Origin of the sequence: Kitasatospora sp. GP82, from assembly GCF_029892105.1 — a bacterium.
Taxonomy (GTDB): domain Bacteria; phylum Actinomycetota; class Actinomycetes; order Streptomycetales; family Streptomycetaceae; genus Kitasatospora.
In genome coordinates this window covers 114441-172111 of record NZ_JARZAJ010000017.1, presented here as the reverse complement: position 1 = coordinate 172111, position 57671 = coordinate 114441, and the positions used below count along the sequence as shown (strand labels likewise).

Below are 57671 nucleotides of genomic sequence, written 5' to 3'. Positions count from 1 at the left end.
CACCAGACCCCCCTACGACGTCGTAGTGGTCGGTGCCGGAGTCGTCGGCGCCGCCTGCGCGTACTACGCCACGCTGGCCGGACTCTCCGTCGCCGTGGTCGACCGCGGCCCGGTCGCGGGCGGCACGACGGGTGCCGGAGAGGGCAACCTGCTGGTCTCCGACAAGGAGCCGGGGCCCGAACTCGACCTCGCCCTGCTCTCCACCCGGCTCTGGGGCGAACTCGCCGCCGAGCCCGGAGCCGCCTTCGGCGGAGAGGCCGGCCGCGGCACGGGTGGCGGTTTCGGCGAGCGGATCGAGTACGAGGCGAAGGGCGGCCTGGTGGTCGCCTCCGGCGAGCCGGGCATGGCCGCGCTGCGGGCCTTCGCCGAAGGTCAGCGCGCCGCCGGGGTCGAGGCCGTCGAGATCGCGGGCGAGCGCCTGTACGAGCTGGAGCCGCATCTGGCTCCCGGGCCGGCGGGAGGCGTCCACTACCCGCAGGACGCCCAGGTCCAGCCCGCCCTGGCCGCCGCCCACCTGCTGCGCGCGGCCCGGTCGGCCGGGGCCGAGCTGCGTCTGGGCGAGACGGTCACCGCCGTCCGCACCAGGCCCGACGGCTCGGTCCTCGGCGTCACCACCGACCGGGGGCAGATCGACGTCCCCGCCGTGGTCAACGCCGCCGGTACCTGGGGCGGCGAGCTCGCCCGGCTGGCGGGGGTGGCCCTGCCCGTGCTGCCCAGGCGCGGCTTCGTCCTGGTCACCGAGCCGCTGCCGAGGATCGTCCGGCACAAGGTGTACGCCGCCGACTACGTCGCCGACGTCGCCAGCGGATCGGCGGCCCTGCAGACCTCCGCCGTGGTTGAGGGAACGCCTGCCGGGCCGGTGCTGATCGGCGCCAGCCGGGAGCGGGTCGGCTTCGACCGGACGCTCTCCGTCGAGGTGCTGCGCCGGCTGGCAGTGCAGGCCGCCGCGCTCTTCCCGGTCCTGGCCGAGGTCGCCGTCCAGCGTGCGTACCGGGGCTTCCGTCCGTACCTGCCGGACCATCTGCCCGCGATCGGGGCCGACGCTCGGCTGCCCGGCCTCTACCACGCCTGCGGTCACGAGGGGGCGGGTATCGGGCTGGCGCCGGCCACCGGCCTGCTGATCAGCCGTCAGCTGACCGGCAAGCAGCCGGAGCTGGACCTGTCACCCTTCCGGGCCGACCGCTTCGCCCGGTCGTGAGCCCAAGTATGAGCCCGGCCGTCTGCCCGGGTGCAGGCCGGGCCGGGGGCGTGACGTGACCGTATCGAGGATTGGAGGCAGCATGCACCGGACCCCAGCCGAGTTGGTCGGGGCGCGACCCGAGGCCGCGTACACCATCGAGTTCGACGGCAGGGAGGTCCCCGCCCTGCCCGGCCAGAGCATCGCCGCCGCGCTGTGGGCCCAGGACATCCTGGCCTGGCGCACCACCCGGGTCGGGGGACGTCCGCGCGGGGCGTTCTGTGGGATCGGCGTCTGTTTCGACTGCCTGGCCACCGTCAACGGCCGTGCCAACCAGCGCACTTGTCTGCTGCCCGCGCAGCCGGGCGACACCGTCACCACCCAGGAGGGCCACGGCCGTGCCGACCTCGCCGTCTGATCACCCGAACCGCCCCGAGGCCGGTGAGCGTGCCGTGTCCGAGGTGTACGACCTTGCCGTGGTCGGGGCCGGGCCGGCCGGGTTGGCGGCTGCCGTCACCGCGGCCGGGCTCGGGTTGCGCTGCGCGCTGCTGGACGCCGGTCCCAGGCCGGGTGGCCAGTACTACCGTCATCCGGCGCCCGGTCTGGGCGCGGTCCACCCCGAGCGGCTGCACCATGGCTGGGCCGCCTTCGCCGCGCTCTCCAGCCGCCTCAAGGTGCATACCGCCGCCGGGCGGATCACCTACCTGACCGGGCATCAGGTCTGGACGGCCGAGCGCGGCGAGATCTGGCGGCTGCACGCGACGCTCGGCCCCGAAGTCGGTGCGCACGCTGTTGTCCGGGCCCGGACGGTGCTGCTTGCCACCGGAGCGTACGAGCGCCAACTCCCCTTCCCCGGCTGGACCTTGCCCGGGGTGGTCACGGCGGGCGGCGCGCAGGCGATGCTGAAGTCGGGCCTGGTGCTGCCCGGGCGTCGGGTCGTGGTCGCGGGCAGCGGTCCGCTGCTGCTCGCCGCCGCTTCGTCGCTGGTGAGCGCCGGAGCGACCGTCCCCGCGGTCGTCGAGGCGACCAGTTACCTGCACTACGCCAAGGGCCTGCCGACCCTCGCCGCCAACCCGGCCAAGCTGGCCGAGGGCGCCGGGCACGGCGCGACCCTGCTGCGGCACGGCGTACGGCTGCGGCGCAGCAGTGCGGTGGTCGAGGCGCACGGCACCGAGCGGGTGACGGCGGTGACGGTGGCCCGGCTGGACCGGGACTGGCGGCCTGTCCCGGGCAGTGAACGGCGGATCGCCTGCGACGCCCTGGCGGTCGGCCACGGCCTGCTGCCGCAGATCGAACTCGCCACCGAACTCGGCGCGAGGACCCGCGAGACCCCCGACGGCTCGGTCGCACTGGCGGTGGACTCCGGAATGCGCACCAGCCTGGCGGGACTGTGGGCTGCCGGGGAGACCTGCGGCGTCGGCGGTGCCGATCTGGCGCTCGCGGAAGGTGAGTTGGCGGCCCGGGTGATCGCCGGCCGGCCGGTGCCGCCCGCGCTGCGGGCGCGCCGGGAGCGGCGGCGGGCCTTCGCCGAGCTGATGGCGGCCGCGCACCGGCCGGGCCCCGCCTGGACCGAGTGGCTGCGCCCGGACACGGACGTGTGCCGCTGCGAGGAGGTCCCGGCGGCCCGGATCCGGGAGGCGGTGGAGGAGCTGGGTGCGGGGGACGCCCGTACCGTCAAGCTGCTCACCCGCGCGGGGATGGGCTGGTGCCAGGGCCGGATGTGCGGGCCCGCCGTCGCCTGCCTGTCGGGGGACGACCGGCCCCGGGCGGACAGCCGCCCGCTGGCCTGTCCCGTCCCGCTCGCCCAGCTGGCCGGCCCGGAGCCGTCCTGACCAGCCGTCAGACCTGACCGATTGCAGCGGGAAGGCCCTTGTGGCCGACCTGTCGACCCATATAAAATGTCACACCTCACTACTAGGGAGCTACCCCCGTGTCCCTTGCCAAGCACGAGTCCGCCCGTCCCTGGCGCGGCATCATGGTCGCCACCGCCCTGCCCCTGCGCGAGGACCTCTCGGTGGACTACGACGCCTACGCCGAGCATGTCCGCTGGCTGATCGACTCCGGCTGCGACGGTGTCGTCCCCAACGGCTCGCTCGGCGAGTACCAGACCCTCACCGACGAGGAGCGCACCCGGGTGGTCGCCACCGCCGTCGAGGCGGCCGGGGACGGGGCGCGGGTGATGCCCGGTGTCGCGGCGTACGGCAGCGCCGAGTCGCGCCGCTGGGCCGAGCAGGCCGCCGAGGCCGGTGCGGGCTCGGTCCTGCTGCTGCCGCCGAACGCCTACCGTGCCGAGGCCGCTGCCGTACGCGCCCACTACGCGGAGGTGGCACGGGCCGGGCTGCCCGTCGTCGCCTACAACAACCCGTACGACACCAAGGTGGACCTCGTTCCCGGTCTGCTCGCCCAACTGCACGGCGACGGCTCGATCGTGGCGGTCAAGGAGTTCAGCGGCGACGTCCGGCGCGCCTACGAGATCGCCGAACTGGCCCCGGGCCTCGACCTGTTGATCGGTGCCGACGACGTGCTGCTGGAGCTGGCCGTGGCCGGCGCCGTCGGCTGGATCGCCGGGTACCCGAACGCACTGCCGCAGGCCGGTGCCAAGCTGTTCCACGCCGCCGTCGCCGGTGACCTGGAGACCGCGCTGCCGCTCTACCGGGCGCTGCACCCGCTGCTGCGCTGGGACTCCAAGACCGAGTTCGTCCAGGCCATCAAGCTGTCGATGGACATCGCCGGCCGTCCCGGTGGCCCGACCCGCCCGCCGCGCCTGCCGCTCGCCCCGGAGATCGCCTCGGCCGTCCGGGCTGCGACCGAGAAGGCCATCGCCGAGGGCCTGAACTGACGCGACACCAGTAGGACCTGCCGACCCGCCCGACCACCCGCCCGACTCCTGGAGAGCGATCCATGCGCAGCCGTCACGTCTTCCACGCCGTCGACTCGCACACCGAAGGCATGCCGACCCGGGTGATCACCGGCGGGTTCGGCACCCTCCCCGGCACCACCATGGCCGAGCGCCGCGTCCACTTCCAGCAGCACCTGGACCACTTCCGCACCCTGCTGATGTACGAGCCGCGCGGCCATGCCGCGATGAGCGGCGCGATCCTCCAGCCGCCCACCCGGCCGGACGCGGACTACGGTGTCCTCTACATCGAGGTCTCCGGGCTGCTGCCGATGTGCGGCCACGGCACCATCGGCGTGGCCACCGTGCTGGTCGAGACCGGGATGGTCCCGGTGGTCGAGCCGGTCACCACCGTCCGCCTCGACACCCCGGCCGGTCTTGTGGTGGCCGAGGTCCAGGTGCGGGACGGCGCGGCGAAGGCGGTCACCATCCGCAATGTGCCCTCGTTCTCGGTCGCCCTCGACCGGAAGGTGGACGTGCCGGGCCACGGCACGGTGACGTACGACCTCGCATACGGCGGCAACTTCTACGCCATCCTGCCGCTTGCCGATCTCGGGCTGCCCTTCGACCGGGAGCACGGGCAGCGGATCCTGGACGCCGGGCTCGCCGTGATGGCGGCGATCAACCGGAGCGAGGAGCCGGTGCACCCCGAGGACCCGGCGATCCACGGCTGCCACCACGTCCAGCTGCTCGCGCCGGGATCGACCGCCGAGAGCTCGCGGCACGCGATGGCCATCCACCCCGGCTGGTTCGACCGCTCGCCCTGCGGCACCGGTACCTCGGCGCGGATGGCCCAGCTGCACGCGCGCGGCGAACTGCCGCTCGGCCGCGACTTCGTCAACGAGTCCTTCATCGGCACCAGTTTCACCGGCCGCCTGATCGAGGAGACCGAGGTCGCGGGCCACCCGGCCGTCGTCCCCACCGTCACGGGACGCGCCTGGGTCACCGGCACCGCACAGTACTTCCTGGACCCGGACGACCCCTTCCCGGCGGGCTTCCTGCTCTGAACCTCTCTGGCGAGCCATCTCTGGCGAGCCATACACCTCCTGGGGGCGCGGCCGACTGCGCGGCTTCTGGGGGCGCGGGGAACTGCCTGGCTCTTCGGGGGCGGCCAATTGCGCAGTTTTTGGGGCGCGGGGCTCTGCTTGATCAACGGCGCGCGCGAGAAACCGTGCACCTTCGCAGAGGGCTGGCCGCGCACGCAGTTGATCGAACAGAGTCCCGCGCCCTGGGTAGTGCATGGCTGATCGGGTGGTCGGCCGGCCAAGGCGGTGCTTGGCCGGCCGCGCACGCAGTTGATCGAGTAGGGCCCCGCGTTCCCGGGGTTCACCTTGTCCGTTTCCGACTCACGTCCCGTCGCCCCGGAGGGCTCCGCTGTGACCGTCACCTCCTACAACCCTGCCGATCCCAGTGACCTGGTGGTCTCCGTCGAGGCCCCGGGAGCCGCCGGTACGGCGGCCGCCGTCGAACGGGCCCGTGCCGTCCAGGCGGGCTGGCTGGCGGCCGGGGCGGCGGCCCGCTCGGCCGCCCTCTCCCGCGCCGCCGAGGCAGTCGAGGCGCACGCCGGGGAGTTGGCCGCGCTGATCGTCCGCGAGGTCGGCAAGCCGTTGGCCGAAGCCAGGGGCGAGGTGGCCAGGACCGCCGCGATCTGGCGCTACTACGCCCAGGCTCCGTACGCGCCCTCGGGTGCCGCGCACGAGACGGCGGCCGGTGAGGGCCTGCTGCTCACCCGGCGTCGCCCGTACGGGGTCGCCGGGCTGATCACGCCATGGAACTTCCCGCTGGCCATCCCGACCTGGAAGGCCGCGCCCGCCCTGGCCGTCGGCAACACCGTGGTGCTCAAGCCCGCCCCCGAGGGCACGGCCTGCGCACTGCGCCTCGCCGAGCTGGCCGGCCTGCCCGAGGGTGTGCTGACCGTCGTCCCCGGTGGCGCGCAGGAGGGCGGTGCCCTGGTCGCGGCGGCCGACGTGGTCTCGTTCACCGGGTCGACCGCGGTCGGCCAGGCCGTGATCGCCGCCACCGCGGCGCGCGGTATCCCCGTCCAGGCGGAGATGGGCGGCCTGAACGCGGCCATCGTCCTGCCCGACGCGGACCCGGCGCAGGCCGCTGCCCACCTGGCCGCCGCGATCGCCGGGTACGCGGGCCAGAAGTGCACCGCCACCAGCCGGGTGATCGCCGTCGGTGCCGCCTACGAACCACTGGCCGAGGCCCTCGCCAAGGCCCTCGCCGCCACGCCGGCCGCCGATCCGGCAGATCCGGCGACGGCCTGCGGCCCGGTGATCAACGAGGCCGCGCTGACCAGGCTGACCGATGCGATCGAGTCCGCCCGGGCGGGCGGGGCGGAGGTACTGGCGGGCGGCGGGCGGCCGCAGCGGCCCGGCTGGTTCGTCGAACCGACCCTGCTCGCCGAGGTGCCCGCCGAACACCCCTTGCTGGCCGAGGAGTTCTTCGGGCCCGTGGCCGTCCTGCTGCCCGCCGCCGACCTGGACGAGGCCGTCGCGATCGCCAACAGCACCCGCCACAGCCTCGCCGTCTCCGTACACACCCGCGACCTGGACACCGCGCTCGCCGCCGCCGACCGCCTCGACGCCGGCATGATCCGGGTCAACGCACCGTCCAGCGGAGTGGACTTCCACCTGCCGTTCGGCGGCGCCAAGTCCGCGAGCTACGGCGCCCGCGAGCAGGGGCAGGCGGTGCTGGACTTCTTCACCGCGAGCCGCACCGTCAGCCTGCTGCCCGCCGGGGCACCGCGGTGAGCGCGGCGCTGCCGGGTGGCGACGTGCAACCCGGGCGGCCGTCGGCCGTCGAGACCGTCGACTACCACACCGCCGGTGAGCCCTTCCGGATCGTCACCGCCGGGCTGCCGCCCATCCCGGGTGACAGTGTCGCCGAGCGGCGGGCCGTCGCGCTCGGCGCGGGCGGCAGTGCGACCTCGCCGCGCCCGAGTGCGCTGGACGGGATCCGGCAACTGCTCACCCGTGAACCACGCGGCCACGCCGGAATGTACGGCGGCTTCGTGGTCCCGCCGGACGACGACGAGGCCCACCTCGGCGTGCTCTTCTGGCACAAGGACGGCTACTCGACGGCCTGCGGCCACGGCACCATCGCCCTCGGCGCCTGGGCCGTCGACTCCGGCCTGGTCGCCGCTCCGGCCGACGGGACCGTCCGGGTCCGGATCGACGTCCCCTCGGGCCGGGTCGGCGCCGCCGTCCACCGCAGTGGCGGCCGGACCACCGCCGTGACCTTCCGCAACGTCCCCACCCGGATCGGCGCCCGCGGGCTGCCGGTCGCCACCTCGCACGGGCGGGTCGCGGTCGATCTGGCGCACTCGGGGGCCTGCTACGCCTCCGTCCGCGCCGCCGATCTCGGGCTCGACGTCACCACCGCCCGGCTGCCCGAACTCACCGCGGTCGCACGGGAGATCCGCATCGCCCTCGCCGAGGAGCCCGCCACGCGCAATGCCGCCGATCCCCGGCTCTCCGGCGTCTACGGGGTGATCCTGTACGAGGAGCTGCCCGACACCCCGTCAGGTCCCAGTCAGCGCAATGTCACCGTCTTCGCCGACGGCCAGATCGACCGTTCGCCCTGCGGTTCCGGCAGCTCCGCCCGGCTTGCCCTGCTCGCCGCCGACGGCCGTCTGGCGCCGGGCGAGGAGCTGCGCCACGAGTCCGTCATCGGTACGGTCTTCACCGGACGTCTTGCCGGAGCACACCCGGACGGTGTCCTCACCGAGATCACCGGGACCGCCCACCGCACCGGCGTGCACCGCTTCCTGCTGGATCCGGACGACACCCTCGGGACGGGCTTCCTGCTGTGACCCACGCATCCCTTCCGATCGACCTGACGCCCGCTCAGGCCGTCGCCGCCCTGGAACGTGCCCTGCTCGACGGCCTCGACCCCGAGAGCTGCCCGCCCCGCTCCAACATCGCCGTCCCCGCAGGGGAGTTGCTGCTGATGCCCGCCGCCGACCACCGGTACGCGGGCGTGAAGATCGCGGGTGTCGCCCCCGCGAACCCCGGGCGCGGCCTGCCCCGGATCACCGGCAGCCACCTGCTGCTGGACGGCCCGACCCTGCAACCGCTCGCCCTGTTCGACGGCGCCGCGCTCACCGCCCTGCGCACGCCGGCCGTCACCGCTCTCGCGCTGCGCGAGCTGGCCGTGCCCGAGGCGGAGCACCTGGTGCTGTTCGGGGCGGGGCCGCAGGCGTACGGGCATCTGGACGCGCTGCGCGCCGTCCGCCCGCTGACCAGGCTCACCGTGGTCGCCCGCCGCTCCGCGCCCGCCGAGGCGTTCGCCGCCCACGCCCGTGCGCTCGGTCTCGCGGCGACCGTCGGCACCCCGGACGCGGTGGCCGGCGCGGACCTGGTGGTGTGCTGCACCACCGCCCGTACGCCGCTCTTCGACGGACGCCTGGTGTCCGAGCACGCTGCGGTGGCGGCCGTCGGCTCGCACGAGCCCACGGCCCGCGAGGTGGACACCGTCCTGGTCGCCCGTTCGGCCAGGTACGTCGAGGCGCGCGCCGTTGCGCTGCGCGAGGCCGGGGACCTGCTGATCCCGGCCCGTGAGGGAGCCATCACCACGGCCGATCCGCTTGCTAATCTGTCAGAACTGGTGACTGGCAGGGCAGTTGTGCCGACGGGGCGGCCCCGGTTCTTCAAGAGTGTGGGGATGGCCTGGCAGGACCTGGCGGTGGCGGCGGTGCAGTACGAGGCGCACCGGGCGCGAGGAAAAGTTTCACAATCAACGTAACGTGACATTGTACAATGGTGTCCTGCAAACCACCGGAGGAACACCATGGCCGACCTCAAGCCCCGCACGCTCATCTCCGTCCAGGAGCGGCTGCGCGACCAGGTCGCCCACGCCCTGCGGGCCGCGCTGATCTCCGGCGAGCTGCGCCCCGGCGTCGTCTACTCCGCCCCGGCACTGGCCGCCGACTTCGGCGTCTCCGCGACTCCGGTCCGCGAGGCGATGCTGGACCTCGCCCGCGAGGGGCTGGTCGAGGCCGTCCGCAACAAGGGTTTCCGGGTCACCGAGCTGACCGAGCGGGACCTCGACGACTACACCGAGATCCGCGCCCTGATCGAGGTCCCCACCGTCGGCCGGGTCACCCGCACCGCCGACCCCGAGCGGCTGGAGGCGCTGCGACCGCAGGCCGAGGCCATCGTCGCCGCCGCCCGGCAGCACAACCTGATCGGCTACCTGGAGGCCGACCGCCAGTTCCACCTCGACCTGCTCGGCCTCGCGGGCAACGCCCGCCTGGTCGACGTCGTCGGAGACCTGCGCAAGCGCTCCCGCCTCTACGGCCTGACCCGCCTCGACCAGCGCGGCGAGCTGGTCTCCTCCGCCGAGGAGCACCTGGAACTCCTCGACCTGATGATCTCCGGCGACGCCCAGGCCGCCGAGCAGTGCATGGCCGACCACCTCGGCCACGTCCGCTCCCTCTGGGCGGCCGGCGCCGAAGCCCCCGAGGACCGCCCGGCACTGCGCCTCGGCACCCGCTGACTCGTCCGGGTGAATCCTCGGTCGGCCGTTCGAACTGCCCGAGTCCATCGGCGCCAGGGTGACGCTGTCCGTGGACAGCGTCCTCGGCCCCGAGTAGCAGCCGCCCGGTCAGCGCAGCCGGCCGTCCTGCATCTCCAGCACCCGGTCGGCGCGGCCCAGCAGGTCGCGGTCGTGGGTGACCATGACGGTCGCGGTGCGGTGGGTGCGGGTGACCTCGGCGAGGAGGTCGACGATCTGGGCGCCGCGCTCGTGGTCGAGGGCGGAGGTCGGCTCGTCCACCAGCAGTACCGAGGGGCTGCCGAAGAGCGCGCGGGCGATGTTGACCCGCTGGCGCTCCCCGCCCGAGAGCTGGTGCGGCCGGCGCCGCTGCTTGGCACCGTCGAGACCGACCGAGGCCAGCAGCCGCTCGGCGCGCTCCCGCGCCGCCTTCGGCCGACCGCCCCGTACCGACTCCAGCACCAGCAGCTGCTCGACCGCCGTCAGTGAGGCCAGCAGGTTGGACTGCTGGAAGACGATCCCCAGCCGCTCGCGCCGCAGCGCCGTGCGCGCGCCCTCGCCGAGCGCACCGGCATCCTGACCGTCCAGCAGCACCTGGCCGCTGTCGGGGCGCAGCAGCGTCGCCGCCACCGCCAGCAGGCTGGACTTGCCCGAGCCCGAGGGCCCGGCGACGGCCGTGAACTCGCCCGGGGCGACCTCCAGTGTCACGCGGTCGAGCGCCGTCAGCCGGCTCTCTCCGTCGGGGTAGGTCAGGGTCACCTCGCGCAGGGCGAGTCCGGTACGGGTACGGACGGCGGGGAGGGTCATCGTCTTGCTCCAAGTCGGCTCGGCAGTACGGTCATTGGCCCCGGTCACCGGTTGGACCCGAGCGCGGCCAGCGGGTCGACGGCGGTGATCCGGCGGACGGCGAGCACCGCACCGACCAGGCCGAGCAGCACCATCACCGTCACCGGTACGGCCACGCCCGGCACGCTCACGTCGAACGGCACCGACGAGGCGGCGAACACCCCGCCCACCGCACCGGCCGCCCCGCCGAGCAGCGCCCCGCCCAGCAGGACCGCCGCCGCCTGCGCCAGCGCGTCCCGCACCAGATAGGCACTGCCGGCGCCGACCGCCTTCAGCACGGCGATGTCCGGCTTGCGCTGCACCGTCCAGACCGTGAAGAAGGCCCCGACCACCAGCGCGCTCACCACGAACAGGAAGCCCTGGATCATCTGCAGACTGCCCTGCTCGGCGTCGAAGCCGTTGATACCGGTCAGCGAGTCGGGGAGCGACACCGTCCTCGTCCCCTGCGCGGCGTCCAGCGCGCCGAGACCGGTGCCGGGGTCGGTGCTCAGCGCGAGCGCGGTCGGCTGGCTCTGGCCGCTCAGCTGCTCCCAGGTGGGCAGTGTGGTCCAGACCGTGGGCGCATGGGAGTACGAGCGCTCCGCGCCGATCCCCGAGACGGTCAGTCTCTGCGGGCCGACCTGCACCTGGTCGCCGACCGTCAGGTGGTACTTCACCGCCGTGTCACCGCCCACCGCCAGCTGGCCGTCCGCCGGGGCGGTGCCCGAAGTCAGCGGCGGCAGCAGCCCGGACGGCGCACCGAGCACGCTCACCGAGGCGGCGGCCTCGCTCGCCGTCAGCCTGGTCATCGACAGCCCCAGCGGCTGCGCGGACCGGACACCCGGCGCGCTCGCGAAGGCCGCCGCCTGGGTCGGCGAGACGGTGCTGTTGCTGAACGAGACCGTCGGCGACGCACCGGCCGGAGCCCCGAACACGATGCGGTCGACCGGAAGCCCGGCGATGGTCGAGGACGCGGCCGAGGCGAGGCCGCCCGTCAGACCGTAGAGAAAGACGACCAGGGTGGTTATCAGGGTGACCACCGCGCCCATCAAGGCGAAGCGGCCCTTGGCGAAACGGATGTCACGCAGTGCGACGAACACGGGGACCTTCCCGGTCTGGAGGTGAGTACTCCTCCACCTTGTCGGCGCGGGCCGCGTGTTCCATCAGGTATTGGGACGGGAGTCAACCCCTGCGGGGGATGGACCCGAGAATCCATCGAACGGTTGATGCCGCGGCCGGTGGACCCGCCGGAGCCACCCCGTACCCTCGGGAGGCGTGACCCAAGACGCACCATCACCGGCACCGAAGGGGCCCGCCCCCGCACCGGAGGGGCCCGGCCATGCCGCCAACACCCCGGCGCTGCGGCTGACGAACCTCGCCCTGCACGGGCTGTTCTTCGCCCTGCTGGGGGTCCTGGTCGCCCGGGGCACGGTGGCGGGCGGCCTCGGCGCCGACGGCCTGGCCACCGCCGCTCTGCTCGCCGCCGTGTACACGAGCGGCGGGGTCGCCGAGCGGGTGCGGCGGACCAGGTGGTGGGCGGGGGCCTGGCTGGCCGCCGTCCTGGTGCTCTGGACGGTGCTCACGCTGGCGCACCCGGAGTTCTGCTACCTGGCCTTCCCGCTGTACTTCGTCTGCCTGCACCTGATGCCCGTGCGCTGGGCGCTGCCCGCCGTCGCCGCGCTCACCGCCGTCGTGATCGCCGCCCAGGCGAGTACGGCCGGCGGCCTGACCACTGCCAAGGTGCTCGGCCCGCTGGCGGGGGTGGCCGTCGCGCTGCTCACCGCCTACGGCTACGCCGCCCTCTACCGGGAGAGCCGGGAGCGACAGCGGCTGATCGACGACCTGGTCCGGGCCAGGGACGCACTCGCCGCCAGCCAGCGTGAGGCCGGGCGGCTCGCCGAGCGCCAGCGCCTGGCCCGGGAGATCCACGACACCCTGGCGCAGGGCCTGTCCAGCATCGTGCTGCTCGCCAGGTCGGCGGAGTCGGCCCTGCCCGGCGACCCGGCCGTCGCCTCGGAGCGCATCCGCGAGGTCGGGCAGACCGCCTCCGCCAACCTCGCCGAGGCCCGCCGCTTCGTCCAGGCCCTCACCCCGCCCGCACTGGACGACGCGACCCTCACCGAGGCGCTGCGCCGCCTGGCCGGAGGCGCTGGCGCCGAGCTGCGCCTGGACGGTGACCCCTACCCCCTGCCGGTCGAGGCCGAGGTCGCGCTGCTGCGGCTCACCCAGGAGGCCCTGGCCAACGCCGTCCGGCACGCCGATGCCGGGCGGATCGCCGTGACCCTCAGCTATCTCGACGACGAGGTGACCCTGGACGTCTTCGACGACGGGATCGGCTTCGACCCCCACGCCCTGCCCGACGCCGCGCGCCCCACCTTCGGCCTGCACGGTATGCACGAGCGGATCGCCGACCTCGGCGGCAGCCTGACGGTGGAGTCGGCGCCGGGGGAGGGGACGGCGGTGGCGGTCTCGCTGCCGTTGCGGGCGATCGGGACGGCGGAGACCGTCCTCGGAACGGCGCGGGGCGTACTGACGGAGGCCGCCCGGTGATCCGCGTCCTGCTGGTGGACGACCACCCGGTGGTCAGGCGCGGGCTGCGCGCCATGGTGGACGACCTGCCGGACGTCGTCGCCGTCGGCGAGGCGGCCGAGGGGGCGGAGGCGCTGCGGCTGCTGGAGTCGCCCGACTCGGCGCTCGGCCGTCCCGACGTGGTGCTGATGGACCTTCAGATGGGTGCCGGTATGCACGGCGTCGAGGCCACCCGCCGGATCACTGCCCTGCCCGATCCGCCGGCCGTCCTGATCCTCACCACCTACAGCACCGACGCCGACATCCTCGCCGCCGTGGAGGCCGGGGCCACCGGCTATCTGCTCAAGGACGCCCCGCCGGAGGAGCTCGCCGCCGCGGTGCACGCCGCCGCGCGCGGCGAGGCCGTCCTCGCCCCTCCGGTCGCCGCCCGCCTGCTGGGCCGCGTCCGCGCGGGCCGCCCGACCCTCTCCCCGCGCGAGGCGGAGATCCTCCGACTCCTCGCAGAGGGCCTGGCCAACCGCCAGATCTCCAAGCGCCTCTTCATCAGCGAGGCCACGGTCAAGACCCATCTGGTCCATATCTACGACAAGTTGGGCGTCGACAGCCGGACGGCAGCCATCGCCGCAGGGCTGACCAGCGGTCTGATCCGCCCCGCGTGAGCCCTCGGCGCGTGATGGGCCGCGCCGGCCGGCATGCCCCTGGGGTCTTCGGCCGGCCGGGCCCAGTGGCCGACGGGGTTGGGCGAGCTCTTCAGCGGCTCGTTCACGGTCCGGCGGAGAAATCCCGCCCGGCCGAACCGGCCGGACGGGATTTCGTGCGGCTCAAGCGGCCGCGGCTACGAGGAGGTTCGTGCCTAGCGGTAGGACACGGTCCAGAGCTGGTTCGCCGCTCCGGCCTTCTCGGGCCACTGAATCATCTGCGTACCGTTGCCCCCGCTGAAGCCGGGATCGTCGAGGAGCATCCAGCTGTTCTTGTTCCTGATCGAGACCTGGGAATCCGAGTTGATCCCCGAGACGACCCACTTCTGGTTGTCGCCGCCGTGGCAGTCCCACTGCCGGGCCGCCGCGCCCCGGTTCCTGCTCCAGTCGGCGATCTCCAGGCACTTCTGGGTGCTCACGTTGACGAGAGTCGAGTAGCCGTCATTCGTGGGTATGACGGTCCACTTCTGGTTGCTGCCGCCATTGCAGTCCCACTGCTGCGCCGGTGCACCGTTCTCGTAGTGCCCGCCGGGAACCTCCAGGCACTTGCCGCTCGCCCCGTTGTGGAGCACGACGGTGTACGACCCGCCGGCAGCGCTCGCCGGAACGCTCATCAGGCCGAACAGCAGCCCGGCGGCGCCGGCCCCGACAGCCGCGGCACGCAGCGCGGACATACGTGAAGAAGCCACAATTCCCCCGTTGTAACTGGGCGGCGGGAACCTCCCGCCGCAGCAAAGATGATCATAAGACACGCGGCATGAGGCTCTGTCAGTACCGCCGGGCGGATGGCCTGATGGAGTGTCATATGAGTCCTGTCACGCCAAGTGCGGGCTCACGGGCGGGGCAGGGTGAACAGTCCGGGCTCGGTCCGGGTGCGGTGCCACGGCCCGATTGCGGGCGCGGCGCATAGGGTGGGGAGCGAGGGGGAGAGGGAGATGGTGGCTGTGGTGGGCGGACTGTTGCGGCTCGTCGAGGTGCCGGTGGTGGCTGCTCCGATGGCGGGTGGGGCTTCCACGCCCGAGTTGGTGGCGGCGGTCGGTGGCGCCGGTGGGCTGGGGTTTCTCGCGGCGGGGTATCTGACGGCGGGTGCGATGGCCGAGCAGGTGCGCCGGACCAGGGAGCTGACGGACCGTCCGTTCGGAATGAACCTCTTCGTCCCCGCCGAGCCCTCCGATCCGGCGGCCGTGGCCGCGTACCGCGAGCGGCTGCGACCGGAGGCCGAGCGCCTCGGCGTCGAACTGCCCGAGCGGATCGCGCCCGACCGGGACGACTGGGAGGCCAAGATCGAGGCCCTGCTGGCCGATCCGGTCCCGCTCGTCTCGTACACCTTCGGTCTGCCGTCGGCCGTCGAGGTCGCCGCGCTGCGGGCGGTGGGCAGTGTCCAGGTGGGGACGGTGACATCGGCCGACGAGGCCCGCGCGGCGGCGGCCCTCGGCCTTGACGCGCTGACCGTCCAGGGCCCCGAGGCGGGCGGCCACCGGGCCACCCACCGGGCCGATGCCCGGCCGGGGCGGACGCCGCTGCCGGCCCTGCTCGCCGAGGTGCGGCGTGCGGGCGACCTGCCGCTGATCGCGGCCGGTGGGCTTGGCGACGGCGCGGCGATCGCCGCCGCGCTGGCGGCGGGCGCGGCGGCGGTGCAGCTGGGGACGGCGTATCTGCGCAGCGACGAGTCCGGTGCGGCGGCGGCCTACCGGGCGGCGCTGGTGGACGAGCGGTACGCCGAGACCACGGTGACCAGGGCGTTCACCGGCCGTCCTGCGCGGGGCCTGCGCAATGCCTTCATCGACCGCCACGAGCCGTACGCGCCCGCCGCCTACCCGGAGGTGCACCACCTGACCCGTCCGCTGCGGGCTGCGGCCGCGGCCCGGGGTGACCTCGACGGCATGAACCTGTGGGCCGGTACGGCGCACCTGCGCGCCCGCAGTGGTCCGGCGGCGCAGATCACCCGTGAGCTGTGGGCAGAGGCGGCCCGGCTCCTGGGCACGCGACCGGCCAGGCACCACTCCTGGGGCGCGAGGCTCTGAAAACCATCCCTCGCGTCCCTCCGGAAACCCGCGCAGTTCCCCGCGCCCCTCCGGGGGCTTGGCGTCAGGCCAGCAGGTTTCCCATCCACTCCTCGATGGCGGGGGCGGTGCGGGGGAGGGCGCCGGACATCAGGCGGGCGCCGTCGGCGGTGATGACCAGGTCGTCCTCGATGCGTACGCCGAGGCCGCGCAGTTCGAGCGGGAGGGTCTCGTCGTCGGGCTGGAGGTAGAGGCCGGGTTCGACGGTGAGGACCATGCCCTCCTCCAGGACGCCGTCCAGGTAGGTCTCGGCGCGGGCCTTGGCGCAGTCGTGGACGTCGAGGCCGAGCATATGGCCGCTGCTGCAGAGGGTGTAGCGGCGGTAGAGGCCGGAGTCCTCGTGCAGGGCCTCCTCGGCGGGGACGCGCAGCACGCCCCAGTCGGCCAGGCCCTCGGCGATCACCCGCATGCCGGCCCGGTGGAAGTCCCGGAAGCTGGCGCCGGGCCTGAGGGTGGCGATGGCGGCGTCCTGGGCGGCCAGTACCAGCTCGTAGACGGCCCGTTGGACGGGGGAGAAGGTGCCGCCGAGCGGCAGGGTGCGGGTGACGTCGGCGGTGTAGAGGGTGTCGGTCTCCACGCCCGCGTCGAGCAGCAGCAGTTTGGTGGGGTCGAGCGGGCCGTCGTTGCGGATCCAGTGCAGGACGCAGGCGTGCGCGCCGGAGGCGACGATGGTGTCGTACCCGGTGCCGTTGCCCTCCGCGCGGGCGCGCAGGTTGAACGTCCCCTCCAGCCAGCGCTCGCCGCGCCCGTGGCGCAGGGCGGTGGGGATGGCGCGGACGACGTCCTCGAAGCCGGTGGTGGTGTGGTCGACGGAGAGTTGCAGCTGTTCGACCTCCCACCGGTCCTTGATCAGGCGCAGCTCGGCCAGGACGGCGGCGAGTCGGGAGTCCTCGTGGACGGTACGGCCGTCGGACCGGCCGGTGGCGGCGTCCAGTTGCGGATCGACTCCGGCGAGGACGCGGGTCCGGGGTCGGGCGCCCGTCAGAAGCTTGTCGAGGTCGTCCAGGTGGGCGGTGCGGATGCCGGTGAGCTGTTCGGCCTCGGCCAGGTCGGGGCGGCGGCCGACCCAGAACTCGCCGTAGCGGCGGTCGCGGTAGAACTCCGAGCGGTCCGTGCTCCCGCCGTGCGCGGCCCCGCCGCGCGGGGAGCGGGGGCGCAGGTAGAGCACGCTCTCCCCGGTGGGTTCGAGGACCAGGACATGGCCGACCTGGTCCTCGCCGGTGAGCCCGGTGAGATGGGCGTAGGCGCTGTGCGGGCGGAAGCGGTAGTCGCAGTCGTTGCTTCGGACCTTCAACTGCCCTGCGGGGATCAGCAGTCGCTCACCGGGGAAGGCGGCGGCGAGCCGGGCGCGGCGGGCCGGGGTGACCTGGTGACCGGCGACCCTGTCCTCGGCCGGCAGCGGGCTGGCGGCCCAGGCGGTGCCCATGAAGGCGTCGAGGGCAGGGCTGACGGGCAGGTCGTGGCTGCCGGTGTTGGGCCGGGGTTGGGTGGTCACGGCTGCGATCCCTTCTGAGCTGCGGTGATTCGGTTTGTCGGCAAGGGAGTTGACGGCCAGTCCGGACACAGCTCGATAACGGGCCGCACAAGCCCTTGCCTGTGCAATTTCACATTACTATGTTACGGGTCACACCTCGGGGCTGCTAGACCCAGCGGTCGCCTCCGAGGGCGAGCCCCGGACCAGCCCCGGGGGTGAACCAGGCCGCAATGACGGCCCCCCACTGCGGAGTTGCACATGACCAGGCGTACCCATACCGCCGTTGCGGCGGCCATCGCGGCGGCACTCACCCTCGGCCTCGGGGCATGCACCAGCAACGGCAGCAGCGGCGACGACCGGAACCAACAGGGCGTCACCACCGAGGGAGACGGCATCATCGGCGGCACACCGGTCAAGGGCGGAACGCTCGACGTCCTGTCCAATGTGGACTTCGACCAGCTCGATCCCGCCCGCAACTGGACGATGCCGGTCATGGACGTCGGCGTCCGGATGCTCTACCGCACCCTCACCACCTTCAGGGCCGCCCCCGGTGCCGAGGGGCTGAAGATCGAGCCGGACCTCGCCACCGACCTCGGCACGCCCAGCGACGGCGCCAGGACCTGGACCTTCCACCTCAAGGACGGTCTCAAGTACGAGGACGGCACCCCGATCGTCGCCGACGACATCAAGTACAACGTCGAGCGCTCGTTCTCCCCCGAACTGCCCGGCGGCCCCGACTACGCCCGGGTCTACCTGAACGCCCCCGCCGGCTACCAGGGCCCGTTGAACGGAGAGCGGCTGGGCAAGCAGGCGATCGAGGTCCCGGACGACAGGACCATCGTCTTCCATCTCAAGCGCCCGGTGGCCGAGTTCGGCTACACCGTCACACTGCCGACCTTCGCACCCGTCCCCAAGGCCAAGGAGGCGGGGGTCAACTACAGCAATCACCCGGTCTCCTCCGGACCGTACCGGATCGAGTCCTACGACCGGGGCAAGCGCATGGTGCTGGTCCGGAACACCTACTGGGACGAGAAGACCGACCCCGTCCGCAAGGCGTACCCCGACCGGATCGTGGTGGACCAGACACTCAAGGGCACCGGCGTCGCCGACCGGCTGATCGCCGATCAGGGCGACGACAGGAACGCCGTCTCCTACGTCGACCTGGTGCCCGCGAAGATCAGCGACGTGCTGACCAATCCGGACGTCAAGAAGCGCCTGGTCAGCGAGAACGCGGGCTGCACCACCAAGCTGGACATGAACACCACCAAGGCGCCCTTCGACAACGCCAAGGTCCGGCTCGCCATGCAGTACGCGGTGGACAAGGAGGCCTTCGCCGCCACGATGGGCGGGCCCGCGTTCACCGACATCGCCGCCACCTACCTCCCGCCGGTGCTCACCCAGGGCACGCCGGTCGACCACTTCATGATCAAGCCCTCCGGTGACCAGGCGAAGGCCAAGGAGCTGCTCACCGAGGCCGGGTTCGCGGGCGGCTTCTCGACCGAGCTGCTCACCTCCACCGGTGGCCGCCAGCAGGCCGAGGCGATCCAGGCGGCGCTGAAGAAGCTCGGCATCAGCGTCACCATCACCACCGTGGACCCGACCGCCGTCAGCTCGATCGTCGGCGACAAGGACAAGCAGCCCGGCCTGTCCATCGGCGGCTGGTGTCCTGACTACCCGTCGGCCGCGACCTTCCTGCCGATGATCTTCGACGGGCGGACCATCAAGGACAAGGGAAACCAGGGCGACATCACCCGGTTCAACGACCCCGAGACCATCGCCGAACTCGACCGCATCGCCGCACTCGCCGACGTCTCGCAGGCCAACCAGGCATGGCTCGCCCTGGACGGCAAGATCATGGACAAGTCGCCCGCCGTCCCGCTGGTCTGGCAGAAGAAGCCGCTGCTGGTCGGCTCCAACATCGCCGGCGCCTTCGCCCACCCCGTCTGGTCCGGGCAGCTCGACTACGCCGTCATCGGCCTGAAGTCCGTCAAGTAGCCAGGAGCCGACCCATGACCGCCCCTTCGCAGGACCCGCCCCGCTACCTCGCGGACACCGAACCGCCGCAGGAGCAGCACTCGGCCGCCTCCCCCCGGCGCCTGGCCTGGCAGCGGCTGCGCCGCCGACGCGTCGCCCTGGTCGGACTCGGCATCATCGCCTTCTTCGTCCTCGCCGCACTGCTCGCACCCGTGCTCACCGCGATCAGCGGACACGGCCCGGACGACACCGACAAGAGGTCCGTCGACGCCTATCTCGGGGGCCTGCCCAGAGGCACGCTCGGCGGCATCGGCCCCGACCACTGGCTCGGCGTCGAGCCGATGCTCGGCCGCGACATCCTCGCCCGTCTGCTCTACGGTGCCCAGATCAGCCTGCTGGTGGCCTTCTCCGCCGCCCTGCTGATCACCGTCATCGGCGTCGCGCTCGGCATCACCGCCGGGTACTTCGGCGGCCGGACCGACACCCTGATCAGCCGCTTCATGGACGTCATGATGTCCTTCCCCAGTCTGATCTTCATGATCGCGCTGCTCTCGGTGGCCCGGGACGTCAACCGCGTCCTGCTGCTGATCGGCGTATTGGGCGCCTTCGGCTGGCCGTACATCGCCCGGGTGATCCGGGGTCAGACGCTCTCGCTCAAGCACCGCGAGTACGTCGAGGCCGCCCGCGCCTGCGGCACCTCCAGCGGCCGGATCCTGCTCACCGAGATCCTGCCCAACCTCACCGGCACCATCACCGTGTACGTCACGCTGGCCATCCCCGGCCTGATCGGCACGGAGGCGGCGCTCACCTTCCTCGGCGTGGGCGTCCGTCCGCCGACGCCGAGTTGGGGCCAGATGATCTCGGACTCGGTGCTCTACTACAAGGTCGACCCGATGTTCTTCATCCTCCCCAGCGCCTGCCTCTTCCTGATCGTGCTCGCCTTCACCCTGCTCGGCGATGCGCTGCGCGACGCCCTCGACCCGAAGGGCAGGGCGGCATGACGGGCTTCCTGCTGCGGCGGTTGCTCGGCATCGCCGCCACCCTGCTGGTGATCTGCGCGCTCACCTTCGCCATCTTCTACCTGCTGCCCAGCGACCCGGCCGCACAGTTCTGCGGCAAGGACTGCTCGGCCGACCGGATCGAGATGGTCCGGCATCAGATGGGCCTGGACGACCCGCTGATCGTGCAGTTCGGCCGCTATGTGGTCGGGATCTTCGCCGGGCAGACGCTCGGCAGCGGCCAGTACGCCGTCCACTGCGGATTCCCCTGCTTCGGCTACTCCTTCCAGAGCGGGCAGCCGGTCTGGGACCTGATGATGGACCGGCTGCCCGCCAGCGCCTCGCTCGCCCTCGGCGCGGCCGTGCTCTGGCTGCTGCTCGGCCTCTCGGCCGGGGTGCTCTCCGCCCTGCGGCGCAACAGCTGGGTGGACCGGGTGCTGATGGTCGGCACCATCGCAGTCGCCGCGCTGCCGGTCTACTTCACCGCGATGATCCTGCTCTACGTGGTGGTGACGGTACTCGGCCTGATGCCCTACCCCCGCTACATCGCTTTCGGCGAGGATCCGGTCGGATGGCTGCGCAACCTGATCCTGCCGTGGATCACGCTGGCGCTGATGTTCGCCGCCATCTACGCCCGGATGACCCGCAATTCGGTGATCGAAACGATGGCCGAGCCGTATGTGCGGACGGCCAGGGCCAAGGGCCTGCCCGAACGCCGGGTGGTCGGCAGGCACGGGCTGAGGCCCGCACTGACGCCGGTCGCCACCATGCTCGGCATGGACCTCGGCGGACTGCTGGCCGGGGCGCTGATCACCGAGTCGCTGTTCAGCCTCCCGGGCGTCGGCAAGCTCTTCGCGGACTCGCTCAACAAGGCCGACCAGCCGGTGATCATGGGAATCACGCTGCTCGCGTCCTTCTTCATCGTGACCTCCAACCTGGCCGTGGACCTTCTCTACGCCTGGATCGACCCGAGGGCGAGGCTTTCATGACGCTGCTTGAAGTCACTGACCTGGCCGTCGAGTTCGACACCGCCGAGGGTGCGGTCCGGGCGGTGAAGGGGATCGACTTCACCGTCGAGCGCGGGCGTACGCTCGGGATCGTGGGGGAGTCGGGCTCGGGGAAGTCCGTCACCTCGCTGGCCGTGATGGGGCTGCACCGGGGCGCCGAGGTGACCGGTTCGGTCCGCTTCGACGGCACCGAGCTGATCGGCGCACCCGAGGAGACCGTGCGCAGGCTGCGCGGCCGGCGGATCGCCATGGTCTTCCAGGACGCGCTCACCGCCCTGCACCCGTACTTCACCATCGGCGACCAGATAGCCGAGACCTACCGGGAGCACCACGGCGGCAGCCGGAAGACCGCCTGGGCCAGGGCGGTCGAGGTGCTCGGCGACGTCGGCATCCCCGGACCGGCCCGCCGGGCGGGGGAGTACCCGCACCAGTTCTCCGGCGGTATGCGCCAGCGAGCGATGATCGCGCTCGCGCTCTCCTGCGAGCCGGACCTGATCATCGCCGACGAGCCGACCACCGCCCTCGACGTCACCGTCCAGGCACAGGTCCTGGAACTGCTGACCAGGCTTCAGCGAGAACGCGGACTCGGCCTCGTCATCATCACCCATGACCTCGGCGTGATCGCCCGGGTCGCCGACGAGGTCCTGGTGATGTACGGCGGCTCGGCGGCCGAACAGGCCCCCGCGGACAGCCTGTTCACCGCACCACGCCACCCCTACACCCGAGGTCTGCTCGACTCCCTGCCCCGCCTGGACGCGCCCGAAGGGGATCCCCTCAGGGCCATCCCCGGCAGCCCGCCCTCGCTGCTGGCGCCACCACCCGGCTGCGCCTTCCATCCCCGCTGCCCCGTGTACGCGGAGCGGAAGTCGCCGCTGTGCACGGCCGATCGGCCGCTGCTGCGGGTGGTCGACGAGGGCCGTCGCAGCGCCTGCGTACTCGACGAGGTGAACGCATGACCGCCCTGCTCGAGGTAGAGGATCTGGGGATGACCTTCCCGGGCCCGCGCGGCGCGCTCCGCCGCCAGGCCGGCGTCCGGGCCGTGGACGGCGTCAGCTTCGAGGTGCGCCCCGGAGAGACGCTCGGACTGGTCGGCGAATCGGGTTGTGGAAAGTCCACCACCGGCCGCATGCTGGTGCGGCTGCTCGACCCGACGGCCGGCCGCGTCAGCTTCCAGGGGCGGGACATCACCCGCACCGGCCAGCGCGAACTGCGGCCGCTGCGCAGCAAGTTGCAGATGATCTTCCAGGACCCGTTCGCCTCCCTGAACCCCCGGCAGACCGTCCAGCAGATCATCGCCGCACCGCTGCGCGCCCAGGGAGGGTCGGCGCAGACGATCCACCGCGAGGTCCGCGAGCTGATCTCTCTGGTCGGCCTCGCCCCCGAGCACCTGGAGCGTTACCCGCACCAGTTCTCCGGCGGCCAGGCCCAGCGGATCGGCATCGCCCGCGCCCTGGCCACCCGGCCCGAGCTGGTCGTCGCCGACGAACCGGTGTCCGCGCTCGACGTCTCCATCCAGGCGCAGATCGTCGGCCTGCTGGAGCGGCTGCAACGCGAACTCGGCGTGGCGTACGTCTTCATCGCACACGACCTGGCGGTGGTCAGGCACATCAGCCACCGGGTCGCAGTGATGTACCTCGGCCGGATCGTCGAGATCGGCGACCGGCAGGAGGTGTACGGCAGCCCGGCGCACCCCTACACCAGAGCGCTGCTGTCGGCCGTACCGCTGCCCGACCCGGCGGCCGAGCGGGCCCGCGAGCGGATCGTCCTGCTCGGCGACCCGCCCAGCCCCTCCAGTCCGCCGAGCGGCTGCACCTTCCACCCGCGCTGCCCCAAGGCGCAGGAACTCTGCCGAACCGAACCCCCGCTGTTGCAGATCACCGGGCCCGGCACCACCCGCCAGGCCGCCTGCCACTTCCCGGAGGTCTGACCACCACCGGACCTTCCCGTCGCCGTACCGGTGAGCCTGTTGCGCCAGTACGGCCCCGGGTGTGCCCGACGGACGCACCGAAGCACCCGGACCCTGCCCGACCGACAGCGGCCCGGATGCCCGAGATCCGCCGCAACTGCTCCACCCCCCACCCCCTCACTCCCGCAGGAGCACAGGTGTCAACCACTCGCGCCACACGCCGGGTTCTGCTCGCAGCGGCCATCGCAGCCTCCCTCACGCTGCCGGCCGTCCAGACCGCGCAGGCCCTCACCCCGGCGGCCGCCACCGCTCCCAGCCCGGTGGCTTCCGCCGCCGGCGCCCCCACGGCCGACCCCAGGCCGACCGGCTACGACGACGTGGACCAGCTCGGCAACGCCGTCGCCAAGACCGGCAGCGCGGCGCCCGCCCCCGGCGGCGGTTCGCTGGGCAGTGCGCTGGTCCCCGGTGCGCTGCCGGCCCAGGTCGGCCGGCCGGGCCCCACCAGCGCCGACCTGACGCCCGCCCCGCACGCGCCCGTGGCCCGTACGGCCGCCGGCGTCCCGTGCACCGTCGACGGCCTGACCAGCCTGGGCCCGGACCAGTTGGTCGGCTTCCTCACCGACCCGGCGGTCACCGCCGACGGCTGCCTGAACCACGTCCTCTGGAGCTGGGACGCCCGGTTCACCACCACGATGGACAACGCCCACGTCCAGGCGGTCGCCAACCGGATCACCCAGGGCTCCGCCACCTCCGACGGCACCCCCGGCAGCCACCTCTACGAGCTGTGGACCTTCCTGCACGCCACGGTGTACCACGACTTCAGCCACCCCGAGCTGCACGTCACCGACCCGGCCACGCTGGCCGCCATCCAGCAGGCCATCGGCAGCTACACGGCGAGCGCACACGCCTGGGACACCGGCGACCTGGCCGGTTACACCATGCGCGAGCTGGGCATCGTCGCGGGCAGCACGGGCATGCGCCAGAACAACCTCGCTCTGGTCAAGCAGATCCTCGGCAAGTTCGGCCCGGGGACCGTGCTCGCGGGCAGCAGCGCCTGGAGCGGCGCCGCGCTCTCCGCACTGAACGTCAACTACCTCGGCATCTACAACCAGGACCCGGCCTTCACGGCGGCTGTCGCCGGTGACGCCGGTTATCGCGCGGTCTTCCGTGGCTTCGCGAGCGCCGGCTACCTCAAGGGGACCACCAACGCCTGGCTCGCCCGCGACGCCGTCGCCGAGTACGGGCGCTTCGGCCAGATAGCCTCGCTCGCCTCGGCGGTCAAGGCCGACATCGGCCCGCTGCTGGACGCCACCAAAGCCGCCTTCGGCGAGTTCTCCGACCCCTGGGTCAAGGCGGTCGGCTGGGCCAACACCTACGGCGTGTGCGCCCAGTTCGGTGTCTGCACCGACCAGATCGAGGCCAAGCTCTTCCCCAACACCTACAAGTACGACAACGGCGCCATCGAGGTGCACACCGCTCTCGACAAGGCCACCGTCGACCAGATGTACTACGCGAGCAAGCAGGTGAAGACCCAGTTCTTCCGGGTGCTCGGCACCGACCAGCCGCTCGCCGGCGACGTCAACACCACGCTGCACATCCACCTGTACGCCTCGCGCGCCGACTACGAGGTCTACCACCCGCTGCTCACCGGTATGAGCACCAACAACGGTGGTATCTACATCGAGAACGGCGCCACCTTCTACACCTACCAGCGCCGGGTGCCGCAGGACTCCACCCTGACGTTGGAGGAGCTGTTCCGGCACGAGTACACCCACTACCTCAACGGCCGCTGGGCGGTGCCGGGTTACTTCGGTGACACCCGCTGGTACCACGACGACATGACCACGGCGATGGACGAGGGGACAGCCGAGTTCTTCGACGGCTCCACCCGCGACCAGGGCATCCTGGTGCGCAAGTCGCTGGTGTCCAAGCTGGCCCAGGACGAGGCGGCGGGCATCCCCCGGATGACCGTCAAGGAGCTCATCCACGCCAAGTACGGCGACACCCCGGCCTTCCACTTCTACAACTACGCCGGGACGTTCTTCGAGTTCCTGTGGCAGAAGCACCCCTCGCTGATCCGCGAGATGTACGGCTACCAGCGGGCCGACGACCCGGCCGGCTTCGAGGCGTGGCGCACCAAGGTCTCCGACGACGCCGCCCTGAACGCCGAGTACAGCGCCTTCCTGGACGCCCAGATCAAGAACCTGGACAACCTGTACGTCCCCAGCACCTCCTTCACCGCCAACGGCGCCCTGAAGTACGCCTCCGCCTCCCAGGTGCGGGCCGCCTTCGCCAAGGCGACCTACAGCACTCCCAGTTGCAAGGACAACGGCGACTGGAACAACAAGCCGATGCGGTTCATCTGCACCGGCAGGATCACCGCGAACCTTGCCGACTCCGGTAGCACGGACCGGGTGTTCAAGGACATGTCCGGCACGGTCGACTACTTCATCCTCCAGCGGACGAAGGGCGTCGCCAACAACCTCGACGACATGAACTGCTACTTCGGCAAGGTCGACATCTGGAGCAACGGCCGGGCCGGAACCGCCGACTACACCTGCGAGGGCCCGCTCCGCCGGTGACACGACGCCCGGTCGGGCCGCGGCGGGGAACCGTTTCGCGGGCCGCGCCCGACCGGGTCCTTCCTGCGTCTCCCGCGCCCCTTCGGGCGCGCTGCACGGCTGACCGCGCGTGCAGGATCCGCAACGGCAGAAAGGCACGCAGTGAGTGGGACCGCGCTCAGCTGGGACGGCAGCGCCCATCCGTCCGGCCGCACCGAGACCACCAGGAGCGTCGACGGCTCCCTCCCCGGACTGCGCCTTCGGGCCACGGCGGTCGGCGGACGCAGCCTCGGCGTGTCGGTGATCCCGCAGGAGGCACCCGGTGTGCTCCTGCTCCGCGTCACGGCCGGCGATCCGGACGACCGACTCCCGCTGCGGGTCAGGGCCGAGTGGCGACTGCCGTGCACCGGCGCGAGCGCGTACTGGACGCCGAACACCAACTCCCGGTGGCTGCCGCCCTCCTGGCTTGCGCCCAGGATCGCAGCTCTGCCCCAGGGCGCGCCGGTGGGCAGCCTGGTCGGCAGCGGCGACCGGGCGCTGTGCACCTTCGCGGTCGGAGAGGTGGTCCTGCCGGTCGCCATCGGCGAGGGAGCCGTCGAGGAGACCGGCGAGTTCAGCTGGTGGGTCGAGCACGAGGGCCCGGAGCTGGCCCTGCGGCTCGACCTGAGCGGACGCCACTTCGCCGACACCGTGCAGGACTGTGCGTCCTGGTGGGCCGCCTCGACGCCGCCCGCCACCGTCCCGGCTGCGGCCTTCGAGCCGGTCTTCTGCACCTGGTACGCGCTGCACCTGGCGATGAACGCGGCGGAGGTCGAACGGCTGGCCGCGCTGGCCGCACCCCTCGGCTTCCGCTCGCTGATCGTGGACGACGGCTGGCAGACCGACGAGGAGTCCCGCTCCTATGCCACCACCGGGGACTGGCAGCCAGCGCCGATCGGCTTCCCCGACTTCCCCGCCCATGTGGCCAGGGTCCGCGCGCTCGGCCTCAACTACCTGCTCTGGCACGCTCTCCCGTTCGCCGGCGACCGCAGCGCCGCCGCCAGGGAACTCGCTCCGCACACCCTCGGCAGGCTGCCGCAGTTGGAGACCTCCGTGCTGGACCCGCGCAGCCCAGCCGTCCGCCGCCACCAGGTCGAACGGCTGGCCGCCGCCGTGGAACAGCACGGGGTGGACGGCTTGAAGATCGACTTCATCGACACCTTCGCCCGCGTCGCACCGAGCGACGGCTCGCCTGACTCACCGGGCTCGCCTGACTCACCGAGCTCACCGGACTCGCCGGAGGGCGACTGCGCGACGGTCGCCGAGGGTGTCCACCGGCTGCTCGCGGAACTGGACCAGCGGCTGCGCGCCAGTCGCCCCGAGGTCCTGGTCGAACACCGCCAGGACTACATCGGCCCCGGGCTCCGGCCGTACGCCACGATGATCCGGGCCGCCGACTGCCCGCACAACGCCGTCGAGAACCGCGTCCGCACCGCCGATCTCCGCCTCACCGCAGGCCCGCTGGCCGTCCACGCCGACCCGCTGACCTGGCACCCGGACGAGACACCCGAGCAGATCGCCGTCCTGCTGCTGTCCGTGCTCTTCGCCACCCCGCAGGTCTCGGTGGACCTCGCCGCCCAGCGGCCCGAACAGCTCGCGGTGCTGCGCTTCTGGCTCCCGGTCCTGCGCGAGCACGTCGAACTGCTGCAACGCGGCGAGTTCCGACCCCACAGGACCGAACTCGCCTACCCGCTGATCGAGTCCCGGCTCGGCCCGGCGCTCGCCTTCGGCCGCTATGCCCCGCTGCCGGTGGCGGTCCGTGGCGACTGGTCCCTGCTGCTGCTCGCCAACGCCGACCCGGACACCCTGGTCCGCCTCACCTTCGACCGGCCACCCGGCCGACTCGCCGTCCTGGTGCAGGACTGCCGCGGCGGTACCGTCGCCCAGGCCGAACCGGCTCTGGACGGCCATGAGTTGGCCCTGCACGTGCCCCTGGGCGGCCTGCTGACCCTGCGCCGGCAGGAGCACCTTCGCGGGGCAGGCGGTTGACCAGGGCCGGAGAGGTGGGGGATCCTCCGGCCCTGACCGGCCCGTCGCTCACCGGGGCCGGGCCTGTCGCGTGGCGGCCGGCGCCCGGTGAGCACCCTGGTCACCAGGCGGAGCCGACGACCGAAGTCGCAGCAGCAGCGGTCCTCCGCCTGGTGGGTGTGAGATCGGCCGCCCCCCGTGCGGCCGACGCGGCGAGCCTAGGGCGGCCGCCCTGCCCGGCGGTACCGCACGGGTGCACGGTCGGGCGGCCGCCGACCGTCACCGGTGCACGGTCCGCCGCTGCGACCTGCCGGGAAGCTGAGCCTGCGTCAGGCCGAGTCCTCCCCGGGATCGGGCTCGGTGAGCGTCAACTCGCCCAGAACGGCGAAGGCGAGCGTCACCTCGTACTGGCCGCCGCCGCCCGAGAGCAACTGGCGCTGGAGCAGCCGCTCCGCGCTGCGCAGGTGTTCGCGGACGGTCTGCGGGTGCAGACCGAGCTGCCGGGCGGCCTGTTCGACACTCGCGCCGGCCGCCAGCCAGGCCAGCAGGGTGCCGCGCAGGTCGCGTGCGTCCTCGGCGAGGCGCTGCAGCAGGGCCTGGGCCCACGTTCGGGCGCCCTCACCGGAGAGGACCTCCGAGAGGGTGGCGGAGGTCCGACGTCCCGGGCGGTCCGGAGTGCGGCAGAGCCCGTCAGGACCGGCCACCGAGCAGGACTGCAGGGCCAGATGGAGCACCGCTCGCCCCCGCAGCCCGGAGAGGTCGAGGCCGAGCAGGGCGGCCGCCCGGTCGAGGCGGGCGCGAACGGTGTTGCGGCTGACACCGAGGATCTTCGCGGTGCTGGTGGCCGGGAACTCCAGTCCGAGGTGCAGTGTGCCGAGCATCTGGTCGAGGCTGCTGTACGAGAGGGCGTGCAGCGGCCGCAGCAACTCGCCCGCCCAGGCGACGACGACACGGTGGTCGAGGACCTGGGTGAGCCGGCTCTCCGCCGCGTACAGCGCCGAGCGGCCCGGTTGCAGCCGGGCCACCGCGAGGGCGCGGATGGCGTCGCCGTACGAGCCGGCGGTCTGTGCGAGGGGGAGCGAGCCGCTGCCGCCCAGGTAGCGCTCGGGGTGCTGGGCGACGAATCGGCGCAGGATCCTGCCCACGGCGTCCCAGTCGTCCGAGCCCCAGCGCTCGCCGGTCGGGCCGGCCGCTCCCCGGCCGGCCGCTCCCCGGTCGTCCCCAGCGTCGTCCGCAGAGCCGGCGGACGATCCCTCCCTCAGCGGGGCGACGACGATCAGGTGCTGGTCGTAGGCCGGGCAACGGACCACCAGCGCCCGGCCCTTGGTGGCCGCCGTGCACTCCCGGGCCAGCCGGTCGCGCTCGGCGGACGGCCCCTCCAGGACGTACACCCGGGCGCTCTCCGCGTCCAGCAGCCCCCTGGACAGGCCCTCGGCGGTGCGCTGGGCCAGCGTCACCTCGCCGCCCATCAGCAGCTGGAAGACCGCCACGCGCAGTGCCGCCGCCACCTCGCGCAGCCGGTCGCGGTCCACCCCGGCCTCCTTGGCCTGGAGGATCGGCGCCAGCAGCGTCGCCGCATGGGTGATCAGCACCCTGCTGCGGGCGTCGAAGGGCTCGGTCCGGCCGACCGCCAGAACGGGGTGCGGCCGCTTCCGCCCGATCGCCGTCAGCCGGATGCGCTGCCCGCCGTCGTCGATCGCGGCCGAGCCGAGCCGGCCGCCCGCGACCTCCTCGGCCGCTTTCCCGGCCCCGGGCGGCAGGTCCCAGGCCGGGCCGGGGGCGTCGACCCGGCCGACGCCGGGACGTCCGCCGGTCAGGGTGACGGCACCGTCGAGCGTTCGGGCCAACCAGGCGACCAGCCGCTCCACCCTGCGGTCCTCCTCTCCCTGATCCCTTACCAGGGAGAGGAGTTGCTCCAGATCGGCAATCTGCTCCCGTGCCTCGCGCAGCCGTTCGTCACCGATCACCTGAGCGAGGCGCAGCCAGGAGACATCGGGGGAGACCGTCAGCAGGGCCACACCGTGCCGCGCGGCCGCCTCGACCAGCGCGCCCGGTGCCTCACCGGGCCGCCGGGTGGGCACGGCCAGGGCGGCCACCCGGGCGGCGGCGTACCGGCTCACCACCCGCGCCGCCGCGGCCGAGTCCTCGGCCCAGCCGCCACCGTCCGGCTCGATCTCGATCCGGACCAGCTTCCCGGCGAAGTCCGGGCCGGGTGGCGGCCCGTCGTCGCCCGGCGCGAGTGCCGCGCCGACCACCGTCCGTAGCGCTCCCCGCTCGGCGGCGCCGGCCACGAACTCCAGCGCCAGCTCCGCCATCTCGGTCAATGAACCGACCGTGGGCACTTGTCCCTCCTCTGCTCACCGCACCTGTCCGCGAGATCTGTCCGTCCGCTGCCAATCGAACGACCCGAACCCTCGGTGACCTGCGCCGATCGTACGGAGAGGCACGGTCGACGCGGCAGTGGGCCTCGGGCCTCGGCCGGCGATGAGCGTGCGGGCCCCGTTGCCGGCCGGTCCGGGTCAGCGCCCGAGTTCGCGGAGGTAGCTCAGGACCGCGTCGGCATCACCCGCCCGGCCCGTCAGCGCGATGTGGTTGTCCGGGCGGACCAGGATCAGCGCATCGCCCTGGACCCCGTACGCCCGCCGGGCGTGCCCGCCCGCGTCGCGCAGCGGTCCTGCATCGGAGTCGATCCTGAAGGCGCGTGCGGTACCCGCCAGTCGGGGGGCCGGGCAGCCGAAGGCGAGCAGGGTGAAGTGGCTGCCCGCGAAGAGGTCGAAGAGCCGCACCGGCCGGCCCTCGCCGTCCAGCAGCGGGGCGTCCGGCGCCCGGTCGCCCGCCTGCGGGGCGTCGCCGGGCCCGGCCGGGTGCACGTCCCTGGACAGGCTGCTCCAGCGGTAGTCGATGGCGAGCCCGGTCGTGTCCTCGGAGCGGACGACCTCCAGCCCGACCCCGGGCGTGCGGGAGCGCTCGGTGACCGCGGCCATCGCGGCGGTGGTGACGTTCAGCAGCCGGGCGGCGATCGGCAGCCGCTCCTCCTGGTAGCTGTCGACCAGTCCGGGACCGGCCTGGCCGGTGAGGACGTGACCCAGCTTCCAGCCGAGGTTCCAGGCGTCCTGGATCCCGGTGTTCATGCCGAGCCCGCCCGCGATCGGGTGGACATGCGCGGCGTCCCCGGCGATCAGCACCCGGCCGACGCGGTAGCGCTCCGCCATCCGGACGTTGACCCGCCAGGTGGAGAGCCAGCTCGCGCTGCGCACCCGAAGATCGGTGCTGCCGGTGTGCCGGGCGACGATGCGGCGGAAGCTCTCCAGTGACGGTTCGATCACCCGCCCGTGCTCGTCCAGTTCGGGGCTGGCCTGGAACTGCCAGCTGTCGCTGCCCTCGAACGGGCAGAGCAGCAGCGCCCCCTTCGCCCCGAACCACTGGTGCCAGTACGCCGGATCGAGACCCTCCATCACGACGTCGCCGCAGACCATCGCCGTCTCCGGGTCGCCGGACCCGGGGAAGGCGATACCCAGGCCCTTGCGCACCGTGCTGCGTCCGCCGTCGCAGCCGACGAGGTAGTCCGCGGTGATCCGCCCGCCGCTCGCGAGCAGCGCGGTGACCCTCTCCTCGTCCTGTCCGAACTCGACGAGCTCGCCGCCGAGTTCGACCTCGACCCGGTAGGTCGCGAGGACGTCCCGCAGCATGCCCTCCACTCGGGCCTGCGGAATGAACAGCCCGCGCTCGTACGGTGCGTCGGGTGTCGGCCGGGCGTCCTCGAAGGCGTCCGTATCGGTGACGAAGACCCCGTCGAAGTACTTGCGGAAGAGCTGGCGGCTGCGGCCCTCGGCCGACAGCCGCCGGTCGAGGCCGAAGTCGGCGAGCACCTCCAGGCTGCGCGGGTTGAGGCCCTTGCCGCGCGAACTGCTCTGGAACTCGGTCGACTTGTCGATGATCCGGACGCCGATGCCCTGGCGGGCCAGGCTGCACGCCAGCGTCAGGCCGGTGGGTCCGGCACCCACGATCAGTACGGTTGCCGCTGTCTCCAGGTGTGCCATGTCCGCTGTTCCCTCCCCGGTTGAGTGATGGGGCCATGCAACAGCAACCGGGGGAGAAAATGCAACCGAGTAACAAAAGTGTCTGGGTTATGATTCTGCTATGAACGAGCCCGGAGGTCTGCGGACCCTCAAGAAGGAACGCACCCGCCAGGCGATCGCCGACGCTGCGATCGGACTTTTCCTGGCCAATGGCTTCGACCAGGTGTCGGTGGCCGAGATCGCCGCGGCGGCCGAGGTGTCCAAGCCCACCCTCTTCCGGTACTTCGCCAGCAAGGAGGAGCTGGTCCTGCACCGGATCGCCGACCACCGCGGCGAGGCGGGCCGGGTGGTCCGCGAACGCCCGGCCGACGTCCTGGCCCTGGAGGCCCTGCAGCGGCACTACCTCGACCGGCTGGCCGAGCGCGACGCCGCCACCGGCCTGTGCCCCGCGCCCGAAGTGCTGGCCTTCCACCGCCTGGTGTTCGAGACCCCGAGCCTCTCCTCCCACCTGCTCGACTACATCGCCGCCGACACGGATGCCCTTGCCGAGGCCCTGGCGGAGACGGTCGACGGCGCCGACGACCTGACCTCCCGCCTGCTCGCCGCCCAGTTCCTCGCGGTGCGCCAGACCCTTGCCCGCGCCAACTGGGCCCGCCTGGCCGCCGGTCAACCCCTGCCCGAAGCCGCCCGCCTCGCCGTCGCCGATGCCCTGACGGCATTCACCCTGCTCCGCGACGGCGCGAGCGGCTGCGGCTACTGAGACCGACCGGCAACAGGGAGAGCGCCGCCGCGGGCCCTGTTGCCGGTCGGTCCGACACCGGCGACACCCTGCTCCGGCCGAGCCCCCGTCAGGGGGAGGCGACGCGAGCCCTGGTCCTGCAGCCGGTCGGGCGGCGGGACCAGGGCTCGGTGCGCACGGGTCGGCTCAGGAGGCCGGGCCGACCCTGACAGTGGTCAGCAGACCGTTGCGGCTCTCGCGGACGACCTCGATCCTGGTGTTGGTGTCGGGGACGTTCACGCCGAGCTGAGGGGTGGCCGGGTCGGTGTAGACGCCGCTGTGGTCGTCGAAGGCCGGGACGGCCGGCTCGGGGACGACGGTGGTGGCGATGCCCGCCCTGTGCAGGTCGAAGGCGGTGGTGGGCTTGAGTGAGAAGGTCGCGTCGAAGCTCTGGGCCCGGGCGTTGACCGGACTGCCGTCGGCGAAGCGGATCGGCTTGGGATGGGCGTCGATCGGGAGGATCAGGCCGCCGCCCAGGTGGTCCTGGGTGTTGTTGTCGCCGTAGGCGGTGTCCCAGAGCCAGACCAGCACGCCCTCCTGGTAGGGATAGGTGTCGATGACGTTCTGCTTGCCCGTGACGCCGCTGTAACCGAAGTTGTACGGGCCGGTCTTGAGGAAGGCGCCGTAGCCGACATAGCGGCGGTTCTCCACCAGGTACGCCCTGGGGTGCTCCTTGACCGCGCTCTTCCCGGTGACGATGGTGAACCCGGTGGCCGTCCAGCCCTGGTTGCCGTGCTCCGCGCCGTCGGAGAGGAGCTGCTGCCCGCCCGCGCTGATCGTCACGGCGTCGACCAGGACGCCCTTGCCGTGGGTGTTGCCGTCCGAGGTGACGTGGAAACGGAGCTCGACCCGGCGGCCGAGGTAGTCGTCCAGCGGGATGTGCAGCTGCGTCCATTTGCCCGAAGTGCCGCTGAGCCCGGGAGTGTTGGCGGTGGTGTTGCCGATCGGGGCGCCGTCGACGGTGCCGCCGAGCGGCTTCCAGGTCTTGCCGTCGTCGGTGGAGGCCTCGACGGTGAAGAAGTCGTAGCCCTGCTCGGTGTCGTACCAGGCGGCGGTGTCGAGTGCGGCCGGGCCGCTTCGACCGGTGAGATCCACCGTGCGGGCAAGGGAGTTGTCGAGGTTGTCACCGGTGTCGCTCCACCACTGCGAACCGCCCTCGGCCGGGTCGGCGAGCTCGGTGGTGGTGTGGCTCGGCGGCAGGTGGACCAGTACGGCCTGGGCCTGGTCGGTGTTGTAGCTGCTGACGCCGAGCGCGTGCGAGGACCGGGTCGCGGCCTGTGCCTCGTCGTAGTTGAGCCAGCCGAACTGGAGTTTGCTCCAGGCGTCCAGGTCGCCGGGGTAGGCGCCGGTGGTGTTCCGGCCCTTGCCGAGGTACGAGGCGGAGGACATCAGCGACCAGAAGTCGACGCTGTTGTCGCCCCCGGTCGTCGGATAGAGATCGGGCAGGCCCAGGTTGTGGCCGTACTCGTGGGAGAAGAGGCCGACGCCGCTGTTCTCACCGGCCTGGACGTAGTCGTAGACATACAGGCCGGTGTCGCCGACCGGTACGCCGCCGATCTTGTCGCCGGTCGGTCCGGTCTGCCCGGTGGGGTCGGGGAAGGCCCAACTCCGGTGCGCCCACAGGGCGTCGGAGCCCTGAGCGCCGCCACCCCAGGTCTCGTCCACCCCCGCGTGCACCACGATGACGTTGTCGAGGTAGCCGTCGGGCTGGTCGAAGTTGCCGTCCTTGTCGTGGTTGTAGCGGTCGGCGACGTCGTACTGGGCCAGCTGGGCCTTGATGTCGGCCACCGAGCGGCCCTTGGCGATCTCGCCGTCGTACCAGGCCTTCACCGCGTCCCGGACGAACTCCTGCGCCTGTGTCCAGGCCCCGCTGCCCTGCGGGCCCTTGTTGCTGCCGTACCGCGCCTCGTTGTACGGGACGGTGACCCAGTCGCTGACGGTGCCCTCGACGTCGTACCGGCCGGAGGACTGGATCCGGTAGTAGTTGCGCATCGAGACCGCGCCGGGCGTGTCGTCGAAGAACATCTTCTGGTAGTACGAGCGGTCGAAGTCCTTGTTCCAGAGCGTGTGGGTGTCGCTGCCGTCCGGCTTGGGGATCTGGTTGTGGCGCGGCCCCGGGGTGCCGCCGTAGCGCACCTGGCCGTTGTAGAGCGTGGTGTTGTCCACCTGGTCGCCGAACTGCGCGAGGATGACGAAGACCTTGTCCTTGCGCTGCTGGGCGAGTTGGACGTAGTCGTTGCCGACCTTCACCCTGGCCGGGGCGCGGCCGTCCGAAGTCTTCGCCACGGTGCCCTTGTTGACCTGCTCCAGGGCCTTGGCGCGCAGCGACTGGCGTTCACGTTCCTGCGGGGCGAGCGGCGGCTGCGGTCCCTCGCGGCCTTCGACGGTCTGCTGCGCCGTCAACGACGCTTTCACGGGGGCGGCTTGGGCGGGAGCTCCGAGGAGAGTGGCGGCTATGGCGCCGGTGGTCAGCGCAGCCGCGAGGGCTGCGGACAGTCTGCGCAACTGACCGGTCCTTTCCGGACGGGGAGTTGGGAGATGGAGGAGTGCTTGCTTGAGCGGCGGCACGTAATATTTCACATGTCATCGGTCACATGGAAGAGCGCCTCCGTCTGGATGCCAGGACGGACCGGCCGCTCGCGCAGGCGGCGTTCCGATGTGGATGGTTCGGTGGGATCTTCGGCGTGTCCGGGTATGAGGACGGTCGGGCCCGCCGCCGGCCGCTTCCGATGGGCGGTCGGAGGGTTGTCGTGGGCAGGGAAGTTCGGCTAGATGTATGCGGTGTGAAATGTCACACGGCATCAACGGCGACAGTAGGGACGGTGGCACCGTGACCGGAAGCCTCGGGATTGCACTGCCGCCCCGCCCGGTGCCGGGAGTCAAGGGCCTGTTCAGCCTCGATCCGGCCGTGGCCCACCTCAACCACGGCTCGTTCGGCGCCGTACCGCTGCCGATCCAGCGGGCGCAGGCGCGGCTGCGGGCCGAGCAGGAGCAGGACCCGGACGGCTTCTTCGAGGGCCTGTCGGACCGGATCGCCCGCGCCCGGGCCAAGGTGGCCGCCGCCCTCGGCGCCCACCCCGATCGGCTGGCGCTGCTCACCAATGTCACCGAGGGCGCCTCGGTGGCGCTGGAGTCGATCCCGCTCGCCCGGGGCGATGAGATCCTGGTCACCGACCATGGTTACGGTGCCGTCACCCGCGCCGTCGAGCGGCGGGCCGCCGAGGCCGGAGCCCGGGTGCGCACCGTCCGGATCCCGCTGGAGACCCCGGATGTGGACGGTGTGGCCGAGTTGGTGCTGGCCGCCGTCGGTGAGCGGACCAGGATCGCCGTCCTCGACCTGATCACCGCGCCCACCGCCCGCGAGGTCGCAGGACCGCGCCTGCTCGCCGCGCTGGCCGAACGCGGTGTGGTCACCGTGGTGGACGCCGCCCACGCCCCGGGCCATCTGCCGGTGAACCTGGGTGGCTTGGCGGCCGGGGCGGCCGGTCCCGGTGGCGCGGACTTCTGGCTGGGCAACCTGCACAAGTGGGCCTTCGCCCCGCGCGCCACCGCCGTTCTCGCCGTCGGTGGCCGCTGGGTGGAGCGGGTCCGGCCGCTGATGCTCTCCTGGGAGCACGACCGGGGCTTCCCGTACAACGTCGAGTGGCGCGGCACCTGCGACTACACCCCCTGGCTGGCCGCACCGGCCGGGTTCGTCCTGCTGGAACGGCTCGGCGCCGAGCAGGTGCAGGCCCACAACGCGGCCCTCGCCGCCTACGGCCAGCGCCTGCTGATGGAGCGGGCCGCGCTGCCGGCTCTGCCCGCGATGCCCGGCCTGGCCATGCGGTCGGTACGGCTGCCGCCGGGCTGTGCGGAGAGCAGGCCCGCCGCGCAGGAGCTGAGGGCGGTGGTGCGGCAACGCCTGGACGCCCGGGTGGCGGTGAGCCCCTGGCCGGGCGGCGGGCTGCTGCGGATCAGCGCGCAGGTGTACAACCGGCCGTCGGAGTACCGGAGGCTGGCCGAGGGGATCGGCGAGCTGATCAAGAGCTGATGTCAGGTCAACTCCGGTGGTGTGCCCGGTGGTTCAGTCGGCCGCGCGCAGCTCGGCGAGCAGGGCGCCCTGGTCGGCGAGGAGTTCGGTGAGGATCCGCCGGGCGGCGCGCAGCAGCTCGGCGACGTCCGCCCCGGCCAGCGCGTACACCACCGTGGACCCCTCGCGGGTGGCCGTCACCAGTCCGGCCCGGCGCAGCTGGGCCAGCTGCTGGGAGAGGCTGGACGGTTCGATGTCGAGCGCCACCACCAGATCGCGGACCGGCATCGGCCCGCCCTGGAGCAGCTCCAGCACCCGGATCCGGACGGGGTGGCCGAGCATCCTGAAGAACTCGGCCTTGGCTTGGTGCAGTGGTACCGGCACGTGGCGCTCCCCTCTCGGCCTCGGGCCTCTCAGATCTCAAGGCCGGTCTCGATGCGCCGCAACTGATGCCTGGCCATCGCCAGGTTGGACCGGCTGCGGTTGAGCGCGAGGTAGAGGAACAGACCTCGGCCGCTCTGCGTGGTGAGCGGCCTGATCAGGTGGTACTGGCCGGTGAGGCTGATGAGGATGTCCTCGATGTCGTTGTCGTGCAGGCCGAGCATCTCCATCGTGCGCATCTTGGCGCGGACCAGGTCCGTGTTGCCCGCCGCAGCCACATTGAGGTCGATCTCGGCACCGTCGCCGAGCGAGCCGAGGGCCATTCCGCTGCCGTAGTCCACCAGGGCGACGCCGATCGCGCCGTCGATGGACATGGCTTCCTTGAGCGCGCTCTCCAGATTGGCCATCGTGACTCCTCCTGTCCGGCCGGGCCGCCCCGGTCGGCGGCCTCGGTGGTCAGACTGTAGGGAGCAGCCCGTCGGAGCAGGGCGAATGACCGGAATCGACCGTTCCCGACCACCTGCCGTCGCCGTCGCTGTACGGACCCGACCACTTGAAGACATCTGCAACTGAGGAGCTGATCCATTCTGAGTGGGCGTTTCGTGCCAGGTCTGTTTCCCGGTGTGGGAGTTACCTGTTTTCGAAGGTCTCGATCTCGAGTGATCGGTTAGGGGATGATCACGAGACGTATGCGACGCGGTTCGATGAGCTTTTCAAGCAGGGGCAGGACGTGGTCCTGGCAAGCGAGGTCGCGCGGCAGGACCCGCCTGTGGATGGCGGGTCGCGTTGGGGGCTCACTGTGGTTCTGCGCCTGCCACCCCGCTGCCAGTCATCCCCACCGACACGCTGCTGAGTCGAATGTGTTCAGTCACCGGACGAGTACAGGAAGGTGTGCGTCAATGACGCTTTCGACAACCAACGAGCAGATTCTCCGTGACTCTCTCGCACAGGCCGCGGTCACAGACGTGACTACGATCCCTCATGACGGGCACCTGGAACAGGACCTGGGGATCGACAGCCTCGCCCTGCACGAACTGATCGTGATCCTGGAGAACAAGCTGGCCGTCGCCATTCCGGACGAGGAAGTCGGCCGCCTCACCACCATCGGCGGCATCCGCTCCCTCCTCGTACGGCTCCAGCCCCTATCGAGTGGAACGGACACCCCGTGAGCATCCGCGAGATCACTCCGAAGGAACGCGGCTTCCTGATCGTCAACTCCCACCCCACCGGCTGCGCCACGGTGGTCGAGCGGATGTGGGAGGAGATCCCACCCCGCCAAGACGGCAAGGCGCCCGTCGTGTTGCTGCTCGGGGCGAGCGCCGGGTACGGTCTGGCGATCCTTATGGCCGGGCTGCGCCAGCAGGGTATCCGCGGTGTCGGAGTCGCCTACGAGGCGCCCGAGAGCGAGCGGCGCACCGCCTCAGCCGGTTGGTACCGCGCCGCGGCCGCCGCTGGCCTGGCGGCCGAGAACGGCAACGACTTCGTCTTCGTCAACGCCGACGCCTTCAGTACCGAAGCCAAGGCCGAGGTGCTGGACCTCCTCGCCACCAAGTACGGGCAGGTTGACTACCTGATCTACAGCCTTGCCGCGCCGCGCCGCACAGACCCGGCAACCGGTACCGTCCACCACTCGGTCATCAAGCCGCTCGGACAGCCCTACGAGGCGCCGTCGCTGGAGTTCACCGACGGCACCGCCCGGATCGGGTCCGTGCGTCTGGAGGCGGCCAGCGCCGACGAGCGCGAGGCCACCGTGCAGGTGATGGGCGGTGCGGACTGGCAGATATGGGTCGAGAAGCTCTCGCAGCGCGGCCTGCTCGCCGATGATTTCACCACCGCAGCTCTGTCCTACGTCGGCTCCGAGCTGACCGCCCAGGTGTACCGGCAGGGAACGATCGGCGCGGCGAAGGAGCACCTGGAGCAGACCGCGACCGCGCTCAACAGCACCGCGTTGGCCAACGGCGCCGGGCGGGCCTTCACGGTCGTGGCCGGTGCGGCGGTCACCCAGGCGTCCACCGCGATCCCGAGCATCGCCCTCTACACCAGTTTCTTGCGTGCTGTGCTTGGTTCGGACGGCTTCCAGAGCACCGTGCAGCAGGCCACCGCCCTCTGGGATCAACTGACTGGCTCAGCCCCGCTGGTGATGGACGACCAGGGGCGCATCCGGCTGGACAGCTGGGAGATGGACGAGAAGGTCCAGGACGCCGTGCGGGAGCTGTGGCGCGACCCGGAAAGCGGGCTCGCAGCTGGCAGCGAAGGGGCGCAGTGGTTCCTCGCACAGGTGCGCGAGCTGTACGGATGGGGCCTTGACGGCGTGGATTACAGCCAGCCGGTGGAGACCACCGTTCCATGGCCCACAGCCTGACCGACCGCCAGCACCTCCGGGCCGTCGAGCTTGCTGCTCGACAGCCCAAATGTGCGTGAGTCCGCACGCAGACGAGCCCCCGCTGCCAGGCGGGGGCTCCGAGTTGTTCGGCCTGGCTCAGGCTGCGGCTGGTTCCTCGACTGCGTCCTTCAGCGCCTGCCACGTCTGCGCGTAGCAGCCCTCGATACGGGCCTGCTCGATCAGCGGGTGTGCGTTGACGGTGAGCGACGCCTCGATGTACGCGTCGCGGAGCCGGTCAAGTTCCTCCCGCTCCGCCTCGTCCCAGGTAGCTCGGGCGACGACATCGTCCGGATACTCGGCCCGGCGCCGGGCCTGCCCGGTCGCGCAGTACTTGCCGACCGCAAGCTCAGCGGCGTAGGCGGCGCCCGGCGGTGCTTGCCTTTGAGGGCGCCGGTCGCGGCCACGACTTCCTTGACCTTGGTGAAGATCCGGTTCGGATCCGCCGAGCGTTGCAGGCGACGGCGGAAGTACGTCAGCAGGGAGGGGTCGAAGGCGGTGTCATGCAGCCCCAGACCGCAGGCCGCCTTCCACCTCAGATCGCACCGCAACTCCCGGACCGCGTCGAAGTCCGAGACCCCGAACAGGCTCTGCAGCACCACCGCGGCGGACAGCACCTGCGGCGGCATGCTCGGCCGACCGTTCCTCGACGGGTACATGTCCGCGAACATCGACCTCGGGAACAGCGTCTCGCGATGCTCGGCCAGGAACGCGAACACGCTCCCGGCCGGGATCAACTCCCGACAGGTCTCCCGCACATCCACCCCGACCGGCTCCCCGGCCCATTCCCCCTGCATGAAAACGATTCTGGCCCCCACCCGGGGCAGGGCCAGAACCCAACATTTTCAGTGCACTTCTGGACGCCCTCGCGCTCGCCCGCCACCGTGTCAACGTCCTGTGGGTCTGCTGCGTGACGGACGGTGCTACGGTCCCGTACCGCGCGTCACGACTTCTGTTTGACGACTCCATCAGGAGTCGCGCCCGTCCGTTCCGGACCAGAGGGTCGCAGGGGTCGGTGACTCCTCGGAGGCGCCCGCTCACACCTGGTCGCCGGTCGCATCGCCGATGTCCGGGGCCGGAAAACGGTGCCATTGATGTCACTCCCGGCGGGTAATCTCAGGCTGAGATGCTCGATCACCACACCAACCACACCCGCTGCGCCCCACCGCCGGTCCCCGGCCGGACAGCACCGTCGGCCCCGGCCGGTCAGGTCCCGCAGCCGCAGGCGTCGCCGTCTGCACCCCCGTCCCGCCCGTACGGGCCCCGCCGGCCCCACGGGATGAAGCAGTCCCACGGGAAGAAGAGGTGACGCCGATGAACAGCGCCATGCCCCCGCACTCGGAGACCCCGCACTCGGAGACCCCGCACTCGGAGACCCCGCAGTCCGACACCGAGCAGCTCAGCCCCGCCGAGGCGTACGCGGCCTTCCGCCGCCGCGCCAAGGAGCAGGCCACCGCCCTCTACGGGTTCCAGCAGCTGTACGACTTCCCGCTCGACCCCTTCCAGATCGAGGCCTGCCAGGCCCTGGAGGAGGGCAGCGGTGTGCTGGTCGCCGCCCCGACCGGCTCGGGCAAGACCATCGTCGGAGAGTTCGCCGTCCACCTGGCCCTGCAGGCCGGACGCAAGTGCTTCTACACCACGCCGATCAAGGCCCTGTCGAACCAGAAGTTCGGCGACCTGGTCAAGCGCTACGGTGCCGCCAAGGTCGGCCTGCTGACGGGCGACAACACCGTCAACGGCGACGCACCGATCGTGGTGATGACCACCGAGGTGCTGCGCAACATGCTCTACGCGGGCTCGCAGACCCTCGACGGCCTCGGCTATGTGGTCATGGACGAGGTGCACTACCTCGCCGACCGCTTCCGCGGCGCCGTCTGGGAAGAGGTGATCATCCACCTCCCGGAGTCCGTCACCCTGGTCTCGCTCTCCGCGACCGTCTCCAATGCCGAGGAGTTCGGCGACTGGCTGGACACCGTACGCGGCGGCACCAAGGTCATCGTCTCCGAGCACCGCCCGGTTCCGCTCTGGCAGCACGTCATGGCGGGCAACCGGATGTACGACCTGTTCGCCAACCCCGACCGCGACGGCCGCCCCAAGGACGCGCCGCGCAACCCGGCCAAGGCGGTCAACCCCGAACTCGTCCGCCTCGCCCGCTCCGAGCAGGACCGCAACCCCCGCGACCGGTTCGGACGGGGACGCGGCAGATCCATGCCCAACGGTCGCCCCGGACGGGTCTGGACCCCGGGCCGGGTGGACGTCATCGAACGTCTGGACGCCGAGGGTCTGCTGCCCGCGATCACCTTCATCTTCAGCCGGGCCGGCTGCGAGGCCGCCGTCAACCAGTGCCTCACCTCGGGGCTGCGCCTCAACCGGGACGCCGAGCGCGCCCAGGTGCGCCAGATCGTCGAGGAGCGCTGCTACGACATCCCCGACGAGGACCTGCACGTCCTCGGCTACTTCGAGTGGCTGGACGGCCTGGAGCGCGGCATCGCCGCCCACCATGCGGGCATGCTGCCGCGCTTCAAGGAGGTCGTCGAGGAGCTCTTCGTCAAGGGCCTCGTCAAGGCGGTGTTCGCCACCGAGACGCTGGCGCTGGGCATCAACATGCCCGCCCGCTCGGTGGTCATGGAGAAGCTGGTCAAGTGGAACGGCGAGACCCACGCCGACATCACCCCCGGTGAGTACACCCAGCTCACCGGCCGGGCCGGGCGGCGCGGTATCGACGTCGAGGGCCACGCCGTGGTGCTCTGGCAGCGCGGCCTCGACCCGGAGGCGCTGGCGGGCCTCGCCGGCACCCGTACCTACCCGCTGAAGTCCTCCTTCCGCCCCTCGTACAACATGGCGGTCAACCTCGTCGGCCAGTTCGGACGGCACCGCTCGCGCGAGCTCCTTGAGACCTCCTTCGCGCAGTTCCAGGCCGACCGCTCGGTCGTCGGGATCGCCCGCCAGGTCCAGCGCAACGAGGAGGGCCTCGACGGCTACCGCGAGTCGATGACCTGTCACCTCGGTGACTTCGAGCAGTACATGACCCTGCGCCGCGCCCTCAAGGAGCGCGAGAACGAGCTCTCCCGCGAGGGCAGCAGCCAGCGCCGGGCCGCCGCCATCGAGGCGATCGAACAGCTCAAGCCGGGCGACGTGATCCATGTGCCGACCGGCAAGTTCGCCGGCCTCGCCCTCGTCCTCGATCCTGGTCTCCCCCCGGTCAGCCGCTCCCCGCGCACCAGCCGCCACCCCGACTACCAGGACGGTCCCCGCCCGGTGGTGCTCACCGCCGAGCGGCACGTCAAGCGGCTCGCGATGATCGACTTCCCGTACCCGGTGACCGCCGTCGACCGGATGAAGATCCCCAAGTCCTTCAACCCGCGCAGCCCGCAGTCCCGGCGCGACCTCGCCTCCGCGCTGCGCACCAAGGCCGGACACCTGGAGCCCGAGCGCTACCGCAAGGGCCGCGCGGCCGCCGCGGACGACCCCGAGATCGCCCGGCTCCGCGCCGAGCTGCGCCAGCACCCCTGCCACGGCTGCGACGAGCGCGAGGACCACGCCCGCTGGTCCGAGCGCTACCACCGCCTGCACCGCGACACCGAGGTGCTGGAGCGCAAGATGCGCTCCCGCACCCACACCATCGCCCGCACCTTCGACCGGGTCTGCGGCCTGCTCACCGACCTCGGCTACCTCAGCGGCGACACCGTCACCGAGGACGGCAAGCGCCTGGGGCGCCTCTACGGCGAACTCGACCTGCTCGCCTCCGAGTGCATCCGCGAAGGCGTCTGGAAGGAGCTCGGCGCCGCCGAACTCGCCGCCTGCGCCTCGGCGTTGGTGTACGAGGCGCGGCAGTCCGACGATGCGACGGCCCCCCGGGTGCCCGAGGGCAACACCAAGGAGGCCCTCGCCCGCATGATCCGGATCTGGGGCCATCTGGACGCCCTGGAGGAGCAGCACCGGATCAACACCGCCGAGGGGGTCGGCCAGCGCGAGCCCGACCTGGGCTTCGCCTGGGTCGCCTACCGCTGGGCGCTCGGCCACAACCTCGACTCGGTGCTCCGCGACGCCGACATGCCCGCCGGTGACTTCGTCCGCTGGACCAAGCAGCTGATCGACGTGCTCAGCCAGATCCAGGACGCGGCCGGCGAGGACGTCCAGCTGCGGGCCACCGCCCGCAAGGCGGTCGACGGGCTGCGACGCGGCATCATCGCGTACTCGTCCGTCGGGTAACCGACGGGGGCGCGGGATCTGCTTGATCGACTGCGTGCGCGACCGGCCCTCTACGGAGGTGCATGGTTCCGCGCACACGCAGTCGATCGAGCAGGGCCCCGCGCCCCTGAGGCAGTGCAAGTCCGGGTTCGAGTGATCGTGCGGCGATGTACAGGGTCGCCCGCGCGCAGTTGATCAAGCAGGGCCACGCGCCTGGGTGTGCCCTCTCAGTTGAGCTGGAAGGTGGCCTCGACCGGGTAGTGGTCGCTCGGCGAGTTGGTGTCGAGCTGGCCGGCGCTCCAGCCGGTCTGGGGGTCGAGGTCGGCCTTGACGTTCGGCAGCGCGAGCGGGACCGGGCGGCCGGGGGCGTTGAGGTAGCCGAGGTAGTCCAGGTCGTCCCGGTAGTCCTTGGGGAAGGTCTCCACGCCCGCCATGTACTGGCACCAGGCGGAGACCGAGCAGTCCATGGTGGCCAGCGTCTGGCCCGGGTCGGTGGCCGGGGTGCCGAGGACGCCGTTCGCCGCGTACTGGGCGTTGGCGAAGTCGCCGCGCGACTGGCCGTGGACGTACTCGACGTTGAGGTCGCCGCCGATCAGCACCGGGGCGTCGGTGCCCGCGATGCCGTCCGCCCAGGCGCGGATCTCGGAGAGCTGGCCGAGCCGGGTGGACTGGGTGGTGTCGGTGGAGACGTCCGACTCGTCGGCCTGCAGATGGGTGCCGACCACCCAGCTCTTCACCCCGCCCTTGTCGACCTGGACCATGGCCGCGCCCTTGTTGGCGTGGTAGTCCCAGGTGCCGTAGGTGGAGTTGCTGAAGATGTGCGCGTACTGGGCGGTGATCGGGTACTTGGACAGGATCATCGTCCCGCCGTTGATCACGAACATGGAGTTGGAGCAGTTGCCGCTGATCCCCGTCCAGCCGCCGCCCGAGCAGGTCTGGCCGACCACCGGGGTGCGGTACGGGTAGAGGTCCGCCAGCTTGCCGTTGATGTCGGCGGTCGAGGTGTTGTTGAAGTTCTCGTCCAGGATCACCACGTCGGCGTTGTGCCGGCGGATGATCGACTCGATCACCGGGGTCCGCTTGGCGGCCTGCTCGTTCTGCGTGCTGTCGACGATCGCGGTGCCGAGGTCGACGTTCCAGGCGAAGACCGAGAGGGTGGTGCCGCCGGTGGCGGCGGTCGCGCTGGGGGCTCCGGCGATGCCGCCGAGCAGCAGGGCCGTGGCCGCCATGGACGTGAGGGCGGCAGCCGAACGACGCGAGATCATGCGTTCTCCTGAGGGAGGGTCAACCCCGGGCCCGCGACCGCCTGGTGCGGGGCGCGGGCATGACATGGGAGAACCTAGCTACCCGTCGGTACCGGCGGAGGAACGGCAACCGATCATTGTGTGGCGGAAACGTGTATGGCCAACTCGGCCGGGCAACCAGCCAGGGCCGTCGGGTGGCCGTCCGGCCCCGCGCCGCTGCTGGTTGCCCCGGGCCAGGAGGGCGCGTTCCTAGTGCGCCAGTACCGAGAGCACTCGCTCCAGCGAGCTGCCCAGGCCCCAGCGCGCCGAGAGCTCCTCCAGCGTCATCGGATCCAGCGGCTCGCGCGGCAGTGCCTGGTCGACCTCGGGCAGCGGGACGTCCGCGGCCACCTGGACCACCTTCGGTGCGACATCGAGATAGGCCGAGCCCTCGACCAGGTTCTTCCGCCGGGCCGGGGTGAGCCGCGACTTCGGGTCCAGCGCCGCCGCCCGGATCCCGGCCAGGTCGCCGTACTCCTTCAGCAGCTGTGCGGCCGTCTTCTCGCCGATCCCCTTGACGCCGGGCAGCCCGTCGCTCGGGTCGCCGCGCAGCGCGGCCAGTTCGGCGTACCGGGCGCCACTCACGCCGTACTTCTCCAGCAGTGCCGCATCGTCGATGCGCTGGGCCGAGCCGACGCCCTTCAGGGGGTAGAGGACGGTGATCTCCCGTACGTCGTCCACCAGTTGGAAGAGGTCGCGGTCGCCGGTGACGATCTCCACCGGGCCCCTCGCGCGAGCGGTGAGGGTGCCGATGACATCGTCCGCCTCGTAGCCGGGGACGCCGATCCGGGCGATGCCGAGTGCGTCCAGCACCTGTTCGATCACCGGGACCTGGGGTGCGAGCGAGTCGGGGATCTCCTCCTCGCCCTCGGTGGACTCCTCCACCATCCGGTGGGTCTTGTAGGAGGGGATCAGGTCCACCCGCCACTGCGGCCGCCAGTCGGCGTCCATACAGGCGACCAGCCGGTCGGGCCGGTGGTCGTGGACCAGCCGGGCGATGAAGTCGAGCAGCCCGCGAACGGCGTTCACGGGCTGCCCGTCAGGGGACTTCACGGACTCCGGCACTCCGAAGTAGGCGCGGAAGTAGAGGCTCGCCGTGTCGAGCAGCATCAGTCGCGGTGCGGTCATCTTCCAGATCATGCCGTACGGCTGCGACGAACCGGCCGTATCAGTGCTCGTGCGGCCCGCTGCGGTGGACCGGGCCGTGCGAGTCGGCGCAGTGGTCGGCGGCGGCCGCCGCTGCGGCTGCCGCGGCGGAGGCGGGGGAGTGGGAGATCTGGAGCAGTTCCTGCGAGCTGTCCTCGCCGACATGGTCGACCTGGAGGGTGGCGTGGGTGATCCGGTAGTCCTCGCGCAGCTGGCGCTGCAGTTCGCGGCGGACGGCATGGCAGTCGCCGCCCGGGGTCACCAGGATGTGCGCCGAGAGGGCGGGCTGGCCGGAGGTGATCTCCCAGATGTGCAGGTCGTGGATCTCCTCGACCTGAGGAGAGGTCACCAGCCGGTCCGCCACAGCGTCGGGGTCGATCCCGGCGGGCGCGGCCTCCAGGAAGATCCGGCCGGAGTCGCGGACCAGGCCGATACCGGCCTTCAGCATCAGGGCGACCACGATCAGCGAGGCGATGGCGTCGGCCCGGCGGAACCCGGTGGTCAGCACCACCGCACCGGCGACGGCGGTGGCGATGAACGCATACAGATCGGTGAGCACGTGCTGGAAGGCGCCCTCGACGTTCAGCGAGGAGCGGTTGGCCTTGGACATGCACCAGGCCGCCGCGATGTTGACCACGATCCCGACCAGTGCCGTGATCAGCACCAGCGAACCGGTCACCTCGGGCGGCGAGATCAACCGAGTGATCGCCTCGTACCCGAGCCAGGCGGACAGCACCAGCAGGGTGATGCCGTTGGCCTGGGCGGAGAGGATCTCGGCCCGTTTGAGCCCGTAGGTGTAACCGCCCCGGGCGGGGCGGGCGGCGAGCCGCATCGCGATCAGCGCCAGCACGATCGAGGCGGCGTCGGTCAGCATGTGGGCGGCGTCCGAGATCAGCGCCAGCGAACTGGCGGCGAAGCCGACCAGCACCTCGCCCGCCATGAAGACGACGATCAGCGCCAGCGCGCTGACCAGCCAGCGGCGGTCGGCGTCCGCCGCGACACCGTGCGAGTGGCCGTGGCCGCCGTGGCTGCTGTGCCCCCCGTGGCCGCCGTGCGAGTGACCATGGTCGTCGTGCGCGTGGTCGTGATCGTGGTCGTGCTCGTGCTCGGCCATCGTGTCCTCTCCGAACGCTCATGGGCCATGGGCCCCTTCGGCCCGCACACGAAGTGAACCCCAGATCGGAGGAAGATCCAAAGGCTGCACTGGTGACCGTTGTCGTTCCCGTTGGGGCCGGTATTCGCGCAGGTCAGCGACCTGGCGGGGAATCACTCGGAGAGCGGTACCAGCTCGGCGACCCGTCCCTCGACGCGTGCCGCGGCCGCCGCACCGACCAGTGCCTCCAGCAACCGCAGGTCCTCACCCTGTTCCGGGTGCCACTGCACACCGAGCGTGAAGCCGCTGCCCTCGACCGCCTCGACGGTGCCGTCCTCGGCGTACGCGGAGACGATGAGCCCGGTGCCGAGCCGGTCCACGGCCTGGTGGTGGTACGTCGGTACGGACACCACGGTCTCGGGCAGCAACTCGGCGAGCAGCGTCCCCGGCACCGGTCGCACGGGGTGCCGCCCGTAGCCCTGCGGCGTGCCCAGGTGCTCCTGGACGTGGTCCAGGTGCTGGATCAGCGTGCCGCCGAAGACGACGTTCAGCAGCTGCATGCCACGGCAGATACCCAGCAGGGGCATCTCGGCGGCCACGGCGGCGTGCAGCAGGGCCGTCTCCCAGGCGTCGCGCTCGGGCGTGACCGCACGCGTTCTCGGGTGCGGCTGTGCGCCGTAGTAGGCGGGGTGGAGGTCCGGACCGCCGGAGACCACCAGTGCGTCCAGACGGGTCAGCGCCCCGGGTGCGCGCTGCGGCGCGTCCGGCGGCAGCAGGAAGGCGACTCCGCCGGCCGCCTGGATCATCGCGGGATAGCGCGCGGAGAGCAGGACGGCGCGCTGCGTGCCCCAGCTGTCCCAGACCGCCTCGGTAAGGTGAGTGGTGATGCCGATCACGGGCTTGGTCGTCATAACCGGATTCTCCACCGCCGGATGCTGACCCGCAGTCAATATGCGGCTGTCCGGGCGCTTCTGGGAGTAGGGTCCGATATGCCATTGCCGACGATCTGTCGATTCTCATCTGAATCTCATCGGAAAAGCACAGAATCGGCGCTCCGCTGATATCGCGCTTATCCGGGACCGTTTATCTTCTCTGACGTGAGCGAGCAGATTCCCGCCGGGTGGTACCCGGACCCGCAGGACACCACCAGTGATCCCCGGCCCGAGCGCTGGTGGGACGGGAAGGGCTGGACGGCCTCCACCCGCCCTGTGCCCGCCGCCCAGCCGGTGTCGGAGCCGGCGCCCTCGGCGGACCAGCAGGTACTGGTCGGCGAGGTGCTGACGGGCGGGCCCACCGTCCGCTACCCCGAACTGCCGCCGTTCGGCGCCGAAGCGGGCGTCGCGCCGCGCGTCCGCAACAAGCCGCCGAAGGCGGTGGTGATCGCCGCGACCGTCGCCGCACTGGCCGGTCTGGCGGTCGGCTCCGGTGTCACCTATCTGGCCATGGACCACTCCTCCGGTACGACCTCGGCCCAGCAGAGCCGGGTCAAGCAGGGCAACCGCTTCGGCGGCGGCAGCGGCAGCGGGGGCTTCGGCGGGCCCGGATTCAACGGCGGGTCCGGCGGCGGCCTGAACGGCGGGGGTGGTCTGAACGGTGGCGGCTCCGGTGGTGGCCTCAACGGTGGTGGTGGCCTCAACGGCGGCGGTGGCCTGAACGGCGGGGGCTCCGGCGGAGGCCAGAACGGCGGCGGTGCGACCAGCGGCGTCGCCGTGGACGCCGTCAACCAGCTCGGCATCCCGATCCCGTCCGGCTGGACCGGCGGCACCACCGGCAACGGCTTCGCCGCGCTCACCATCGGCACGTACACCTGCGCAGGCGGCGGCGACTCCTGCTCGCTCGGCGGTGTGGCGACCGGCCGCCTCAGCGGCACCGACCCCAAGGCCGCGGCCCAGCAGGACATCGCGGCGGCGGCCAAGGAGTCGTACGGGGACATCAAGTCCCATCAGGAGCTGAAGTCCGAGGCCGTCTCCGTGAACGGCCGGAGCGGCTATCTGGTCCGCTGGAAGGTCGACGCTCCGCAGGGCAACAACGGCTACGTGGAGAGCGTGGTCTTCCCGACCAGCGACGGCAAGTCCCTGGTCTCGGTGCACCTCGGCTTCGACATCGACCCCAAGGCCCCGGTCGTGGACCAGATGGACTCCATCGTCAGCAGCATCACCGCCGCCACCGGCGACGGGTCGGCCGGCGGTTCCGTGGGCGGCACCAAGACCTGATCGCGATCGGGCCCGGCCGGTCCCGGCCCCGGAGCTCGGGTCTGCGGGGCCTGAACCGCACCGCCCACCGTCCGCAGGCGCGGCGGTGGGCGGTGCGGCGGTGCTCTGCCGGACTGTGTGCGTCAGCCCGTCCCGTGTCTCAGGGCTCCTGGCCGATCGTCAGATTCTCCACCCGGCCGCTCTGGACCACGGTGCCGTGGAAGGTACCGCCGCTGATGACGTTCCTGACCGCAGCCGCATCCTCCGCCGCAGGACCGAACTCGGCCAGCAGGTCACGCAGTTGCTCGGCCGCCTGAGGGTCGGTGGCGAGCGCCCGGCGCAGTCGCCGGGCCCACTCGGCGGCGCTGGCCGCACTGTCCCCGCTCGACCGGAGCTCCTCACGAACCTCGTCCAGCTCCTCGGCGATCTCCTCCGCCCGGTCCCGCCCGAACAGTGAGGCGAAGCGGCCGCGCACCTGAGTCCACAGGTCCGTCGCCATCAGCCCGACCAGTGTCGTGGCCCCCGACGTCGCCAACGCCGCGATCTCGGCCTCCATCAGCCACCCCTTCGGTCCTAGAGTGCTCGCCAGCCTAGGACAACCCGTCGACGGCTGTCCCAGGAACGCGAACGGAGTCCGCCCCACGGCGGACGAGTGGCCCCGACCTGCCGGCGCCGGATCAGAGGAAGGTGTGCCCTTCGCCCCGGTACGTCGGGACGGTCCGTACCACCCGGTCGCCCTCGATCAGGTGCAACTCCGGGAAGCGCTCGCACAGTTCGCCCGCCTTGGCATGCCGGAACCAGACCCGGTCGCCGATCAGCAGGTCGTCCGCCGCCGAACCCAGCAGCGGGGTCTGGACCTCGCCCGCACCCTCCTGCGGGTCGTACCCGAGGCCCTCGGGCAGATACGGAACCGGGGAGCGGTCCGCCCCAGCCGCGCCCGAGGCGGGGTAGCCGCCGCCGAGCACCGTCACCACCCCGACCCCGGGCCGCCGTACCACCGGCTGGGCGAAGAGCACGGCCGGACGGCCTTGGAAGGAACGGTAGTTGTCGAAGAGCCGGGGCAGATACAACCCGGACCCGGCGGCGACCTCGGTCACCGCGCGCTCGGCCACCGTGGACTCCACACTGCCGGTGCCGCCGCCGTTGACGAACTCCAGCTCCGCCACCTGCCGAAGCCTGCGCACCGCCGCGGCCCGCCGCTCGGCCAGCTCGGTCCGCGCCTTCGCCTGCATCAGCTGGATCGCCCGCGAGCGCAGCGGCCGCCCCGGGATCCGGTCGCCGACCCCCGCGACATGCCCCTCGTAAGCCATCAGCCCGACCACCCGGAAACCCGGGCGGCGCTGGACCAGTTCGGCGAAGGCGCCGAGGGCCTCGGGGGTGCGCAGCGGCGAGCGCCGGGCGCCGATCCTGACCCGGCCGCCCAGCAGATGCAGCGCGGTGTCCAGCTCCAGGCAGACCCGGACCTCCTCGGTGCCCTCGCGCGCCGCGTCGATCAGATCCAGCTGCGCGGGGTCGTCCAGCACGACGGTGACGGCGGCCGCCAGCTTGGGATCGGCGGTCAGCAGGCCGAAGTTGGCCCGCTCCGCCGAGGGGTACGCGAGCAGGACGTCCTCGAAACCGGACCGGGCCAGCCAGATCGACTCGGCCAGTGTGAAGCTCATGATTCCGGCGAAGCCCTCGACGGCCAGTACCCGCTCCACCAGCGCCCGGCAGCGCACCGACTTGCTCGCCACCCGGATCGGCTTCCCGCCCGCCCGGCGCACCAGGTCGGCGGCGTTGGCGTCGAAGGCGGCCAGGTCGACGATGGCCAGCGGCGCGTCGAGGTGCGCGGTGACCCGGTCGTAGCGGGCCCGGTCCGAGGCCGCGGTGGCGAAGAGGTTGGCCATGCGCGCAGACTCCCACACCCCACCTACCCACGGGTAGAGGTGTGCACATGCCCAGCCACGCACCTCCTCAGGGGCGCGGGGAACTGCGCGAGGAACCGTGCACCTCCTGAGCTGCGCCGGCGGACCGTTTCCACGTGATGCCCAGAGATGCGGTGGAACTGTGCGAGGAGCCGTGCACCTCCGTTGCGGGCTGGTCGCGCAGTTCCCCGCGCCCCTGGAGGGTGCGTGGCTGGGCGGGCGGGGCTTCCTGTGTCCCTGGGGTGCGTGGCCGGTCGGGCGGGGCTTCCTGTGTCGCTCGCCGCACCCGCCGGCAGAGCGCACCTGTGGCGGGGTGGACGGCCACCGTGGCATAGGCTCGCCGGGTGGACCGCAAGAACATCCCGAACCCTGGATTCGCCGAAGACGACGGCACTGCCGACCCCCGCCTCGCCAGGGCGCTGGCCGCGTGGGCCGAGGACCGGGCCGCCGAGCCCGAGGTGCTCGAAGCCCTGACGCCCAGTCGGCTGATGGTCCCGATCGTGGCCCTGCTCGGCGAGGTGGAGACCGACGCCAACGGGCTCAAGCACGAGAAGACCAGCGACATGGCCGTCCCCGTGATCGAGGCCGCCGACGGCCGGCGTGCCCTGCCGGCCTTCACCTCGCTGGAGACCATGGCCCGCTGGCGTGCCGACGCCCGCCCGGCGCCGGTCGCCGCCCCGCAGGCTGCCATGGTCGCCTACTCCGAGCGGGCCGACACCCTGCTGATCGACCCGGCGGGCCCCGTCACCTACACCCTGACCGGCGCCCGGCTGCGCGCGGTCGCGGAGAACCGCCCGTACCTGCCGCCCGCCCGGGATCCCGAGGTCCGGCAGGCGGTGCGGACGCTGCTCGCCGCCGAACCCGCCGTTCTCCGTGGCGAGTTGCACACCTCGGCCGATTCGGCCGTGACCGACGCGGTGCTGGCGCTCGCCCTGGAGCCGGACGCGCCGGTGCAGGAGATCGCCCAGCGCCTCGCCGCCGCCCTGGCCGGGGACGCCCTGCTGCGGGTCAGGCTCGGCCGCGGCCTGGACCTGGCGCTGCTGCCGGCGAACAGCACGCCCACGGGACAGCCCCTGTACCAGCGCCAGGTCTGAGCACTGCGGTATTTCAGGGGCGCGGGGCTCCGCTCGACCGAACAGAGCCCCGCACCCCTGAACAGTGCATCGGACGTCGCGGGAAGCCCGGCCTCAGCTGTAGACGGGGCCGGTGAACTTCTCGCCGGGCCCGGTGCCCGGGGCGTCCGGCACCAGCGAGGCCTCGCGGAAGGCGAGCTGCAGCGAGCGCAGCCCGTCCCGCAGCGGGGCGGCGTGGAAGTTGCTGATCTCGGGGGCCCCGGCGGTGACCAGTCCGGCCAGTGCGGTGATCAGCTTGCGCGCCTCGTCCAGGTCCTTGTCCTTGTCGCCGCCCTCGGCGAGGCCGCACTTGACGGCCGCCGCGCTCATCAGGTGCACCGCGACGGTCGTGATCACCTCGACGGCCGGGACCTCGGCGATGTCGCGGGTGATGTCGTCGAAGCCCAGGGCCTCGTCGTTGTGCTCATGGGGCTGGCTGCTCAAGGTGGCTCACTCCGTCGTGCCGTTGGGGTACACAGGGAGCGTACAAGGGGGTGCAGCGGCGCTGACCAGCAGAAGGGTCGGCGGTGCGGAATACCGCTGGGGGTGAGAACGCTGGTATGCTTCGAGACTGACCGGCCAGGAACTCGTCAGGGTTCCAGGCCAGCAAGTGGAGGCTCCACCTCAGGAGGCCCGAGAGGGCAACCGCGAAAGTCTCCCACCTGTCCGGCCTCGCGGTCGGAGGGTCCGGTCCGCGAAACCGGCCGTAAGGCCCGGATTCGCCAGCAGTGTCCGTCCCGCACGGATGCCGCCCCCGGTTGTGTGGAGCCCCGCCTGTGTACCGAGCGGGGCTTTTTTCGTGTCGCGGTGCCGGCGTTGCAAGCAGCGCAGCACGAATGAAGCCCCGCCCAGTGGTCGAGTCCACTACGTGCGACCGCCGTCCGACGGCCGCATCGCAGAAGGTGCAACCGAGGAGGCCCCATCAGCACCGAGCCCCGCATCAACGACCGGATTCGCGTCCCCGAGGTGCGACTCGTCGGTCCCAGCGGCGAGCAGGTCGGCATTGTGCCGCTTGCCAAGGCGCTGGAGCTTGCGCAGGAGTACGACCTTGACCTGGTCGAGGTCGCGGCGACCGCCCGGCCGCCGGTGTGCAAGCTCATGGACTATGGCAAGTTCAAGTACGAGTCGGCCATGAAGGCCCGTGAGGCGCGCAAGAACCAGGCGCACACGGTCATCAAGGAGATGAAGCTCCGGCCGAAGATCGACCCGCACGACTATGACACCAAGAAGGGTCACGTCGTCCGGTTCCTCAAGCAGGGCGACAAGGTCAAGATCACGATCATGTTCCGCGGTCGTGAGCAGTCTCGCCCCGAGCTGGGCTTCCGACTGCTGCAGCGGCTCGCGAACGACGTCCAGGACCTGGGATTCGTGGAGTCCTCGGCCAAGCAGGACGGCCGAAACATGATCATGGTTCTTGGCCCGCACAAGAAGAAGACCGAGGCAATGGCCGAGGCCCGCGCCGCAGCGGACGCCCGCAAGGCCGAGCGTCAGGGCCGGGGCACCGGTCCGAACGACGCCGATCTTTCGGATGACGACGCTGCGCTTGAGGCCGAGAACGCGGCCGCCGAGGCGGAGGCCGAGCAGGCCGACGCCGAGGACGCCGAGGTCGAGCAGCCGGCCGAGGCCGCTCAGGACGCCTGAGCCCCAGGGTTCACGGCGGTCCGGGCGGACCGGCCACCGAGGTACCGGGGCGGCCCGCCCTGGGTATCAAGTGATTCATCCAGTCCCCGCCCGCGCCCCAAAGCGCGGGCGGTGGGCGGACCGACGAGGAGAGACGGCGACATGCCGAAGCAAAAGACCCACAGCGGCGCCAGCAAGCGCTTCAAGATCACCGGCTCCGGCAAGGTGCTGCGCGAGCGTGCCGGCCGTCGCCACCTGCTCGAGCACAAGCCCTCGACGCTGACCCGCAAGCTGGCCGGCACGGTCGAGCTGGCCCCGGCCGACGCCAAGAAGATCAAGAAGCTTCTGGGCAAGTGATCGCCCGCCCGCCTGGGCCGCCGACCGTGCGGACCGGCAGGGCAGCTGATCCTTCCCGACCCATTCGAATGACGGACCACGTGAAGTAGTCCGTGGTCCAACCCAAGGAGTAATGAAGTGGCACGCGTCAAGCGGGCAGTGAACGCCCACAAGAAGCGCCGGGTCATCCTGGAGCGCGCCAGCGGCTACCGGGGCCAGCGCTCGCGCCTGTACCGCAAGGCCAAGGAGCAGGTCACCCACTCGCTGGTCTACAACTTCAACGACCGTAAGAAGCGCAAGGGCGACTTCCGCCAGCTCTGGATCCAGCGCATCAACGCTGCGGCCCGTGCCAACGGCATCACCTACAACCGCTTCGTCCAGGGCCTGAAGGCCGCAGGCGTCGAGATCGACCGCAAGATGCTGGCCGAGCTGGCCGTCCACGACCAGGTCGCGTTCGTCGCGCTGGTCGAGGTCGCCCGGAAGGCGCTGCCGGAGGACGTCAACGCCCCCAAGGTCGCCGCCTGATCCAGGCCGGAGCTTCGGCACCGTAGCTGATCCGCTCAGACCCGCAGGCTTGCCTGCGGGTCTGAGTGCTTCCCAGGCCCACCTCCGCAGAGCAGCCCACGTATCCGCAGAGCAGCCCACAGAGAACGAGAGCATGCAGAGCACCGACACCCCCCTGCTCACCTCCCTGCGCTCCCCGCGCGTCGTCGCCGCCCGCAAGCTGGCCCGGCGCAACCAGCGCAGCAAGGAGCGCCGCTTCCTCGCCGAGGGCCCGCAGGCCGTCCGGGAAGCCGTCGCGTACGGGCAGCTGGCGGGCTCGGAGGAGCACGCCGTGGTCGAGATCTACCTGACGTCGGAGGCCGCCGAGCGGCACGCGGACATCGTCTCCGCCGCACGGGCGGCCGACCTGCCGGTGCTCACCGCCACCGACGAGGTGATCGCCGAGATCTGCGACACCGTCACCCCGCAGGGCATCGTGGCGCTGTGCCGGTTCATCGACACCCCGTTCGAAGAGGTGCTCAAGGCCCGCCCGCAGCTGGTCGCCGTGCTGGCGCACGTGCGCGACCCCGGGAACGCGGGCACCGTGCTGCGGACGGCCGACGCGGCCGGGGCGGACGCGGTGATCCTGACCGACGCCTCGGTGGACCCGTACAACCCGAAGGCCGTCCGGGCCTCGGTGGGCAGCCTGTTCCACCTGCCGGTCGCCACCGGTGTCCCGATCGAGGAGGCGGTGGCCAGGCTGCGCGAGGCGGGTGTCCGGGTGCTGGCCGCCGACGGGGCGGGGGAGCGCGACCTCGACCAGGAGCTGGACGAGGGCACCCTGGGTGCGCCGGGGGCCTGGGTGTTCGGCAACGAGGCGTGGGGCCTGCCGGAGGAGACCCGCGCACTCGCCGACGAGGTGGTGCGCGTCCCCATTCACGGGCGCGCCGAGAGCCTCAACCTCGCCACCGCCGCCGCCGTCTGCCTCTATGCCTCCGCGCGCGCCCAGCGGCTGCCGGGAGGGTGTCGCGCACAGGGGTAGGGGCGCTAGGGTCGGGCCGTGGGGGAACGGACACGGTGGGTAGTGCCACCGACACCAGCGCACGGTGGACCGGGCAGCGCCGCCCGGCCCCGGTCCGGGCCACCGCAGGCGGCCGCGGCCGCCGCGACCCCTGGTGGCGGAGGCTCTGAGCGGGGAGGACGCCCATGGTCGGCAGCGGATCGGAGCTGAATCCGGACGACCTGCCGGACGGCTTGGTGATCGCCGATGCCGCAGGCCGGGTGATCTGCTTCAACCGGGCCGCCGCCCGGCTCACCGGCGTCCGTGTCACGCCCGGCACCACGCTGGAGCAGGCGCTCCCGCTGGAGGATCTGGACGGCCGCCGCTGGTGGCAGCTGACCGACCCGTACGGGGGCCTGGCCATCCGCACCGGGCAGCCCGAGCGGAACCTGCTGCTGCCGGGCGGCCGCGAGGTGCTGGTCTCCGCCCGGTACGTGCGTGAGCGGCCCTGCGGACCTGTCCGGCAGGTGGTGGTCGCGCTGCGCGGCACCGAGGCGCGCCGCCGTACCGAGCGCAGCCACGCCGAGCTGATCGCCACCGTCGCGCACGAGCTGCGCTCCCCGCTCACCAGTGTCAAGGGCTTCACCGCCACCCTGCTGGCCAAGTGGGAGCGGTTCACCGACGGGCAGAAGCGGGTGATGCTGGAGACCGTCGACGCCGACGCGGACCGGGTCACCCGCCTGATCGCCGAGCTGCTGGACATCTCCCGGATCGACGCCGGGCGCCTGGAGGTCCGCAAGCAGGTGGTGGACCTGGCGGCGGCCGTCCAGCGGCATGTGGACGGCAAGGTCGCGGCCGGGATCCCCGCCGAGCGCTTCGACATCCGGATCGCCGAGCCGCTCACCCAGCTCTGGGCGGACCCCGACAAGGTCGACCAGGTCCTCGCCAACCTGCTGGAAAATGCGGTGCGGCACGGTGAGGGAACTGTCACGATCGAGGTGGCGCCCGCCAAGGAAGTGGTGGAGGCAGCCGGCTGGGAGCGCCCCGGCACCCCGTCCAGGATCCTGGAGGGCCGTGTGGTGGAAGGAACTGCGGTCACCGTGAGCGACGAAGGCACCGGCATCCCCGAGGACTCGATGCCGCGCGTCTTCACCCGCTTCTGGCGCGGTTCCAAGCGCGGTGGCACCGGACTCGGCCTCTATATCGTCAAGGGCATCGTCGAGGCCCACGGCGGCACCATCCGGATCAGCCGCGCGCCCGGCGGCGGCGCCCAGTTCCGATTTATCCTGCCCGCCGGGGTGCCCGACTTCATGCTCTGAGCATCGAGTGGCGGGCGTACCGGGGGGCTGGAGGCACGCTCGCCCGCCAGGGCCTGGGCCTGCTGCGACTACACTCGACCTTTGGCGTTGTGGGACGCCCTGCGCGGCCGCGCCGCGGACATCCTTCCTGACTCGTACGGGAACGGCTGCCCGTGCCCCGGCCACGCCGGGCGTAGCGCAAGGGCGAGACACACCCTTCACTTCACGAGCAGGAGCACGGGAAAGATAGCGATGTCGGCACCCAATAAGTCGTACGACCCGGTAGAGGTCGAGGCATTGAAGCCCGAGGTGGTGGAGCAGGCCAGGGACGCGGCGTTCGCCGCGTTCGCCGGGGCCGGCAGCCTGGAGGAGCTCAAGCAGGCCAAGGTCGCCCACACCGGCGACCGCTCGCCGCTGGCGCTCGCCAACCGCGAGATCGGCGCACTGCCCCCGCACGCCAAGGCCGCGGCCGGCAAGCTGATCGGTCAGGCCCGTGGCGCCGTCAACCAGGCCCTCGCCAAGCGCCAGGCCGAGCTGGAGGCGGAGCGCGACGCCCGCGTGCTGGTCGAGGAGGCGGTGGACGTCACCCTGCCGTACGGCCGTACCCCGCGCGGCGCCAGGCACCCGCTGACCACCCTCGCCGAGCGGATCGAGGACACCTTCGTGGCCATGGGCTACGAGGTCGCCGAGGGCCCCGAGGCCGAGGCCGAGTGGCTCAACTTCGACGCCCTCAACCTGGGCCCGGACCACCCGGCCCGCTCGATGCAGGACACCTTCTTCGTGCAGGCCCCGGACGGCTCCGCCGACTCCGGTGTGGTCCTGCGCACCCAGA

49 protein-coding genes (2 of these 49 cut by a window edge) are annotated in these 57671 nt (G+C 71.9%); 32 read left to right on the top strand and 17 right to left on the bottom strand.

Translation table 11 applies throughout. The annotated features are described in order from the left end of the window. From P3T39_RS20045 to P3T39_RS20005, 9 genes are all read left to right on the top strand, one after another. Positions 1 to 1198, top strand: partial view of an FAD-binding oxidoreductase gene (locus P3T39_RS20045; protein WP_280699632.1) — the 3' portion only. It extends 5 nt beyond the left edge of the window; 1198 of the gene's 1203 nt are visible here — the last part of the coding sequence; its start codon lies off the left edge, out of view; its stop codon occupies positions 1196 to 1198. Between the two features lie 82 nt (positions 1199 to 1280). Then, positions 1281 to 1595 carry a (2Fe-2S)-binding protein gene (locus P3T39_RS20040; protein ID WP_280699630.1) on the top strand — a complete coding sequence of 105 codons (315 nt, stop codon included), beginning with the start codon at positions 1281 to 1283 and terminating at the stop codon, positions 1593 to 1595. Between the two features lie 34 nt (positions 1596 to 1629). Next, positions 1630 to 3009, top strand: a complete 1380-nt coding sequence (locus tag P3T39_RS20035; RefSeq protein WP_280699703.1) for an NAD(P)/FAD-dependent oxidoreductase — start codon at positions 1630 to 1632, stop codon at positions 3007 to 3009. A gap of 143 nt (positions 3010 to 3152) precedes the next feature. Next, positions 3153 to 4016: a dihydrodipicolinate synthase family protein gene (locus P3T39_RS20030; RefSeq protein ID WP_280699701.1), complete on the top strand. Its 864-nt coding sequence runs from the start codon at positions 3153 to 3155 to the stop codon at positions 4014 to 4016. Between the two features lie 62 nt (positions 4017 to 4078). Then, entirely contained in the window at positions 4079 to 5080 is a 1002-nt protein-coding gene (locus P3T39_RS20025; protein ID WP_280699628.1) for a proline racemase family protein, read from the top strand. 369 nt (positions 5081 to 5449) lie between these two features. Continuing rightward, positions 5450 to 6829: an aldehyde dehydrogenase family protein gene (locus tag P3T39_RS20020; protein ID WP_280699626.1), complete on the top strand. Its 1380-nt coding sequence runs from the start codon at positions 5450 to 5452 to the stop codon at positions 6827 to 6829. Next, entirely contained in the window at positions 6826 to 7890 is a 1065-nt protein-coding gene (locus P3T39_RS20015; protein ID WP_280699624.1) for a proline racemase family protein, read from the top strand. The genes P3T39_RS20020 and P3T39_RS20015 overlap by 4 nt, the downstream gene beginning before the upstream one ends. After that, positions 7887 to 8822 (top strand): ornithine cyclodeaminase family protein, encoded by a 936-nt coding sequence (locus P3T39_RS20010; protein WP_280699622.1) that lies wholly within the window; start codon positions 7887 to 7889, stop codon positions 8820 to 8822. Before P3T39_RS20015 ends, P3T39_RS20010 begins: the two co-directional genes overlap by 4 nt. 45 nt (positions 8823 to 8867) lie before the next feature. Then, entirely contained in the window at positions 8868 to 9575 is a 708-nt protein-coding gene (locus tag P3T39_RS20005; RefSeq protein ID WP_280699620.1) for a GntR family transcriptional regulator, read from the top strand. Positions 9576 to 9683: 108 nt separating this feature from the next. Here P3T39_RS20005 and P3T39_RS20000 read toward each other — a convergent pair whose 3' ends face one another. After that, on the bottom strand, positions 9684 to 10379 hold the full coding sequence (locus tag P3T39_RS20000) for an ABC transporter ATP-binding protein (RefSeq protein WP_280699617.1): 696 nt from the start codon (positions 10377 to 10379) through the stop codon (positions 9684 to 9686). Between the two features lie 44 nt (positions 10380 to 10423). After that, a complete protein-coding gene (locus P3T39_RS19995; protein ID WP_280699615.1) occupies positions 10424 to 11497 on the bottom strand; it encodes an ABC transporter permease in 1074 nt (357 codons plus the stop codon). 175 nt (positions 11498 to 11672) lie between these two features. Between P3T39_RS19995 and P3T39_RS19990 the strand changes: the two genes are divergently transcribed. Together P3T39_RS19990 and P3T39_RS19985 are read left to right on the top strand one after the other, a co-directional pair. Next, a complete protein-coding gene (locus P3T39_RS19990; protein ID WP_280699614.1) occupies positions 11673 to 12947 on the top strand; it encodes a sensor histidine kinase in 1275 nt (424 codons plus the stop codon). Then, a complete protein-coding gene (locus tag P3T39_RS19985) occupies positions 12944 to 13585 on the top strand; it encodes a response regulator transcription factor (protein ID WP_280699612.1) in 642 nt (213 codons plus the stop codon). Before P3T39_RS19990 ends, P3T39_RS19985 begins: the two co-directional genes overlap by 4 nt. A gap of 194 nt (positions 13586 to 13779) precedes the next feature. On the opposite strand, the gene P3T39_RS19980 is transcribed toward P3T39_RS19985, so the two are convergent. Next, positions 13780 to 14298, bottom strand: coding sequence for an RICIN domain-containing protein (locus tag P3T39_RS19980; protein ID WP_280699610.1), 519 nt, complete (start codon positions 14296 to 14298; stop codon positions 13780 to 13782). A 261-nt stretch (positions 14299 to 14559) separates the two neighbouring features. Here P3T39_RS19980 and P3T39_RS19975 point away from each other — a divergent pair, with 261 nt between their 5' ends. Then, on the top strand, positions 14560 to 15648 hold the full coding sequence (locus tag P3T39_RS19975) for a nitronate monooxygenase (protein WP_280699608.1): 1089 nt from the start codon (positions 14560 to 14562) through the stop codon (positions 15646 to 15648). Positions 15649 to 15712: 64 nt separating this feature from the next. Here the strand turns inward: P3T39_RS19975 and P3T39_RS19970 are convergent, their stop codons facing one another. Continuing rightward, positions 15713 to 17182: an aminopeptidase P family protein gene (locus P3T39_RS19970; RefSeq protein WP_280699606.1), complete on the bottom strand. Its 1470-nt coding sequence runs from the start codon at positions 17180 to 17182 to the stop codon at positions 15713 to 15715. A gap of 237 nt (positions 17183 to 17419) precedes the next feature. On the opposite strand from P3T39_RS19970, the gene P3T39_RS19965 reads away from it, so the two are divergent. The 7 genes from P3T39_RS19965 to P3T39_RS19935 all read left to right on the top strand — a co-directional run bounded on the left by P3T39_RS19965 (position 17420) and on the right by P3T39_RS19935 (position 27635). Continuing rightward, complete coding sequence (locus P3T39_RS19965; RefSeq protein ID WP_280699604.1) at positions 17420 to 19156, top strand: ABC transporter substrate-binding protein; 1737 nt, start codon at positions 17420 to 17422, stop codon at positions 19154 to 19156. Positions 19157 to 19170: 14 nt separating this feature from the next. Continuing rightward, positions 19171 to 20136 (top strand): ABC transporter permease, encoded by a 966-nt coding sequence (locus P3T39_RS19960; RefSeq protein WP_280699602.1) that lies wholly within the window; start codon positions 19171 to 19173, stop codon positions 20134 to 20136. Further along, positions 20133 to 21122: an ABC transporter permease gene (locus P3T39_RS19955; protein WP_280699600.1), complete on the top strand. Its 990-nt coding sequence runs from the start codon at positions 20133 to 20135 to the stop codon at positions 21120 to 21122. The genes P3T39_RS19960 and P3T39_RS19955 overlap by 4 nt, the downstream gene beginning before the upstream one ends. Beyond that, positions 21119 to 22096, top strand: a complete 978-nt coding sequence (locus P3T39_RS19950) for an ABC transporter ATP-binding protein (protein WP_280699598.1) — start codon at positions 21119 to 21121, stop codon at positions 22094 to 22096. Before P3T39_RS19955 ends, P3T39_RS19950 begins: the two co-directional genes overlap by 4 nt. Positions 22097 to 22125: 29 nt before the next feature. Then, on the top strand, positions 22126 to 23067 hold the full coding sequence (locus tag P3T39_RS19945) for an ABC transporter ATP-binding protein (RefSeq protein ID WP_280699700.1): 942 nt from the start codon (positions 22126 to 22128) through the stop codon (positions 23065 to 23067). Between the two features lie 176 nt (positions 23068 to 23243). Further along, positions 23244 to 25628, top strand: a complete 2385-nt coding sequence (locus P3T39_RS19940; protein WP_280699596.1) for a collagenase — start codon at positions 23244 to 23246, stop codon at positions 25626 to 25628. 141 nt (positions 25629 to 25769) lie between these two features. Then, positions 25770 to 27635, top strand: a complete 1866-nt coding sequence (locus tag P3T39_RS19935) for an alpha-galactosidase (protein ID WP_280699594.1) — start codon at positions 25770 to 25772, stop codon at positions 27633 to 27635. A 308-nt stretch (positions 27636 to 27943) separates the two neighbouring features. Here P3T39_RS19935 and P3T39_RS19930 read toward each other — a convergent pair whose 3' ends face one another. Beyond that, positions 27944 to 29929: a helix-turn-helix domain-containing protein gene (locus tag P3T39_RS19930; RefSeq protein ID WP_280699699.1), complete on the bottom strand. Its 1986-nt coding sequence runs from the start codon at positions 29927 to 29929 to the stop codon at positions 27944 to 27946. A gap of 204 nt (positions 29930 to 30133) precedes the next feature. Beyond that, on the bottom strand, positions 30134 to 31654 hold the full coding sequence (locus P3T39_RS19925; RefSeq protein WP_280699592.1) for an FAD-dependent monooxygenase: 1521 nt from the start codon (positions 31652 to 31654) through the stop codon (positions 30134 to 30136). 100 nt (positions 31655 to 31754) lie between these two features. On the opposite strand from P3T39_RS19925, the gene P3T39_RS19920 reads away from it, so the two are divergent. Beyond that, positions 31755 to 32393, top strand: a complete 639-nt coding sequence (locus tag P3T39_RS19920; RefSeq protein ID WP_280699590.1) for a TetR family transcriptional regulator — start codon at positions 31755 to 31757, stop codon at positions 32391 to 32393. Positions 32394 to 32558: 165 nt separating this feature from the next. On the opposite strand, the gene P3T39_RS19915 is transcribed toward P3T39_RS19920, so the two are convergent. Continuing rightward, a complete protein-coding gene (locus P3T39_RS19915; protein ID WP_280699586.1) occupies positions 32559 to 34916 on the bottom strand; it encodes an immune inhibitor A domain-containing protein in 2358 nt (785 codons plus the stop codon). A gap of 325 nt (positions 34917 to 35241) precedes the next feature. Between P3T39_RS19915 and P3T39_RS19910 the strand changes: the two genes are divergently transcribed. Further along, positions 35242 to 36441, top strand: coding sequence for an aminotransferase class V-fold PLP-dependent enzyme (locus tag P3T39_RS19910; RefSeq protein WP_280699584.1), 1200 nt, complete (start codon positions 35242 to 35244; stop codon positions 36439 to 36441). A 33-nt stretch (positions 36442 to 36474) separates the two neighbouring features. On the opposite strand, the gene P3T39_RS19905 is transcribed toward P3T39_RS19910, so the two are convergent. Beyond that, positions 36475 to 36804, bottom strand: a complete 330-nt coding sequence (locus P3T39_RS19905) for a metalloregulator ArsR/SmtB family transcription factor (RefSeq protein ID WP_280699582.1) — start codon at positions 36802 to 36804, stop codon at positions 36475 to 36477. Between the two features lie 29 nt (positions 36805 to 36833). Beyond that, entirely contained in the window at positions 36834 to 37208 is a 375-nt protein-coding gene (locus P3T39_RS19900) for a hypothetical protein (RefSeq protein WP_280699580.1), read from the bottom strand. A 267-nt stretch (positions 37209 to 37475) separates the two neighbouring features. Here P3T39_RS19900 and P3T39_RS37600 point away from each other — a divergent pair, with 267 nt between their 5' ends. Both P3T39_RS37600 and P3T39_RS19890 read left to right on the top strand, forming a co-directional pair. After that, complete coding sequence (locus P3T39_RS37600; protein WP_348534363.1) at positions 37476 to 37970, top strand: acyl carrier protein; 495 nt, start codon at positions 37476 to 37478, stop codon at positions 37968 to 37970. Then, on the top strand, positions 37967 to 39163 hold the full coding sequence (locus P3T39_RS19890) for an enoyl-[acyl-carrier-protein] reductase FabV (RefSeq protein WP_280699577.1): 1197 nt from the start codon (positions 37967 to 37969) through the stop codon (positions 39161 to 39163). The genes P3T39_RS37600 and P3T39_RS19890 overlap by 4 nt, the downstream gene beginning before the upstream one ends. A 200-nt stretch (positions 39164 to 39363) precedes the next feature. On the opposite strand, the gene P3T39_RS19885 is transcribed toward P3T39_RS19890, so the two are convergent. Further along, complete coding sequence (locus P3T39_RS19885; RefSeq protein WP_280699698.1) at positions 39364 to 39810, bottom strand: transposase; 447 nt, start codon at positions 39808 to 39810, stop codon at positions 39364 to 39366. Positions 39811 to 40495: 685 nt separating this feature from the next. Between P3T39_RS19885 and P3T39_RS19880 the strand changes: the two genes are divergently transcribed. Then, on the top strand, positions 40496 to 43393 hold the full coding sequence (locus P3T39_RS19880) for a DEAD/DEAH box helicase (protein WP_280699575.1): 2898 nt from the start codon (positions 40496 to 40498) through the stop codon (positions 43391 to 43393). Between the two features lie 206 nt (positions 43394 to 43599). Here the strand turns inward: P3T39_RS19880 and P3T39_RS19875 are convergent, their stop codons facing one another. From P3T39_RS19875 to P3T39_RS19860, 4 genes are all read right to left on the bottom strand, one after another. Continuing rightward, on the bottom strand, positions 43600 to 44637 hold the full coding sequence (locus P3T39_RS19875) for a sphingomyelin phosphodiesterase (RefSeq protein ID WP_280699573.1): 1038 nt from the start codon (positions 44635 to 44637) through the stop codon (positions 43600 to 43602). 228 nt (positions 44638 to 44865) lie between these two features. Further along, positions 44866 to 45783: a 5'-3' exonuclease gene (locus P3T39_RS19870; protein WP_280699571.1), complete on the bottom strand. Its 918-nt coding sequence runs from the start codon at positions 45781 to 45783 to the stop codon at positions 44866 to 44868. Between the two features lie 40 nt (positions 45784 to 45823). After that, complete coding sequence (locus tag P3T39_RS19865) at positions 45824 to 46915, bottom strand: cation diffusion facilitator family transporter (RefSeq protein WP_280699568.1); 1092 nt, start codon at positions 46913 to 46915, stop codon at positions 45824 to 45826. 152 nt (positions 46916 to 47067) lie between these two features. Then, positions 47068 to 47805, bottom strand: a complete 738-nt coding sequence (locus P3T39_RS19860; RefSeq protein WP_280699566.1) for a gamma-glutamyl-gamma-aminobutyrate hydrolase family protein — start codon at positions 47803 to 47805, stop codon at positions 47068 to 47070. Between the two features lie 186 nt (positions 47806 to 47991). Here P3T39_RS19860 and P3T39_RS19855 point away from each other — a divergent pair, with 186 nt between their 5' ends. Beyond that, a complete protein-coding gene (locus P3T39_RS19855; protein ID WP_280699564.1) occupies positions 47992 to 49107 on the top strand; it encodes a DUF2510 domain-containing protein in 1116 nt (371 codons plus the stop codon). 139 nt (positions 49108 to 49246) lie between these two features. Here P3T39_RS19855 and P3T39_RS19850 read toward each other — a convergent pair whose 3' ends face one another. Next, positions 49247 to 49642 carry a hypothetical protein gene (locus tag P3T39_RS19850; protein WP_280699562.1) on the bottom strand — a complete coding sequence of 132 codons (396 nt, stop codon included), beginning with the start codon at positions 49640 to 49642 and terminating at the stop codon, positions 49247 to 49249. Positions 49643 to 49763: 121 nt separating this feature from the next. Then, positions 49764 to 50972, bottom strand: a complete 1209-nt coding sequence (locus tag P3T39_RS19845) for an alanine racemase (protein WP_280699560.1) — start codon at positions 50970 to 50972, stop codon at positions 49764 to 49766. Between the two features lie 362 nt (positions 50973 to 51334). Here P3T39_RS19845 and P3T39_RS19840 point away from each other — a divergent pair, with 362 nt between their 5' ends. Then, on the top strand, positions 51335 to 52084 hold the full coding sequence (locus P3T39_RS19840) for an SseB family protein (RefSeq protein WP_280699558.1): 750 nt from the start codon (positions 51335 to 51337) through the stop codon (positions 52082 to 52084). Between the two features lie 93 nt (positions 52085 to 52177). On the opposite strand, the gene P3T39_RS19835 is transcribed toward P3T39_RS19840, so the two are convergent. Continuing rightward, entirely contained in the window at positions 52178 to 52546 is a 369-nt protein-coding gene (locus P3T39_RS19835) for a DUF1844 domain-containing protein (RefSeq protein WP_280699557.1), read from the bottom strand. A gap of 477 nt (positions 52547 to 53023) precedes the next feature. Between P3T39_RS19835 and infC the strand changes: the two genes are divergently transcribed. From infC to pheS, 6 genes are all read left to right on the top strand, one after another. Next, on the top strand, positions 53024 to 53743 hold the full coding sequence (gene infC, locus P3T39_RS19830) for a translation initiation factor IF-3 (protein WP_280699697.1): 720 nt from the start codon (positions 53024 to 53026) through the stop codon (positions 53741 to 53743). A gap of 141 nt (positions 53744 to 53884) precedes the next feature. Then, positions 53885 to 54079 (top strand): 50S ribosomal protein L35, encoded by a 195-nt coding sequence (rpmI, locus tag P3T39_RS19825; protein WP_045302606.1) that lies wholly within the window; start codon positions 53885 to 53887, stop codon positions 54077 to 54079. 117 nt (positions 54080 to 54196) lie between these two features. Beyond that, a complete protein-coding gene (gene rplT, locus P3T39_RS19820) occupies positions 54197 to 54583 on the top strand; it encodes a 50S ribosomal protein L20 (protein WP_280699552.1) in 387 nt (128 codons plus the stop codon). Between the two features lie 133 nt (positions 54584 to 54716). Then, complete coding sequence (locus tag P3T39_RS19815) at positions 54717 to 55583, top strand: RNA methyltransferase (protein WP_280699550.1); 867 nt, start codon at positions 54717 to 54719, stop codon at positions 55581 to 55583. A 164-nt stretch (positions 55584 to 55747) separates the two neighbouring features. Then, positions 55748 to 56860: an ATP-binding protein gene (locus tag P3T39_RS19810; protein ID WP_280699549.1), complete on the top strand. Its 1113-nt coding sequence runs from the start codon at positions 55748 to 55750 to the stop codon at positions 56858 to 56860. Positions 56861 to 57091: 231 nt separating this feature from the next. After that, positions 57092 to 57671 carry the 5' portion of a phenylalanine--tRNA ligase subunit alpha gene (gene pheS, locus P3T39_RS19805; protein WP_280699547.1) on the top strand. 542 nt of this gene lie beyond the right edge of the window, so only the first 580 of its 1122 coding nucleotides appear in the window; the start codon lies at positions 57092 to 57094; its stop codon lies off the right edge, out of view.

Bases quoted from the DNA above. Each gene is read 5' to 3' on its own strand.
- P3T39_RS20040 (WP_280699630.1), top strand. From the start codon at position 1,281: ATGCACCGGACCCCAGCCGAGTTGGTCGGGGCGCGACCCGAGGCCGCG.
- P3T39_RS20030 (WP_280699701.1), top strand. From the start codon at position 3,153: ATGGTCGCCACCGCCCTGCCCCTGCGCGAGGACCTCTCGGTGGACTAC.
- P3T39_RS20025 (WP_280699628.1), top strand. From the start codon at position 4,079: ATGCGCAGCCGTCACGTCTTCCACGCCGTCGACTCGCACACCGAAGGC.
- P3T39_RS20005 (WP_280699620.1), top strand. From the start codon at position 8,868: ATGGCCGACCTCAAGCCCCGCACGCTCATCTCCGTCCAGGAGCGGCTG.
- P3T39_RS20000 (WP_280699617.1), bottom strand. From the start codon at position 10,379: ATGACCCTCCCCGCCGTCCGTACCCGTACCGGACTCGCCCTGCGCGAG.
- P3T39_RS19980 (WP_280699610.1), bottom strand. From the start codon at position 14,298: ATGTCCGCGCTGCGTGCCGCGGCTGTCGGGGCCGGCGCCGCCGGGCTG.
- P3T39_RS19975 (WP_280699608.1), top strand. From the start codon at position 14,560: ATGGTGGCTGTGGTGGGCGGACTGTTGCGGCTCGTCGAGGTGCCGGTG.
- P3T39_RS19965 (WP_280699604.1), top strand. From the start codon at position 17,420: ATGACCAGGCGTACCCATACCGCCGTTGCGGCGGCCATCGCGGCGGCA.
- P3T39_RS19960 (WP_280699602.1), top strand. From the start codon at position 19,171: ATGACCGCCCCTTCGCAGGACCCGCCCCGCTACCTCGCGGACACCGAA.
- P3T39_RS19955 (WP_280699600.1), top strand. From the start codon at position 20,133: ATGACGGGCTTCCTGCTGCGGCGGTTGCTCGGCATCGCCGCCACCCTG.
- P3T39_RS19950 (WP_280699598.1), top strand. From the start codon at position 21,119: ATGACGCTGCTTGAAGTCACTGACCTGGCCGTCGAGTTCGACACCGCC.
- P3T39_RS19945 (WP_280699700.1), top strand. From the start codon at position 22,126: ATGACCTTCCCGGGCCCGCGCGGCGCGCTCCGCCGCCAGGCCGGCGTC.
- P3T39_RS19930 (WP_280699699.1), bottom strand. From the start codon at position 29,929: ATGGCGGAGCTGGCGCTGGAGTTCGTGGCCGGCGCCGCCGAGCGGGGA.
- P3T39_RS19925 (WP_280699592.1), bottom strand. From the start codon at position 31,654: ATGGCACACCTGGAGACAGCGGCAACCGTACTGATCGTGGGTGCCGGA.
- P3T39_RS19920 (WP_280699590.1), top strand. From the start codon at position 31,755: ATGAACGAGCCCGGAGGTCTGCGGACCCTCAAGAAGGAACGCACCCGC.
- P3T39_RS19900 (WP_280699580.1), bottom strand. From the start codon at position 37,208: ATGGCCAATCTGGAGAGCGCGCTCAAGGAAGCCATGTCCATCGACGGC.
- P3T39_RS37600 (WP_348534363.1), top strand. From the start codon at position 37,476: ATGATCACGAGACGTATGCGACGCGGTTCGATGAGCTTTTCAAGCAGG.
- P3T39_RS19885 (WP_280699698.1), bottom strand. From the start codon at position 39,810: ATGCCGCCGCAGGTGCTGTCCGCCGCGGTGGTGCTGCAGAGCCTGTTC.
- P3T39_RS19880 (WP_280699575.1), top strand. From the start codon at position 40,496: ATGAACAGCGCCATGCCCCCGCACTCGGAGACCCCGCACTCGGAGACC.
- P3T39_RS19875 (WP_280699573.1), bottom strand. From the start codon at position 44,637: ATGATCTCGCGTCGTTCGGCTGCCGCCCTCACGTCCATGGCGGCCACG.
- P3T39_RS19870 (WP_280699571.1), bottom strand. From the start codon at position 45,783: ATGACCGCACCGCGACTGATGCTGCTCGACACGGCGAGCCTCTACTTC.
- P3T39_RS19865 (WP_280699568.1), bottom strand. From the start codon at position 46,915: ATGGCCGAGCACGAGCACGACCACGATCACGACCACGCGCACGACGAC.
- P3T39_RS19860 (WP_280699566.1), bottom strand. From the start codon at position 47,805: ATGACGACCAAGCCCGTGATCGGCATCACCACTCACCTTACCGAGGCG.
- P3T39_RS19850 (WP_280699562.1), bottom strand. From the start codon at position 49,642: ATGGAGGCCGAGATCGCGGCGTTGGCGACGTCGGGGGCCACGACACTG.
- P3T39_RS19845 (WP_280699560.1), bottom strand. From the start codon at position 50,972: ATGGCCAACCTCTTCGCCACCGCGGCCTCGGACCGGGCCCGCTACGAC.
- rpmI (WP_045302606.1), top strand. From the start codon at position 53,885: ATGCCGAAGCAAAAGACCCACAGCGGCGCCAGCAAGCGCTTCAAGATC.
- P3T39_RS19815 (WP_280699550.1), top strand. From the start codon at position 54,717: ATGCAGAGCACCGACACCCCCCTGCTCACCTCCCTGCGCTCCCCGCGC.
- P3T39_RS19810 (WP_280699549.1), top strand. From the start codon at position 55,748: ATGGTCGGCAGCGGATCGGAGCTGAATCCGGACGACCTGCCGGACGGC.